Annotated in this window: 56 protein-coding genes and 1 tRNA gene (2 of these 57 cut by a window edge); 40 read left to right on the top strand and 17 right to left on the bottom strand. The window is 71.4% G+C overall.

From position 1 onward, the window contains the following. Positions 1–243 carry the end of a helix-turn-helix domain-containing protein gene (locus OG737_RS20825; RefSeq protein WP_328927629.1) on the top strand. Its footprint begins 471 nt before the window's first position, so the window shows 243 of its 714 coding nt (coding positions 472–714); its start codon lies beyond the left edge, outside the window; its stop codon occupies positions 241–243. Positions 244–253: 10 nt separating this feature from the next. Beyond that, positions 254–523: a hypothetical protein gene (locus OG737_RS20830; protein ID WP_328927630.1), complete on the top strand. Its 270-nt coding sequence runs from the start codon at positions 254–256 to the stop codon at positions 521–523. Positions 524–616: 93 nt separating this feature from the next. Here OG737_RS20830 and OG737_RS20835 read toward each other — a convergent pair whose 3' ends face one another. The 3 genes from OG737_RS20835 to OG737_RS20845 all read right to left on the bottom strand — a co-directional run bounded on the left by OG737_RS20835 (position 617) and on the right by OG737_RS20845 (position 3,354). Further along, entirely contained in the window at positions 617–1,855 is a 1,239-nt protein-coding gene (locus OG737_RS20835; RefSeq protein ID WP_405921851.1) for a histidine kinase dimerization/phospho-acceptor domain-containing protein, read from the bottom strand. Further along, a complete protein-coding gene (locus tag OG737_RS20840) occupies positions 1,852–2,613 on the bottom strand; it encodes a hypothetical protein (protein WP_405921852.1) in 762 nt (253 codons plus the stop codon). Before OG737_RS20840 ends, OG737_RS20835 begins: the two co-directional genes overlap by 4 nt. Positions 2,614–2,724: 111 nt before the next feature. After that, positions 2,725–3,354, bottom strand: a complete 630-nt coding sequence (locus OG737_RS20845) for a hypothetical protein (RefSeq protein ID WP_328927633.1) — start codon at positions 3,352–3,354, stop codon at positions 2,725–2,727. A gap of 185 nt (positions 3,355–3,539) precedes the next feature. On the opposite strand from OG737_RS20845, the gene OG737_RS20850 reads away from it, so the two are divergent. Further along, a complete protein-coding gene (locus OG737_RS20850; protein WP_328927634.1) occupies positions 3,540–4,370 on the top strand; it encodes a nuclease-related domain-containing protein in 831 nt (276 codons plus the stop codon). Positions 4,371–4,452: 82 nt separating this feature from the next. Here the strand turns inward: OG737_RS20850 and OG737_RS20855 are convergent, their stop codons facing one another. Further along, entirely contained in the window at positions 4,453–5,541 is a 1,089-nt protein-coding gene (locus tag OG737_RS20855) for a Ku protein (protein WP_328927635.1), read from the bottom strand. A 31-nt stretch (positions 5,542–5,572) separates the two neighbouring features. Here OG737_RS20855 and ligD point away from each other — a divergent pair, with 31 nt between their 5' ends. Both ligD and OG737_RS20865 read left to right on the top strand, forming a co-directional pair. Then, complete coding sequence (gene ligD / locus OG737_RS20860; protein ID WP_328927636.1) at positions 5,573–6,478, top strand: non-homologous end-joining DNA ligase; 906 nt, start codon at positions 5,573–5,575, stop codon at positions 6,476–6,478. Further along, a complete protein-coding gene (locus OG737_RS20865) occupies positions 6,478–7,362 on the top strand; it encodes an ATP-dependent DNA ligase (protein ID WP_328930419.1) in 885 nt (294 codons plus the stop codon). Before ligD ends, OG737_RS20865 begins: the two co-directional genes overlap by 1 nt. Before the next feature lie 44 nt (positions 7,363–7,406). On the opposite strand, the gene OG737_RS20870 is transcribed toward OG737_RS20865, so the two are convergent. Continuing rightward, on the bottom strand, positions 7,407–7,802 hold the full coding sequence (locus OG737_RS20870; protein WP_328927637.1) for a DUF6479 family protein: 396 nt from the start codon (positions 7,800–7,802) through the stop codon (positions 7,407–7,409). 110 nt (positions 7,803–7,912) lie between these two features. On the opposite strand from OG737_RS20870, the gene OG737_RS20875 reads away from it, so the two are divergent. Then, positions 7,913–8,236: a plasmid stabilization protein gene (locus OG737_RS20875; RefSeq protein ID WP_328927638.1), complete on the top strand. Its 324-nt coding sequence runs from the start codon at positions 7,913–7,915 to the stop codon at positions 8,234–8,236. Positions 8,237–8,252: 16 nt separating this feature from the next. Here the strand turns inward: OG737_RS20875 and OG737_RS20880 are convergent, their stop codons facing one another. From OG737_RS20880 to OG737_RS20890, 3 genes are all read right to left on the bottom strand, one after another. Beyond that, the gene (locus OG737_RS20880) at positions 8,253–8,741 is read right to left on the bottom strand and encodes a hypothetical protein (RefSeq protein ID WP_328927639.1); all 489 of its coding nucleotides are present in this window, start codon (positions 8,739–8,741) and stop codon (positions 8,253–8,255) included. Between the two features lie 26 nt (positions 8,742–8,767). After that, positions 8,768–9,985 (bottom strand): DUF6745 domain-containing protein, encoded by a 1,218-nt coding sequence (locus OG737_RS20885; protein ID WP_405921853.1) that lies wholly within the window; start codon positions 9,983–9,985, stop codon positions 8,768–8,770. A 145-nt stretch (positions 9,986–10,130) separates the two neighbouring features. Further along, positions 10,131–11,114 carry an XdhC family protein gene (locus tag OG737_RS20890; protein ID WP_328927641.1) on the bottom strand — a complete coding sequence of 328 codons (984 nt, stop codon included), beginning with the start codon at positions 11,112–11,114 and terminating at the stop codon, positions 10,131–10,133. A gap of 298 nt (positions 11,115–11,412) precedes the next feature. On the opposite strand from OG737_RS20890, the gene OG737_RS20895 reads away from it, so the two are divergent. From OG737_RS20895 to OG737_RS20905, 3 genes are read left to right on the top strand one after another with little or no spacing between them, the layout of a single operon-like run. Then, entirely contained in the window at positions 11,413–13,800 is a 2,388-nt protein-coding gene (locus tag OG737_RS20895; RefSeq protein WP_328927642.1) for an AAA family ATPase, read from the top strand. Then, positions 13,797–14,186: a hypothetical protein gene (locus OG737_RS20900; protein ID WP_405921854.1), complete on the top strand. Its 390-nt coding sequence runs from the start codon at positions 13,797–13,799 to the stop codon at positions 14,184–14,186. The genes OG737_RS20895 and OG737_RS20900 overlap by 4 nt, the downstream gene beginning before the upstream one ends. A gap of 26 nt (positions 14,187–14,212) precedes the next feature. Continuing rightward, complete coding sequence (locus tag OG737_RS20905) at positions 14,213–15,850, top strand: hypothetical protein (RefSeq protein ID WP_405921855.1); 1,638 nt, start codon at positions 14,213–14,215, stop codon at positions 15,848–15,850. Positions 15,851–15,990: 140 nt separating this feature from the next. Here OG737_RS20905 and OG737_RS20910 read toward each other — a convergent pair. Next, a tRNA-Arg gene (locus OG737_RS20910) sits at positions 15,991–16,062 on the bottom strand. A gap of 105 nt (positions 16,063–16,167) precedes the next feature. Between OG737_RS20910 and OG737_RS20915 the strand changes: the two genes are divergently transcribed. From OG737_RS20915 to OG737_RS21035, 25 genes are all read left to right on the top strand, one after another. Beyond that, positions 16,168–16,641, top strand: coding sequence for a response regulator (locus OG737_RS20915; RefSeq protein ID WP_405922438.1), 474 nt, complete (start codon positions 16,168–16,170; stop codon positions 16,639–16,641). Between the two features lie 71 nt (positions 16,642–16,712). Beyond that, positions 16,713–17,690, top strand: coding sequence for an ArgS-related anticodon-binding protein NrtL (gene nrtL, locus OG737_RS20920; protein WP_405921856.1), 978 nt, complete (start codon positions 16,713–16,715; stop codon positions 17,688–17,690). Positions 17,691–17,709: 19 nt separating this feature from the next. After that, complete coding sequence (gene lysA / locus OG737_RS20925) at positions 17,710–19,101, top strand: diaminopimelate decarboxylase (protein ID WP_328927668.1); 1,392 nt, start codon at positions 17,710–17,712, stop codon at positions 19,099–19,101. Positions 19,102–19,227: 126 nt separating this feature from the next. Beyond that, positions 19,228–20,517 (top strand): homoserine dehydrogenase, encoded by a 1,290-nt coding sequence (locus tag OG737_RS20930; protein WP_388567539.1) that lies wholly within the window; start codon positions 19,228–19,230, stop codon positions 20,515–20,517. Between the two features lie 6 nt (positions 20,518–20,523). Continuing rightward, positions 20,524–21,594 carry a threonine synthase gene (gene thrC, locus OG737_RS20935; RefSeq protein ID WP_405921857.1) on the top strand — a complete coding sequence of 357 codons (1,071 nt, stop codon included), beginning with the start codon at positions 20,524–20,526 and terminating at the stop codon, positions 21,592–21,594. Positions 21,595–21,958: 364 nt separating this feature from the next. Then, positions 21,959–22,885, top strand: coding sequence for a homoserine kinase (thrB, locus tag OG737_RS20940; RefSeq protein ID WP_328927670.1), 927 nt, complete (start codon positions 21,959–21,961; stop codon positions 22,883–22,885). A 428-nt stretch (positions 22,886–23,313) separates the two neighbouring features. Next, positions 23,314–25,437 carry a transcription termination factor Rho gene (rho, locus tag OG737_RS20945; RefSeq protein ID WP_405921858.1) on the top strand — a complete coding sequence of 708 codons (2,124 nt, stop codon included), beginning with the start codon at positions 23,314–23,316 and terminating at the stop codon, positions 25,435–25,437. A gap of 191 nt (positions 25,438–25,628) precedes the next feature. Continuing rightward, positions 25,629–26,729: an LCP family protein gene (locus tag OG737_RS20950; RefSeq protein WP_328927672.1), complete on the top strand. Its 1,101-nt coding sequence runs from the start codon at positions 25,629–25,631 to the stop codon at positions 26,727–26,729. A gap of 194 nt (positions 26,730–26,923) precedes the next feature. Next, positions 26,924–27,142 (top strand): 50S ribosomal protein L31, encoded by a 219-nt coding sequence (rpmE, locus tag OG737_RS20955; RefSeq protein ID WP_328927673.1) that lies wholly within the window; start codon positions 26,924–26,926, stop codon positions 27,140–27,142. Positions 27,143–27,273: 131 nt separating this feature from the next. Then, positions 27,274–28,353, top strand: coding sequence for a peptide chain release factor 1 (gene prfA / locus OG737_RS20960; RefSeq protein ID WP_328927674.1), 1,080 nt, complete (start codon positions 27,274–27,276; stop codon positions 28,351–28,353). Positions 28,354–28,413: 60 nt separating this feature from the next. Continuing rightward, complete coding sequence (gene prmC, locus OG737_RS20965; RefSeq protein WP_328927675.1) at positions 28,414–29,259, top strand: peptide chain release factor N(5)-glutamine methyltransferase; 846 nt, start codon at positions 28,414–28,416, stop codon at positions 29,257–29,259. A 49-nt stretch (positions 29,260–29,308) separates the two neighbouring features. After that, entirely contained in the window at positions 29,309–29,956 is a 648-nt protein-coding gene (locus OG737_RS20970; RefSeq protein ID WP_301366446.1) for an L-threonylcarbamoyladenylate synthase, read from the top strand. Beyond that, the gene (locus OG737_RS20975; protein WP_328927676.1) at positions 29,953–30,609 is read left to right on the top strand and encodes a protein-tyrosine-phosphatase; all 657 of its coding nucleotides are present in this window, start codon (positions 29,953–29,955) and stop codon (positions 30,607–30,609) included. Before OG737_RS20970 ends, OG737_RS20975 begins: the two co-directional genes overlap by 4 nt. Positions 30,610–30,714: 105 nt before the next feature. Further along, complete coding sequence (gene glyA, locus OG737_RS20980) at positions 30,715–31,944, top strand: serine hydroxymethyltransferase (protein WP_328927677.1); 1,230 nt, start codon at positions 30,715–30,717, stop codon at positions 31,942–31,944. A gap of 116 nt (positions 31,945–32,060) precedes the next feature. Continuing rightward, on the top strand, positions 32,061–33,395 hold the full coding sequence (locus OG737_RS20985; protein ID WP_328927678.1) for an MraY family glycosyltransferase: 1,335 nt from the start codon (positions 32,061–32,063) through the stop codon (positions 33,393–33,395). Between the two features lie 274 nt (positions 33,396–33,669). Continuing rightward, positions 33,670–34,107, top strand: a complete 438-nt coding sequence (locus OG737_RS20990; RefSeq protein ID WP_328927679.1) for a hypothetical protein — start codon at positions 33,670–33,672, stop codon at positions 34,105–34,107. A gap of 210 nt (positions 34,108–34,317) precedes the next feature. Then, a complete protein-coding gene (atpB, locus tag OG737_RS20995) occupies positions 34,318–35,157 on the top strand; it encodes a F0F1 ATP synthase subunit A (protein WP_328930422.1) in 840 nt (279 codons plus the stop codon). Positions 35,158–35,239: 82 nt separating this feature from the next. Then, positions 35,240–35,473: a F0F1 ATP synthase subunit C gene (locus OG737_RS21000; RefSeq protein WP_072483720.1), complete on the top strand. Its 234-nt coding sequence runs from the start codon at positions 35,240–35,242 to the stop codon at positions 35,471–35,473. Positions 35,474–35,516: 43 nt separating this feature from the next. Next, entirely contained in the window at positions 35,517–36,056 is a 540-nt protein-coding gene (locus tag OG737_RS21005; RefSeq protein ID WP_328927680.1) for a F0F1 ATP synthase subunit B, read from the top strand. Beyond that, positions 36,053–36,868 (top strand): F0F1 ATP synthase subunit delta, encoded by an 816-nt coding sequence (locus tag OG737_RS21010; RefSeq protein WP_405921859.1) that lies wholly within the window; start codon positions 36,053–36,055, stop codon positions 36,866–36,868. Before OG737_RS21005 ends, OG737_RS21010 begins: the two co-directional genes overlap by 4 nt. A gap of 130 nt (positions 36,869–36,998) precedes the next feature. Then, complete coding sequence (gene atpA / locus OG737_RS21015; protein ID WP_328927682.1) at positions 36,999–38,594, top strand: F0F1 ATP synthase subunit alpha; 1,596 nt, start codon at positions 36,999–37,001, stop codon at positions 38,592–38,594. A 20-nt stretch (positions 38,595–38,614) separates the two neighbouring features. Beyond that, positions 38,615–39,532: a F0F1 ATP synthase subunit gamma gene (locus OG737_RS21020; protein ID WP_405921860.1), complete on the top strand. Its 918-nt coding sequence runs from the start codon at positions 38,615–38,617 to the stop codon at positions 39,530–39,532. Beyond that, positions 39,532–40,974, top strand: coding sequence for a F0F1 ATP synthase subunit beta (gene atpD, locus OG737_RS21025; RefSeq protein WP_030708152.1), 1,443 nt, complete (start codon positions 39,532–39,534; stop codon positions 40,972–40,974). Before OG737_RS21020 ends, atpD begins: the two co-directional genes overlap by 1 nt. A gap of 140 nt (positions 40,975–41,114) precedes the next feature. After that, positions 41,115–41,486, top strand: coding sequence for a F0F1 ATP synthase subunit epsilon (locus OG737_RS21030; RefSeq protein WP_328927684.1), 372 nt, complete (start codon positions 41,115–41,117; stop codon positions 41,484–41,486). Between the two features lie 190 nt (positions 41,487–41,676). After that, positions 41,677–42,123 carry a DUF2550 domain-containing protein gene (locus tag OG737_RS21035; protein ID WP_328927685.1) on the top strand — a complete coding sequence of 149 codons (447 nt, stop codon included), beginning with the start codon at positions 41,677–41,679 and terminating at the stop codon, positions 42,121–42,123. A gap of 62 nt (positions 42,124–42,185) precedes the next feature. On the opposite strand, the gene OG737_RS21040 is transcribed toward OG737_RS21035, so the two are convergent. From OG737_RS21040 to OG737_RS21050, 3 genes are all read right to left on the bottom strand, one after another. Next, a complete protein-coding gene (locus OG737_RS21040) occupies positions 42,186–44,084 on the bottom strand; it encodes a glycoside hydrolase family 18 chitinase (protein ID WP_328927686.1) in 1,899 nt (632 codons plus the stop codon). A 123-nt stretch (positions 44,085–44,207) separates the two neighbouring features. After that, positions 44,208–44,861, bottom strand: coding sequence for a response regulator (locus OG737_RS21045; RefSeq protein WP_405921861.1), 654 nt, complete (start codon positions 44,859–44,861; stop codon positions 44,208–44,210). Next, positions 44,858–45,967, bottom strand: a complete 1,110-nt coding sequence (locus tag OG737_RS21050; protein ID WP_405681354.1) for a sensor histidine kinase — start codon at positions 45,965–45,967, stop codon at positions 44,858–44,860. The genes OG737_RS21045 and OG737_RS21050 overlap by 4 nt, the downstream gene beginning before the upstream one ends. Positions 45,968–46,207: 240 nt before the next feature. Between OG737_RS21050 and OG737_RS21055 the strand changes: the two genes are divergently transcribed. Continuing rightward, entirely contained in the window at positions 46,208–46,768 is a 561-nt protein-coding gene (locus tag OG737_RS21055) for a hypothetical protein (RefSeq protein WP_328927688.1), read from the top strand. A 209-nt stretch (positions 46,769–46,977) separates the two neighbouring features. On the opposite strand, the gene OG737_RS21060 is transcribed toward OG737_RS21055, so the two are convergent. Both OG737_RS21060 and OG737_RS21065 read right to left on the bottom strand, forming a co-directional pair. Next, the gene (locus OG737_RS21060) at positions 46,978–48,165 is read right to left on the bottom strand and encodes an IS4 family transposase (protein WP_328926695.1); all 1,188 of its coding nucleotides are present in this window, start codon (positions 48,163–48,165) and stop codon (positions 46,978–46,980) included. A 115-nt stretch (positions 48,166–48,280) separates the two neighbouring features. Continuing rightward, positions 48,281–48,853 carry a cob(I)yrinic acid a,c-diamide adenosyltransferase gene (locus OG737_RS21065; RefSeq protein WP_328927689.1) on the bottom strand — a complete coding sequence of 191 codons (573 nt, stop codon included), beginning with the start codon at positions 48,851–48,853 and terminating at the stop codon, positions 48,281–48,283. 447 nt (positions 48,854–49,300) lie between these two features. Between OG737_RS21065 and OG737_RS21070 the strand changes: the two genes are divergently transcribed. From OG737_RS21070 to OG737_RS21080, 3 genes are all read left to right on the top strand, one after another. Then, positions 49,301–50,149, top strand: a complete 849-nt coding sequence (locus OG737_RS21070; protein ID WP_267032614.1) for a 3-hydroxyacyl-CoA dehydrogenase family protein — start codon at positions 49,301–49,303, stop codon at positions 50,147–50,149. A 169-nt stretch (positions 50,150–50,318) separates the two neighbouring features. After that, positions 50,319–50,642, top strand: coding sequence for an STAS domain-containing protein (locus OG737_RS21075; protein WP_328927690.1), 324 nt, complete (start codon positions 50,319–50,321; stop codon positions 50,640–50,642). 183 nt (positions 50,643–50,825) lie between these two features. Next, positions 50,826–53,300, top strand: a complete 2,475-nt coding sequence (locus OG737_RS21080) for an ATP-binding protein (protein WP_405921862.1) — start codon at positions 50,826–50,828, stop codon at positions 53,298–53,300. A 55-nt stretch (positions 53,301–53,355) separates the two neighbouring features. On the opposite strand, the gene nucS is transcribed toward OG737_RS21080, so the two are convergent. After that, entirely contained in the window at positions 53,356–54,027 is a 672-nt protein-coding gene (gene nucS, locus OG737_RS21085) for an endonuclease NucS (protein WP_328927692.1), read from the bottom strand. A 219-nt stretch (positions 54,028–54,246) separates the two neighbouring features. Between nucS and OG737_RS21090 the strand changes: the two genes are divergently transcribed. Beyond that, positions 54,247–54,639, top strand: a complete 393-nt coding sequence (locus tag OG737_RS21090) for an SCO5389 family protein (protein WP_030660337.1) — start codon at positions 54,247–54,249, stop codon at positions 54,637–54,639. A gap of 15 nt (positions 54,640–54,654) precedes the next feature. Here the strand turns inward: OG737_RS21090 and OG737_RS21095 are convergent, their stop codons facing one another. Continuing rightward, entirely contained in the window at positions 54,655–55,686 is a 1,032-nt protein-coding gene (locus OG737_RS21095; protein WP_328927693.1) for an LLM class flavin-dependent oxidoreductase, read from the bottom strand. 229 nt (positions 55,687–55,915) lie between these two features. Between OG737_RS21095 and OG737_RS21100 the strand changes: the two genes are divergently transcribed. Continuing rightward, positions 55,916–56,242: an ATP/GTP-binding protein gene (locus OG737_RS21100; protein ID WP_328927694.1), complete on the top strand. Its 327-nt coding sequence runs from the start codon at positions 55,916–55,918 to the stop codon at positions 56,240–56,242. Between the two features lie 8 nt (positions 56,243–56,250). Here OG737_RS21100 and OG737_RS21105 read toward each other — a convergent pair whose 3' ends face one another. Then, positions 56,251–56,860, bottom strand: the 3' portion of a protein-coding gene (locus OG737_RS21105; protein ID WP_328927695.1) for an ABC transporter permease. It continues 227 nt past the right edge of the window; 610 of the gene's 837 nt are visible here — the last part of the coding sequence; its start codon lies off the right edge, out of view; its stop codon occupies positions 56,251–56,253.

Below are 56,860 nucleotides of genomic sequence, written 5' to 3' on the forward strand. Positions count from 1 at the left end.
ATCACGGCCGTCGAGGCCGCCTCCCTCATCTGGATCGACGAGGGCAAGCAGCCGGAGGTCGAGTCCCTGCGGGACTGGCTGGTGGACCAGTTCGTCGCGCTGCTGACCGCCACGGCGGCCACGGACCCGGAGACGGCCGCCGCGGCCCGCGCCGCCCTGGCCCTGGAATCGGCGGACGGCCCGGTCGGCGTCCTGGCCCGCCGCGTCATCCCGGTGGTCTCCGAGGCCGCCCACCTGCTGTGACACTGGTGGGGTGAAAAGCGAACCGACCCCCTTCGAGGGCGGCCCGATGGACGGCCGGGTCCTCCCGATCCTCCTCGGCCCGACCGGACACCCCCCGAAGTGGTACGAGATCCCGGTCCCGGCACCCGACGGCGGCGCCCCGACGGTCCTGCTGTACGAGCGCGTCCCGGCGGGCTACTCCAAGCGCCTGGGCCTCCAGAAGGGCTGGAAGTACACCTTCGCCCCCTCGGGCCAGAAGCCCAAGGTCCGCTGGCCCTGGACCAAGTCCCCCCGCCCGTAACCGCTGCCGCTGCGCGTCCGGGGCGCCGGCACTGCTTCCCGCCGCGGCGGGGGCGGGCACGGTGAAGGTGTCCGCCCCGCTCGTCGACGGTTCCTACGAGCCCGGAAGCGACAGCACCGCCAGCGCCCCGCCGCCCTCCGCCCGCCGGAACTCCAGCCGTGCCCCGATCGCCTCCGCCTGCCCGGCGGCGATCGTCAGGCCCAGCCCGTGCCCCTTCGACCTCTCCCCGGTGCGGAACCGCTGCGGACCGTGCGCCAGCAGGTAGTCGGGGAACCCGTCCCCGTGGTCCCGTACGGTCACCACCGGCCCGTTCACCGTCAGGACCACCGGCTCCCGCCCGTGCTTGTGCGCATTGGCCACCAGGTTCCCGAGCACCCGCTCCAGCCTCCGCCGGTCCGTCTCCACGTGCGCGTCCCGGACGACCACGACCTCCGTCCGCGTCCCCGAGGCCCGCACCACCCGCCCCGCCAGCCGCCCCAGCTGGTGCAGATCGGTCTCCACCGCCTCGCTGCCCGAGTCCAGCCGCGAGATCTCCAGCAGGTCCTCCGTCAGCTGCCGCATCGTCCGCACCCGCTCCCGCACCAGCTCCGTCGGCCGCCCCTCCGGCAACAGCTCCGACGCCGCCTGCAACCCGGTCAGCGGCGTGCGCAGCTCATGTGCCACGTCCGCCGTGAACCGCCGCTCGCCCTCCAGCTTCGCCTGCAGGGTCGCCGCCATCGTGTCCAGCGCCCCGGCCACCGTCGCCACCTCGTCCTGGTGCCGTGAAGGGTCCTTCGTCCGGGGATCGCCCACCCGCGCGTCCAGGTCGCCCTGCGTGATCCGCCGGGCCACCGTCGCCGTCTGGTGCAGCCGCCGCGTCACCCGCGTCACCGCGAACGCGCCGACCAGCAGCGTCCCGCCGATCGCCAGGACCGACGACCCGATGATCGCGTTGTCCAGCCCGTTGATGGTGCGCGCGCTCTGCTCGTAGTCGACGACGGTGGCCAGCGCCCGCCCGTCCGCCGGCGCCGCCGCCCACATCGTCGGGCGGCCCCGGTGGTCGGCCAGGACCGTCCCGCGGTACCCGCTGACGGCCAGCGCCCGCAACCGCGGCGGCAGCCCCGCGGGATCCAGCCCCGACTCCGGCGGCAGCGCCTCGCCGTCCTCGTACGCCTGCGAGGCGTCGTCCAGCTTGGCGAGCGCCTTCTCGCGCGCCGCGGCCACGGTCTGGCGGGTCACCTCGACGTGCACGAGCGCCCCCAGCGCGGCCGCCAGGGAGCAGCACATCACCACGATGAAGCACGCCGCCTTCCAGGTCAGCGTCGCCGTCCAGGCGGGCAGCCAGGGCCTCACGGCGTACCCGGCCCGCCCGTGCCCGGGCTGGACGGACTCGCCGGGCCCTGCGGACCGCCCGGCACCCGTACGATCTGCTCCCGCGTCGGCAGCATGGTGAGCTGCTTCTCGTCCCAGGACCAGGCGGTGATCAGCTCGTAGCCGTTGTTCCCGCTGGGCGCGCGCAGGACCACGTCCCGCCCGGCCAGGTCCACGGAGATGACGGTCTGCGTGGTCGCCATGATCCGGTTGAGCCGGCCGTGCTCGTCCGCCGTGTACACCCGTACCGACATCATCTTGTCCGGGAACTCGATGCCGACGATCAGCTCGTCCTCGCCGTTGCCCGTGAGGTCCCGGTAGTACGGCGCCAGCACCGGGCACGCCTCGGGCTCCGCGTCCTGCTTGCCGCAGTCCTTGATCGCGGCCGCGGTCCGGGGCGGCATCCCGTCCGCGCCGACGTCCGTCTTCGGATGGGCCCGCAGCTCCGCCTGGACGATGGCCACCGGGTCGACGCCGCGCACGTCCTGGTCCCGGACGGGCGGGATCCCCTTGACGTACTCGGGCGGGGCTCCGCCCGGATCGGCCGGCGGTACGACGGCGCCCTGACGGTCGGGCCACAGGTGTACGGGCCCGCTCGCGGTCGGCGCCCTGCCCGCGCCGGCCAGTTCGCCGCCGTCGCCGCACCCCGCCAGCAGGGTCACCAAGGCGAGCACCGTGAGTGCCGGTGCCGCGGAGGCGGTGGCTGTGGCGGCGGCCGAGCGGAATGAAAGCGCTTTCACGGACCCCGACGTCCTCCTGTCCGCGCGGTGCGAGATCGATCTCGGCAACCTTATGCAGAGGTATGACGTTTTCGCTCGCGGCTTTCCCCGCCTGCGGACGGCGCCCGCGCCTCAGCCCTCGGTCCGCCCGCGCCGCAGCATCGCGAAGCCGAGCCCGGCGGCGCCGACGGCCGCGATGCCGCCGCCCGCGGCGAGCAGCAGCACGCCCTCGCCCGGTCCGTCGGCCAGTGTGTTCAGGCGCTGCACCCCGGCCGGGCCGGTGGCGACGGCCCCGATGCCGCCGCCCGCCGCCTTCGACGCCGACGCGGGGACGACCTGCCGGCTGCGGGTGCCCGTCTTGTGGCCCTCGCCCCCGACGGCGTGCGCGACGGCCCCGGCGGGAGCGCCGCCCACCCAGGACGTCAGCCGCCCGTCGGACTCCAGCGAGGCGTGCAGTTCCCCGGCACTGCCGAAGCCCGTGATGCCGTCATGGCTGGTCAGGGTGGTGGCCTTGTAGCCCTCGGCGGTCAGGATGTCCGCCTGGTACGCGCCGTCGGCGATGCGGTAGACCTTCGCCGTGGAGGTGCCGTCCGCGAGGGCGAGGCTCTTGACCAGAACCCCCCGCGGGCCCGCGGAGTGCGCGGCCGAGGCCGCGGGCACGCCTTCGGCCAGAGCGGCGGCCGTGGGCAGCGCCAGCAGACTTCCGGCGCACGCGGTCACGGCGGCGGCGCGAACGACGGTGCGGCGGCTGACGGTGCTCACGGGAAGCCCTTCGGTGCTGTTCGGAGCCTGGCGGGTCCAGGTGCGACCAACTTAGGGGGCGGCCGTTGCGGCGGCGCCCCGTTCGTGTAACAGCGGTGTCGCAGGGTCACGTCGGAGTCGTTACACAACCGGGGGATTGCCGTGCGGCGTCCCGGCTGCTCCCATGGAGCGCGGGGGTGAGGGCGATGAGGGGACTCAAGGTACTGCCGAGCGGCCGGCCCGGCCGCGGCCGGCTGTATGTCAACCTGCCCGACGGGCAGGCGGTGGCCTGGTACGACCGGCAGGCGAACCGGATCAGCGTGCTCGCGGACGACCATCGGGAGGCGATCCTGGCGGTGTTACGGCCCTATCTCAGCGGCACGGTCTCGATCGGGCCGCCCCCCGTACCCACGGCCGCCGACCTGGCCGGCCTCGCCCTCCCGCCGGACGCGGACCTGGCTCCCAACCGCCCCGGCGAGGCCCTGCTGGGGGAGCTGGAACACGGCCCGGCGGGCAGCCGGACCCGGCACCGGCTGCGCCAGGACCTGGCCGCCCAGCAGCGGACGGGCGACGTCTGCGACGCCCTGGAGGCGCAGGGCTGGCGGATCCTGCACTGCGTCCCGCTCCCGGGAACGGGCCGCATCGACCACCTGCTCATCGGCCCGGCCGGGATCTTCTGCGTCCGTTCGGTCCCGGGCCGCCGCCAGCGCGCGGTGGTCGGAGACCTGCTGCTCACGGTCGGCCGCGCGGAACCCCGCCCGGACCCGCGCTGGGCCCGCCGCGCGGCGGCCCGCGCCACCCTCGCCCTGACGGCCCAGGTCACCCCCGCCCTGGCGGTGGCCGACGCCTCCCGCGTCGAGGTGGCCCCCACCGTCCGCGACATCCGGGTCCTGCAGCCCCCGACGGCCGCCGCGGACCTCACCGGATCCGAGGTCGCCCTCAAACCCCCGGACATCGAGGCCCTGTTCACGCTCGCCCGCGACGCGAGAACGTGGCTGGGCGGGTCCGGCCGCGGCATCAGCGGCTTCGGCGGCTGAGGCCGGGGAGCCGGGGGCGCCGGGTGACCGGGTAGGGGCAGCGGCGCAGGGCCCCGCCCGGCCCCAACCGGTCCCGCCCGGGTCAGGCGGAGGTGCGCTTCCGGGGCGCCGCCTTCTTCGTGGCGGCGGCCGTCTTCTTCGCGGCCGCCGAAGTGGACTTGGTCGCCGCCGTCTTGGCCGTCTTGGCCGCCTTGGCAGTCTTGGCCGCCGACTTCGTCGTCTTCGTGGACTTGGCGGCGGCCGCGGTCCTCTTCGTCGCGCCGGAGGCCGTCTTCTTCGCCGAAGCCGCCGTCGACTTCTTCCCGCCCACCGACTTCGGCGCGGCGGCGGCCGCCCTGCGCCGGATCGGCGTCACGTCGGCCTCCACCCCGGCCTCCGCCGCGGAGGTCTCGCCCCGCGAGGCCTTGGCCTCCTTCACGCTCTTCTCCAGCGCCGCCATCAGGTCGATCACCTTGCCCCCGGCCGGCTCCACGACGGCCTCGGCCGGCTCGAACGCGCCACCCGCCTTCGCCGCGATCATCGCCTCCACTGCATCCCGGTAGTCGTCGTGCAGCGAGGACATCTCCACCTCGCCGAGCGTCGCCATCAGCGCGTCCGCCAGGTCGAGTTCGGCCTCCCGTACGGACACGTCCGCCTCCGGCGCCACCCCCTCCGGCGCCCGGATCTCGTCCGGCCACAGCAGCCCGTGCATCGCGATCACGTCGTCGACGACCCGCAGCATGCCCAGCCGCTCCCGCCCCCGCAGCGCGTACTTGGCGATCGCGACCTTCCGGCTCCGCTTCAGCGCCTCCCGCAGCAGCGTGTAAGGCTTCGCCGCCGTCGCCCCGTTCGCCGCGAGATAGTACGCCGCGTCCATCTGGAGGGGATCGATCTCCTCCGCCGGCACGAACGACATGATCTCGATCGTCCTGGCCGTCGCGATCGGCAGCTGCCCCAGGTCCTCATCGGTGATCGGGATGAGCGACCCGTCGGCCTCCTCGTACCCCTTGCCGATCTCGGTGCCCGGCACCTCCTCGCCGTCCAGCTCGCACACCTTGCGGTAGCGGATCCGCCCGCCGTCGGCGAGATGGATCTGGCGGAAGGAGATCGAGTGGCTCTCGGTGGCGTTCACGAGCTTGATCGGAATGCTGACCAGGCCGAAGGAGATCGCCCCGTTCCAAATGGATCGCACGGTTCCTCCTGATTCGTGGCAGTCTCATCGTATGACGCCGATCACATTGGTGGAGGGCCGTCGCATCACGCTCAGCAACCTCGACAAGGTCCTGTATCCGGAGACCGGCTTCACCAAGGGCGAGGTGCTCCACTACTACGCCACCGTGGCGGGCTCCCTCCTCGCCCACATCCACGACCGGCCGGTGTCCTTCCTGCGCTATCCCGACGGTCCGGACGGCCAGCTCTTCTTCACCAAGAACCCGCCGCCCGGCGCACCCGCCTGGGTGAAGACCACCCCCGTCCCCCGTTCCGAGGACCTCTCCGCCGAACAGGTGGTCGTCGCGGACATGGCCACCCTGATGTGGTCCGCCAACCTCGTCGTGGAGTTCCACACCCCCCAGTGGCCCGCCGGCGCCCCCGCGGTCGCCGACCGGATGGTCCTCGACCTCGACCCCGGCGCGCCCGCCTCCGTCGTCGAGTGCTGCGCCGCCGCGCTCTGGCTGCGCGACCGGCTCGCCGCCGACGGCCTGCACGCCTACGCCAAGACCTCCGGCTCCAAGGGCATGCACCTGGCCGTGCCCCTGGAGCCGACCCCGTCCGGGCAGGTGTCGGCGTACGCGAAGCTCCTCGCCCAGGAGGCCGAGCGCGAGCTCCCCGACCTGATCGTCCACCGCATGGCCAAGGCCCTGCGCCCCGGCAAGGTCTTCGTCGACCACAGCCAGAACGCCGCCGCCAAGACCACCGCCGCCCCCTACACGCTGCGCGCGCGGGCCCGCCCGACCGTGTCCGCGCCGGTGTCCTGGGAGGAGGTGGCGGCCTGCCGGACCCCCGCCGACCTGGTCTTCCTCGCCGACGACATCGGTCCGCGGCTGGAGCGCGACGGGGACATCTTCGGCCCGATGCTCAACCCCGCCCTGGCCGGCCGGCTGCCCGGAGTGCGGGGAGCCGGGCCGTGATCCTGGTCGCGCTGGCCGCCGCCGTACGGACCCTGCCGCGCGGGGCGGGCCTGGCGTACGAGCCGAAGTTCGACGGCCACCGCCTGGTCGTCGTGCGCTCCGAGGCGGACGTGGCGCTGCAGGCGCGCTCCGGCCGGATGGTGACGAGCGCCTTCCCCGATCTGGCCGCGGCCGCACGCCAGTTGCCCGCCGGAACGGTCCTGGACGGCGAGGTGGTGGTCTGGCACGCGGGCCGGACGGACTTCGCGCTGGTGCAGCGGCGGGCGGCGGCCACGCCCGCGCGGGCCGCCGTACTGGCCCAGAGCCTGCCGGCCTCGTACGCCGCCTTCGACGTACTGGAACTGGCCGGGCTCGACCTGCGCGGGCGTACGTACGAGCGCCGCCGTGCGCTCCTGGTCGACCTGCTGCTGCCGCTCGGGCCGCCGCTGCAGCCGGTGCCCATGACGACCGACCCGGAACTGGCCGCCACCTGGTACGAGACCCTGCCCGCCAGCGGTGTCGAGGGCCTGGTCATCAAGCGGCTCGACCAGACCTACCCGGCCGGGCGGCGCGGCTGGCAGAAGCTCCGGCACACGGACGTCCGCGACGCCGCGGTGGTCGGCTACACCGGCACCCCGCGCCGCCCGCTCGCCCTGGTGCTCGTGCTGCCGGTCGGGGACGAGACCCCGACGGTGTCGAGCCCGCTGACGGCGGCCCTGCGGGCGGAGGTGGCGGCGGCCGTCGCCGACCGCGCGCAGGCCGCGCAGGCCGGGGCGACCGTCACCGCGATCGGGCTCGGCGAGGTCCCCTACCGCCCGCTGGACCCGCCGCTGGCGGCGGAGGTCCGCCACGCCTCGGCCCGGCATCCGCCGCCGGAGGTGCTGCGGCTGCGGACAGACCTCTGAGCCGCGCGGGAGGCGCGGTTCAGAGGGTGAGGTGAGGTGAGGTGTCAGCTGTGGGCGCCGCGACCCGCGTTCGGGGGAGCCCCGGGCTGTGGGTGCGGACCAGGGCCTTCCACGGGCTTGTAGCCGGACTCGCGTTCCGCCCGGACTTCGTCAGGATGACCGGAGGTCGTGGAGCCGAAGTTCCCGTAGCCCTGCATCTCGTGCGGTCTCAGGCCGCCCTCGGGGATCTCCACCGGGTCCCGCTCCTCGCGGACCTCGTACACGGCTCCGCCGTTGGGCAGGTGGGGCTGGCTCTCGGGAGTGGGCGGCGGGGGCTCCTTCGCCCGGACCCGCTGGCCCAGCTTGAAGCCGGCGAGAAGGAAGCCGACGATCGCTAGCCCGACGATCAGGAACCATGCGATGTGGGTCAGCGTCTCGTCCACGCTCAGGGTCATGTCCATGAAGTCCACTTTCCCGCATTTCAGCACTGAATGCGCTGTTCGGTGGGGGATATCTTGCGCCGTCCGGGGTACGCGCCCTGCGGAAGCCGGAGCGGAGAAGGGAGCCGGTCATGCCCCGCGGATCTTCCCCCAAGCGCGAACGCCAGTACGAACACATCAAGGAGAGCGCCGAGCAGCGCGGCGAGTCCGAGGAGAAGGCCAAGGAGATCGCCGCCCGGACGGTCAACAAGGAACGCGCCCGGGCCGGCGAATCCAAGACCGCGAGCAAGGAGTCCCTGGAGGACATGTCCTCGTCCCGGCGCGGCGGCCTGCGCTCCCACTCCGGCGCGCAGGGCCCCACGTACGACCAGCTCTACGCGGAGGCCCGGCGCCGAGGCGTCCACGGGCGGTCGGACATGAACAAGGCGCAGCTGAAGCGCGCCCTGGGCGACTGAGGCCGGCCGGTTCCGGTCAGTCGCAGACGAACTGGTTCCCCCCGCGGAACAGCTGGGACCGCAGCCGGCCCGGCGGCGCCCCCAGCGCCCGTTCCCGCTGCCGCCGCACCAGGTAGCGCCCGGGCGCTATGCCCGTGGCGCCGTGCTCCGGGTGGATCAGGTAGGCGATCGCGGTCGCCTCCAGCGCCCCGATCGCCAGCCCGGTCGGGTCCGTGACGTCGTCCGTCCAGCGGCACTGCTGCGGATCGGCGACCAGCGTGTGCGGGTTCCCGCCCGCCGTGCTGCGCAGCAGCTCGATCCCCTCGGGCGGTACGTCCTGCCACCTCGGATGGGGGGACCAGCTGCGCCCCAGACCCACATGTCCCAGCATCCCCATCGGCACCAGCAGCAGGTCGCCCTGCGCCTGCATCCCGTCGACCACCGGAACCGCCACCTCGCGCGCGAGGTGCTCCAGCACGTCGAGCCCGGTCCGTTCCGTCAGTTCCCCGAGCGTCACCATGCGCATCACCCTTCCCCTCTCGTCATGAACCGTCATGTCCTGCGCACGAGTTGTGCGTACTGCTGCCCGCTCACGCCGTACGTCCAGCCGGCCGCGTCGAGCGGATCGTCGAGATGGGCGGGGACCCCGAGCCCGTAGCGCCGCCGCCGGCCGTCCGGCTCCACGGAGCCGTTGACGGTGAGCAGCAGCCGCCCGGGCCGCCCCCACGCCCCGGCCGGTACGTCGTACAGGCTCAGCCGGAACCCGGGATTGCCGGGATCGTCGGCCGTCCCGACGAGTTCCAGCCCGGCCTGCTCGACGTACGCTCCCCAGCCGATGCGCTCGATGGCGCTGCGCCGCACCTCGATGTTGGCCTCGGCGTGGATCCGCTCGACGGTCGGCCCGGTCACCACCCACTCCGGCACCACGGTCCCGTGCAGCACGTGCACCGTGCTGCCGTCCGCGAACCGCACGGCGGGCCCGTCGTCCCGGTGCAGCCGGATCTCCCCGTACGCCGCCGCGGGAGCCGGCTCCGTGCGCACGGCGGTGGGCCGCTCGGCCATCACGCACCGCCCCGGCGCCGCCCACCACCAGCCGGTGGCGCGGGCGAGCCGCGCCCACAAGCGCAGTTCGGCGGCGTCCTGGGCCCGGTACCGGGCGGCCCCGACCCGGGCGCAGACGTCGTAATGGCCGACCCAGTGCGCGTCGTGCTGTCCGTACCAGGTCATCAGTCCGGGCACGGTCCCCACGGAGTGGCGCACGGCGGCCCGTACGGCGTCGGCGACCGAGGCCTTCAGCGCGTCCCCCACGGCGGTGCGCAGCACCCGCTGCACCGGCAATCCGGCGGCCAGCGCCTCCTCGGCCGCGGTGCCGGGTGGCAGCGGTCCGCGGTGCGACCAGGGTGGCGTCCACGGCTCGGCCACGGCCTCGCCCAGCCGGTGGCGCAGAGCGGACTCCATGCGGGCGAGCCGGTCCGGCAACGGCGAGGCGCGGGCGGTCTGCGGCCGATCGGAATACCGCAACGGCCCGGCCCGGAAGCCGGGTTCGTCCCGTACGGCATCGAGGGCGGCGGCGGGGGAGGCCACCCATTCGAAGCGCGGCGGAGCCTCCCCGAGCAGTCGGTAGATCTCCCCGACCGCGTCCTCGGCGTCCGCCCGCTCGGCCGGCCGGGTGCTCAGCCCGTACGCCAGCCACTCGTCCCGCAACGCGCACGCCTCGCGCACGCGTTCGTACCCGTCTGCGTACTCGTACGCGAACTCCCGGGCGCTCACAGGCGCCCGGCGGAGCCCGCCTTTCCATCTATGAAGGTCATGCGGGGGAGCGTGCCAGCCGCCGTGCCCCGCATCAACTCCTTTTCCGCCGGAGCGGGTCCGCCGGGGCGTGTCCCCCAAGGGCGGATCCGCCCGGCGGGCCGGCTCATCCCCTCAGCGGGCTCTCGGAGTCACGCAGCGCCGGGGTCGCCCGGCCGCTCAGCACCCCGAGGATCTCCGCGCAGATGGCCAGGGCCGTCTCGGGGGGCGTCTTCGCGCCCAGGTCCAGCCCGATCGGCCCGTGCACCAGGGCCAGGCGGGCCTCGCTCACCCCGGCGGCGACCAGTCCTTCCCGGCGCCGCGTCGTGGTCCGCCGCGACCCCAGCGCCCCGACGTAGGGGATCCGCAGCTCCAGCGCCTTGCGCAGCGTCGGGACGTCGAAGTCCGGCTCATGGCTGAGCATGACCAGGCAGGCGGCGTCCCGGTGGTCCGCGAGCACCTTCGCGGCGTCCGCCGCGGAGTCCACCAGCCGCGTGTCCCAGCCCAGCAGGGCGGCCTGCCGCTCGATGATCCCGGCGAGCTCGCCGCCGCCGCCGATGACCACGTACGGGGCCGACGGGTACGCCTCGACGAGCACCAGCCCGGTCTCCCCGTACAGCGCGTCCCGCCCGGGCCGCCGGGTGCCCAGCAGCTCCCCGGCCCGCCGCCCGGCATCGTCGCGCGGGGTGTCCGTGGCCCGTACGACCTCACTGACGGCCCTGTCGGCCGCCTCGTTCAACCGGGTCACCAGCGCCACCCCGGCCCCCTCGCCGAGCAGCTCCCACCACTCGGCCGGGATCGCCGTCAGCGGCTGCAGCAGCACCTCGGCCTGCCCGCCGCAGGTCAGCTTCGCCTCCGCGGCCTCCGCCGCGCGCACGGACACCTCGCACACCCGCGCGGTGGTCCCGGCCGCCATGGCCCCTGCCTCGGCGGCGAGCTCGGCGTCGAAGACGCCCCGGTACAGGGCCCCGACGCACTCCCCGCGCGCATCCACGAGCAGCGCCCCGGCCGGATCCCGCGGTCCGAACCCCTGCTCGGTCACGGGCCGGGCCAGATACCCCGCCCGCCCCTCGGCCAGCCACTGCCGCGCCGTCTCCACCAGCTCACGCATTCGCGCCGCCCCATCCCTATGCGAGCTCACTCCCCGCAAAGTGCCAGGTCAACGGCACTATGCGGCCTCATCACCCACCCTACGCACGCTCCCCACCCCCACCCACCCCCCAAACCCACAGACCCACCCCCACCCCCTCGTACGGACCACCGGAACCGCAGCACCGGGGCTCGGGCGGACCGAGCCCGCAGGACCGGTGACCTGGCTGGACGGTTCCGCCTCCCGGGGGCGGCGGACTCGGGCAACATGGGCGAACAGCTCGATCAGCGCCGCCCCCGCGCCCCCGCAAGGAGCCGCCGTGAGTGACCAGCCCCACCCCTCCCTCCGCGACCTGGTGCTCGGCCGCCTCGCCGTGTCCGGGCTGGACTCCGCGGCGCGGGACCTGGTGGCCGAACTGCTGCCCGAGCCGCGGGCCAGAAGTGCCGGGCGGGCAGGGCCGGTCTACCTGCGGTCGATCTCGGCGGCCGGCTGGCGCGGCATCGGACCGGCCACCACGCTGGAGCTCACACCGGGCCCCGGCCTCACCGTGGTCGCAGGCCGCAACGGTTCGGGGAAGTCGAGCTTCGCCGAGGCCGCCGAGATGGTGCTCACCGGAGACAACTTCCGCTGGCAGGACCGCACTCAGGTCTGGAAGCAGGGCTGGCGCAACCTGCACGACCACAGCGCTCCGCAGGTGTCGGTGCGGCTCTGCCTCGACGGCGAGAGCGATCCGCTGACCGTCCACAGGAGTTGGCACGGGGACGGCTTGGACGACTCCCGTACGGTCGTCCACCGGCCCGGCGGCCCCGAACAGGACCCGCGCGAGGTCATCGACGCCGAGGACCTGGCCCTCTACCGGCCGTTCCTCTCGTACAGCGAGCTCGGCGCGATGATCAACGGGCGGATGAGCGCCCTGCACGACGCGCTCGCGCAGATCCTCGGCCTGGACCTGCTCGGCGACGCCGACAACGAAGCCCGCGCCCGCGCGAAGAAACTCACCGACACCGTCACGGGAGCCGGAGACCTGGTCCGCGCCGTGAGCGCCGAACTGTCGGAGTCGGACGACCCGCGGGCCGCCGAGGCCCTGGCGGCGCTGGGCGGACGCCTGCCGGACCTCGACCGGTTACGCGGGCTGCTCAAGGGCCAGGTGGCGACCGACGGCGCCGAGCTCGCCCGCCTGCGCCGCCTCGCCGCCCTCGAAGGACCCGACCCGCGCGAGGCCGCGGCCGCGGCCGCCCGGCTCCGGGAGGCCGCCGCCGTTGCCGAGGACGCGCGTTTCACCACCGCCGAAGACGCCCGACAGCTGATCGGACTGCTGGAGCGCGCCCTGGACCACCGCCGCCGCCACCCGCGGTCCGCCGACTGCCCCGTGTGCGGCGGCGAAAGCCGCCTCGACGAGGACTGGGCCGAGCACGCCCGGGAACAGGTCGAACGGCTCCGGCGGGAGGCGGCCGAGGCGCAGACGGCACGCGCGGACCTGGCGGCCGCGGTGCGAGCCGTACACGACCTGGTCCAGCCGGTCCCGGGCCGGCTCCAGGGCGACGCTTCGCAGCTCACCTCCCTCTGGTCCGAGTGGGCCGCCTGCCGGGGAGTCGCCGATCCACATGAACTCGCGGACCGGACCGAGCGCGTGGTGGCCGCGCTGGCCGAGGCCTGCCGACAGCTGAGCGAGGAGGCCGCGGACCGGATCGCGGAGCAGGACGGCCGGTGGCAGCCCCTCGCCCTGCGCCTCGCCGAATGCCTCCGCGAGGCCGAGCGGGCGGAGGCCGCCCGTCCGCTCGTCAAACAGATCAAGGACGGCCGCGCGTGGCTGAGGAAGGTCACCGACGAACTGCGCGAGGAACGGCTGCGGCCCTTCGCCGACCAGTCGCAGACCATCTGGAAACTGCTGTGCGAACGCAGCAGCGTCTCGCTCGGCCCGATCAGCCTCGCGGGCACCGCCAACGCGCGCAAGGTCGTCCTCGACGCCTCCGTGGACACGATCGACGCGCCCGCCTTCGGCGTGATGAGCCAGGGCGAACTCCACTCGCTCGCGCTCTCCCTGTTCCTCCCGCGCGCCACGCACCGCGGCAGCCCCTTCGGCTTCCTGGTGATCGACGACCCCGTACAGTCCATGGACCCGGAGAAGGTCGAAGGGCTCGCCCGCGTCCTCCACCTCCACTCCCAGCAACGCCAAGTGGTCGTCTTCACCCACGACACCCGCCTCCAGCAGGCCATCCACCGGCTGCGCGTCCCCGCGACGATCATGCAGGTCTCCCGTCAGACCGACTCCGTCGTACGGGTCACCCGGACCGACGACCCCGTCACCCTCGCGCTCGGCGAGGCCCGAGCCGTGGCCGGTGACCGCAACGTGCCACAGGACGTCGCCGACCGGGTGCTGCCCCAGATGTGCCGGGGAGCGCTGGAAGCGGCGTACCTGGAGCCCGCACGGCGCCGGCTGCGCGCCGACGGCCACGGCCACGACGACATCGAGGCGAGGATCGGCAGGACGCACAAGCTCACCGAGCTGGCCGCGCTCGCCTTCTACGACAGCGCGATGGCACCGGCCGAGGTGCTCGCCGCGATCGCCCAGGACCACGGGCCGTGGGCGCGCACCCTGATCGAGCGGTGCAACGCGGGTGCCCACCAGGCTCCCGCCCCGTCCGTCGCCCCCAAGGACCTGGTCCGGGAGACCGAGCGGCTCGCCAGGGCGGTGCAGCGCCGGTGACCCGGTCCCCCCGCGACCTCGTGGCCGCCGCCGACCGCCTGCTCACGCCCCCGCCCGGCACCATGGCCACGCTCACGCCGGGACTGCGCGCCCGCGCCGCGGCCGCTCTGCTGCGCCTCGCCCTGGACGAGGCCATGGACGACTTCTGGCGGAGCGTCAGCCCGCGCATGGTCCACAGCAGGGGCCGGACCAAGGCCCTCTGCCTGGAGTACGTGAGCCCCTCGGTGGCCCGCCAGTGGTACGCCGTCTGGTCGGCCCTCAGCGCCGCCTGCCACCACCACACCTACGAACTGCCGCCCACGCCAGCCGAGGTGCGGGCCTGGCACGCGGACGTCACGGAACTCCTGCGATCCATGCCGCCCACTCCCGCTCCCAGCAGGCCGTGACCCCCGTACGGAAGGAACCGCGCCACGTGGACACCCGCCGCTACCGCATGGTCGTCACCAGCGGACTCGACTACGTAGGAACCGGAGCCCAGGTCGACGACCGGCTGCGGAGCTGGCTGAAGGAGCCGCCGAAGACGTACGACATCGACGCGTTCGCCGAAGGGCGCAACGAGATAGCCCGCGGTGTGACCCTCGACCACGACTCCGCGACCGGGACGTCAGGAGCCTACGGACGCTGGCGGCTCCGCGAGACCACCCCCGACGGCACCTGGCAGACGACCGTGGTGATCCGCCAGACCGGAGCCGGACCGACCTGGGTCCAGCTGGACGTGGAACACCTCCCCGACGACCCCGACGCGCTCCCCGTACCGGCCAAGACCCCCCGGCTCGCCGGAAGCCTGCTCGACGTGCTCCGGGCGCGCGACGGGCTCGCCGACGTGACGCGGATGCCGCAGGTCATCGAGGTCGACGACGTCGACTGCGTCATAGACGAGCTCTGCGACGACCGGCGGCGCCTGCCCGTCGTCGTGGCCAGCACCCCGTACGGCGTGGACTTCGACGCCTGGCTGGAACGCACCGTGGACCCGCTCGTCCGCCCCCTGGCCGGCCTGGCCATCCTCTACGTCCTCGCGCCCGAGGCCGAGCCGCACTTCAACCGGGCCCTGGAATACCACCAGGTCTTCGCCGGCGGGATCCGCACCTACCTGCCGGGAGTGGACCCGGCCTGGGCGGCCGACGGCCAGCGCCACCGCGTGATGTCCCGCAGGGCCGTCATCGAGAGCCCGCAGCGGGCCCGCCGCCTCCTCGCCCAGCTCCCGCAGAGTCTGGCGACGCACGCCCCGCTGCCGACGGAACTCGACTCCGTCCCCGTCCTGCGCGCCCGGACCAAGGAAGGCGTCGGGACGTCCGAGCTGCAGCGGCTGAGGGACGAGAACCACGCCCTCTTCGAAATCCTGGAGGAGGCGGGACGCGAGCAGAGGGTCCGGGCGGACGAGATCCGTGACCTGAAGCAGGAACTGCAGCAGGCACGGCGGGGCGAGTCGATGCTGGCCGTCGAGTACGACGATCAGTACCGGGAGCTGCAGGGCGCCAAGGCCCAGGTGCGGGTGCTCCAGAACCGGCTCCTCGTACTCAACGCCGGCGAGGCCGCGTACACACCGGCCGAGCCCGGCCCCGTGGAACCCGCGTCGTTCGCCGAGATCCTCGGCCGGATCGACGCGATGCCCCACGTCCACTTCACCGGTGCCCGCAAGGTCACCCTGGAACTCGACGACCAGGCCTACGGCTCGTCCTGGGGGCGCATGACCTGGGACGCCCTGCTGGCACTCCGGGACTACGCCGACGCCGCGGCCGGCGGGGAGACCTCGCGGGACTTCAAGCAGTGGTGCGAGGACGCGCCCGACGGCATGCACGCCATCTCGCCGCGGAAGATCGTGCGGGACGAGTCGAAGTCGGTGAAGACCAAGACCGACTGGCGCAGGGAACGGACCTTCCCCGTGCCGGTGGACGTCGACCCCACCCGCAAGGTCTTCATGGGCGCGCACATCAGGATCGGCGGCGGCAACACGGTCGCCCCGCGCCTGCACTACTACGACGCTTCCTGCGCCACCCACGGCATCTTCATCGGCTACATAGGCCCGCACCTCACGAACACCCTCACGTGACGGAGCTCCCGCGTCCCGAAGGGACGCGGGAACAGCGGCAGTTCCGGCAGACCCACCCCCCCGGGCCATTGCCCGGATACGCGAAGACCCCGTCTCAGCGAACTCGCTGATGGCGGGGTCTTTGGGCACTTCCTGAGAAGTGCCCCCGGCAGGATTCGAACCTGCGCACACGGCTCCGGAGGCCGTTGCTCTATCCCCTGAGCTACGGGGGCGCGTCGTTCGCTGTGCGGCGACGGGTTGAACACTACCAGCTTCCGTGGGGTGATCAGGAACCGGTTTGCGGGGGAGAGGGGGTGGGTCGCCCGGAGGGGGTGGAAGTGGCAAAAACGCGGACGCGGGGGCCCAGGCCGACCTACTCTCGAGTTGTGTCAGGCGTCTCGGGCCGGGTGCTTGTTGTCGACGACAACAAGGTCATCCGGCAGTTGATCAAGGTCAATCTCGAGCTGGAGGGCTTCGAGGTCGTGACCGCGAACGATGGTGCCGAGTGTCTGGACGTCGTACACCACGTGTGTCCTGACGTGATCACCCTTGATGTGGTCATGCCCCGGCTGGACGGCTTCGGGACCGCTGCGCAGTTGCGGGCCGATCCGCGGACCAGGGACGTGCCCGTCGCGATCGTGAGCGCCTGTACGCAGCACGAGGTGGAGGCCGGGATCACGGCCGGCGTGGATGCCTTCGTCGCGAAGCCCTTCGAGCCCGCCGAGCTGGTGCGGGTCGTACGGCGGCTGGCCGAGGGGAAGGAGCGGCGCGACGGGCGGAAAGGGGCTCCCGCCGGGAGGGGGAGGGGCTGATCCCGTTGCCCGCATTTCACATGGCGAAACCCTTCGCGTGATGGCAGGCCGTCTCCCCTAGGCTGGGTCCCGTGAACCCCGCCGACCTCCCCCGTACCGTCGTACGCGCCGTGCGCTGCGCCGTCGAGGACGGGGAACTGGCCATCGGTGCGGCCGTGCCCGAGCGGGTCGTCGTCGAGCGGACCCGGCCCGGTGGGGTGGGGGACTACGCCACCCCCGTCGCCTTCCAGGTCGCCAAGCGGGCCGGGTGTGCGCCGCACGCCGTGGCGCAGGTGCTCGCCCGTCGGCTCGCGCAGCAGCCCGGGATCGAGCGCGTCGAGGTCACCGGCCCCGGGTTCCTGTGTTTCGTGCTGCCGACGCCCACCGCCCAAGAGGTCATCTCGCGGGGGATCGTCGACGACATCGTCATCCGCGATGTGCGGGGAGGGGCCGCTTTCCTCTCGCCCGCCGACGCGGCGGACCCCTCCCTGGAACTGCGGAAGCGGGTCGTGCACGACTGTGTGCTGCGGCTCGTGCGCACCCAGGGCAAGGGTGACGCCGACGGGCTCTCCGTCGCCGCTGTCGCCGGGCGGGACGGGGACGTCCTCGCCCGGTACGGGCGCGACGCCGCCGTGTGGGCCATGCTCGCCGTGCCGGCCAAGGAGACGCCCACGTTCACTGACGCGCTGCTCCTCCAGGGCGAGGCCAGCGAGTTCTTCCGGGTGCGGTACGCCCACGCCCGCGCCCGCGACCTCGTACGCAATGCCGAGCAGCTGGGGTTCGGGCCCGACGCCGGGGACGTGGACGACGCCCCCGCCCTGCTGCGCGTCCTCGCCGACCACCCGCTCGTCCTCGAAGCCGCCGCGCACCACCGCGCCCCCGAGCGGCTCACCCGGCACCTCGTCGAGCTGGCGGACGCGCTGCTCGACTTCCAGTACCGCGTACTGCCCCAGGGGGACGAGAAACCCTTGGCCGCCCACCGTGCCCGGCTGGCTCTCGCCGAAGCCGCCGGGACGGTGCTGGTCGGCGGCCTGGCCCTCCTCGGCATAGACGCACCGACACGCCTGTGACCCGCGAAGAGAGATACCGATGAGCCGTTCCGCGCACCCCGCCGGGCCCCGCCACGCCGACGTCCTGCCCGAGGGGCACTACTCCCCGCCGCCCGCCGACCTCAACGCCCTCGACGAGAAGGTCTGGGCCCGTACCGTCACGCGCAACGGTGAGGGCGTCGCCAGTGTCGGCGGGATCGAAGTCACCAAGCTCGCCGAGGAGTTCGGGACGCCCGCCTACTTCCTCGACGAGGAGGACTTCCGGGCGCGGTGCCGGGCCTGGGCGCACGCCTTCGGCAAGGACGCCGATGTCTTCTACGCCGGCAAGGCGTTCCTCTCCAAGGCCGTCGTGAAGTGGCTGAAGGAGGAAGGACTGAATCTCGACGTGTGCTCCGGCGGGGAGCTGGCCACCGCGCTGGCCGCCGGGATGCCCGCCTCGCGGATCGCCTTCCACGGCAACAACAAGTCCGAGAGCGAGATCACCCGCGCCGTCGAGGCCGGTGTGGGGCGCATCGTGCTCGACTCCTTCCAGGAGATCGCCCGCGTCGCGCACATCGCCCGTGAGCGGGGCGTACGCCAGCCCGTCCAGATCCGCGTCACCGTCGGCGTCGAGGCGCACACCCACGAGTTCATCGCCACCGCCCACGAGGACCAGAAGTTCGGCATCGCCGTGGCCGACGGATCGGCCGCCGAGGCCGTACGGCGCGCCCTCGGTCACGACAGCCTCGAGCTGCTCGGCGTCCACTCCCACATCGGCTCGCAGATCTTCGACATGGCCGGCTTCGAGGTCTCCGCCAAGCGCGTCGTGCGGCTGCTGGCCGCCGTACGCGACGAGCACGGCGTCGAGCTTCCCGAGATCGACCTCGGCGGCGGCCTCGGCATCGCCTACACCTCCGGTGACGACCCGAGCGAGCCGTACGAGATCGCCAAGGCGCTCACCGAGATCGTGGCCCGCGAGTGCGAGGCCGCCGGCCTGGCCGCGCCGCGCATCTCCGTCGAGCCCGGCCGCGCCATCGTCGGCCCCACCGCCTTCACCCTCTACGAGGTCGGCACCATCAAGCCGCTCGAAGGGCTCCGCACGTACGTGAGCGTCGACGGCGGGATGTCCGACAACATCCGGACGGCGCTCTACGACGCCGAGTACTCCGTCGCGCTCGTCTCCCGCACGTCCGAGGCCGAGCCGATGCTCGTCCGCGTCGTAGGCAAGCACTGCGAGAGCGGCGACATCGTCGTCAAGGACGCCTTCCTCCCCGCCGACCTCGCCCCCGGTGACCTCCTCGCGGTCCCCGCCACCGGCGCGTACTGCCGGTCCATGGCCAGTAACTACAACCACGCGCTCCGCCCGCCCGTCGTCGCCGTGCGCGACGGACAGGCCCGCGTGATCGTCCGCCGCGAGACGGAGGAAGATCTCCTGCGTCTCGACCTCGGATGATGAAATAGACATCTCACTCAATGGACCGAAGGTGGAAACTGCTGTCCATTGAGTGAGACTGGTTCCCACCCCGCACGCAAGCCGCGCACGGGGTACTGATGGAAGATCGAAAGGCGTAGGTCGATGATGCGTACGCGTCCGCTGAAGGTGGCGCTGCTGGGCTGTGGAGTGGTCGGCTCGGAAGTTGCCCGCATCATGACGACGCACGCCGACGACCTCACGCAGAGGATCGGCGCGCCCGTCGAGCTCGCCGGTGTGGCCGTACGGCGGCCCTCGAAGGTCCGTGAGGGCATCGACCCGGCGCTCGTCACCACCGACGCCACCGCCCTCCTCAAACGCGGCGACATCGACATCGCCATCGAGGTCATCGGCGGCATCGAGCCCGCCCGTACGCTCATCACCACCGCCTTCGAGAACGGCATCTCCGTCGTCTCCGCGAACAAGGCGCTGCTCGCCCAGGACGGCGCCGCGCTGCACGCCGCCGCGGAGCAGCACGGGCTGGACCTCTACTACGAGGCGGCCGTCGCCGGCGCCATTCCGCTGGTCCGTCCGATGCGCGAGTCCCTCGCGGGCGACAAGATCAACCGCGTCATGGGCATCGTCAACGGCACGACGAACTTCATCCTCGACAAGATGGACTCCACCGGCGCCGGCTACCAGGAGGCGCTCGACGAGGCCACGGCCCTCGGGTACGCCGAGGCCGACCCCACGGCCGACGTCGAGGGTTACGACGCCGCCGCCAAGGCCGCGATCCTGGCCGGCATCGCCTTCCACACCCGGGTCCGCCTCGACGACGTGTACCGCGAGGGCATGACCGAGGTCAGCGCCGCCGACTTCGCCTCCGCCAAGCGCATGGGCTGCACCATCAAGCTCCTGGCGATCCTGGAGCGCGCCGCCGACGGGGAGTCGGTGACCGCGCGCGTGCATCCCGCGATGATTCCGCTCAGCCACCCCCTCGCCTCCGTCCGCGAGGCCTACAACGCGGTCTTCGTCGAGGCCGAGGCCGCCGGTCGGCTCATGTTCTACGGGCCCGGCGCGGGCGGTTCGCCGACCGCGTCCGCGGTCCTCGGCGACCTCGTCGCCGTCTGCCGCAACAAGCTCGCCGAGGCAACGGGGCCGGGCGAGTCGGCGTACACCCAGCTGCCGGTCAGCCCCATGGGGGACGTCGTCACCCGCTACCACATCAGCCTCGATGTGGCGGACAAGCCGGGCGTCCTCGCCCAGGTGGCGACCACCTTCGCGGAGCACGGTGTCTCCATCGACACCGTCCGTCAGCAGGGAAAGGACGGCGAGGCCTCCCTCGTCGTCGTCACTCACCGCGCACCCGACGCCGCCCTCTCCGGGACCGTCGAGGCGCTGCGGAAGCTGGATACCGTGCGCGGTGTCGCCAGCATCATGCGTGTTGAAGGGGAGTAAGGGCCCATGAGCAGCAATCGCACCCACCAGTGGCGCGGCATCATCGAGGAGTACCGGGACCGCCTGCCGGTGACGGATGCCACTCCCGTGATCACGCTCCGCGAGGGCGGCACTCCTCTCGTTCCCGCGCAGGTGCTCTCCGAGCGCACCGGCTGCGAGGTCCACCTCAAGGTCGAGGGCGCGAACCCCACCGGGTCCTTCAAGGACCGCGGTATGACCATGGCGATCAGCAAGGCCAAGGAGGACGGCGCGCAGGCCGTCATCTGCGCCTCCACCGGCAACACCTCGGCTTCCGCCGCCGCCTACGCGGTGCGCGCCGGGATGGTCTCCGCGGTGCTCGTGCCCCGCGGCAAGATCGCGCTCGGCAAGATGGGCCAGGCCCTCGTGCACGGCGCCAAGATCCTGCAGGTGGACGGCAACTTCGACGACTGCCTGGACCTGGCCCGCGCGCTCTCCGACAACTACCCGGTGGCGCTGGTCAATTCGGTCAACCCGGTGCGCATCGAGGGCCAGAAGACGGCCGCGTTCGAGATCGTCGACGCGCTCGGTGACGCGCCCGACATCCACGTGCTGCCCGTCGGCAACGCCGGCAACATCACCGCGTACTGGAGGGGGTTCAAGGAGTACAAGGCCGACGGCCTGGCCTCCCGTACGCCCCGCGTGTGGGGTTTCCAGGCCTCCGGCTCCGCGCCGATCGTGCGCGGAGAGGTCGTCAAGGAGCCGCACACCATCGCCACCGCGATCCGCATCGGCAACCCGGCGTCCTGGGACTACGCCCTGCAGGCGCGCGACGAGTCGGGGGGCTTCATCGACGAAGTGACCGACCGTCAGATTCTGGCCGCCTACCGGCTGTTGGCCGCCCAGGAGGGCGTCTTCGTCGAGCCCGCCTCGGCCGCCTCCGTGGCCGGTCTGCTCAAGGCCGCCGAGCAGGGCCTCGTCGACCCGGGCCAGAAGATCGTATGCACCGTCACCGGCAACGGCCTCAAGGACCCCGACTGGGCGGTCGCCGGCGCTCCGCAGCCCGTCACCGTCCCGGTGGACGCCGAAGCCGCGGCCATCCGCCTCGGCCTGGTCTGAGTCCGGATCCGGCCGGAAGGTCCGGCGGAAAGGTCCGCCGCGCCGGTCCTGCGCACCACCCGAGAGCCGGGTTCCGGAAGGCGAACGAGCCCTCCGGAACCCGGCAACTCTCCCCGTACGACAACAAATGTGTGGCCGAATTCCATCGGAGTCAGCCGTCGCGCGCGACACGCATCGTGCGCCTCCCGTGCGCCCTATGTCGCGAGAGAACCTTCCTTCGATAGGCTGTACTTACATCCGCCACCGCGCATATGACTGCGGTGCTGCCCACAGGGCCTTCGGGTGTCGTACGTTCTCCAGTACATTCGCAGCGAGCCAGCAAAGAGCGAAGATCTCGCACAGTCACAAGGAGTGTCATCGGACGATGGCCGGTCCAGCGTTCCGCGCCGCCGCCGTACGGGTGCGCGTCCCCGCCAGCAGTGCCAATCTCGGCCCGGGCTTCGACGCCCTGGGCCTGGCCCTGGGGCTCTACGACGACGTAGTCGTCCGGGTGGCCGACTCCGGCCTGAACATCGACATCGCGGGTGAGGGCGCCGACACCCTCCCGCGGGACGAGAGCCACCTGCTCGTACGCTCCATGCGCACCGCCTTCGACCTGCTGGGCGGGCAGCCGCGCGGCCTTGAGGTCGTCTGCGCCAACCGCATCCCGCACGGCCGGGGCCTCGGCTCCTCCTCCGCGGCCATCTGCGCCGGCATCGTCGCCGCCCGCGCCGTGACCATAGGCGGAGAGGCCAGGCTCGACGACGCGGCGCTGCTGGAGCTCGCCACCGAGATCGAGGGCCACCCCGACAACGTCGCCGCCTGCCTGCTCGGCGGCTTCACCCTGGCCTGGATGGAAGGGGGCAGCGCCAAGGCGATCCGGATGGAGCCCGCCGATTCCATCGTTCCGGTGGTCTTCGTCCCCTCCAAGCCCGTCCTCACGGAGACCGCGCGCGGCCTGCTGCCGCGCACCGTCCCGCACGTGGACGCGGCCGTCAACGCAGGTCGCGCGGGACTGCTCGTGGAGGCCCTGACCAGGCGTCCCGAGCTCCTGCTGCCGGCCACCGAAGACCGGCTCCACCAGGAGTACCGGTCCCCGGCGATGCCCGAGAGCGTCGCCCTCGTGAACCGGCTGCGGGCGGACGGCATCCCCGCGGTCATCTCCGGCGCGGGCCCCACGGTCCTCGCGCTGGTCGACAACGGCGCGGCCGACAAGGTCGCGCAGCTCGCGGGCGAGGGGTGGGCGGCGAACCGGCTCGCACTCGACGCCGCGGGCGCGAGCGTACTTCCGCTGGGCACCCAGGGCGGCTGAATCAGGGCCGGTCAGGGGCGGGCGGCCAGGGCAGGCCGCCCGAGCGGAAGGGCGCGATTGCCGGTGATTGAGAGGGGGAATATCTGTTGGATCCGGTAGTGTTACTCTCAAGTGCGTATCCGAAGCCGCCATGGCTCGGTGCTCAGTGTCCCCATCCGGGACCACCTTTCTTCCGGGAGCCTCCCCGACTGCTTTGATCACTTCCAGCAGTTTCGAGCACGCTCCGGAATCGGCGTGACATTCCCACGCTTCCAGCTCGGGGGCTTCTCGCCGGAACCACTCATGCACGTTTCTTTCCGCCGTATCTCTACCGGCGGACCACCGCCCCGGCCGCAGTTCATGCCCCATCAGGTCACGGACTGTTGTCGGACAGCACAACCGGTCGCCGAGCCAGACAGGCCGACGTCCGCTCCAGGGAAGGACCCTTCGTGAGCGACACCACCGATCTGATGGGCGCTGCCGACACATCTGTCGACACCAGTGCCCCCGCCGCGGGCGCCGCACCCAAGCGTCGCCGCACCGGCACCGGCCTTGACGGCATGGTCCTGGCCGAGCTGCAGCAGGTCGCGTCGGGCCTCGGCATCAGGGGCACCGCGCGGATGCGCAAGAGCCAGCTGATCGAGGTCATCAAGGAGACGCAGGCGGGCGGCGCGGGTGCGTCCAAGGCCGCCTCCACCGCCGCGGGCGCCGCCGACACCGCCGAGGCCAAGCCGAAGCGCCGTGCCACCAGCAAGGCCCGTACGGGCGAGGCCGCCGCCGAGGCGCCCGCCGAGAAGCCTGCCGCGCAGGCGCAGATCGACATCCCGGGGCAGCCGGCCAGTGACGACGCCCCGGCCGGCGAGCGCCGCCGCCGTCGGGCCACCGCGCCCTCCGGCAGCCCGGAGGCCTCCGCCCCCGTCGCCGTGCAGGTCGAGCAGAAGACCGAGACCGTCAAGGCCGAGGCCGCCACCACGACCGCCACCGCGCCGCAGACGGACGTGAAGGCCGAGGCCGCCACCGCCGTCTCCGCCCCCGCGCAGGACGGCGAGGGCCGCGGCCGTCGCGACCGCCGTGACCGTGCCGAGCGCGGTGAGCGCGGCGACCGCCAGCGTGACCGCCGCGACCGCGGTGCCAAGGCCGACGAGCAGGGTCAGGGCGCCCAGGGCCAGGGCGGCCAGGGCCAGCAGGGCCAGGGCGCGCAGGGCCAGGGCGCGCAGGTCGGCGGCCGTCAGGACCGCGCCGACCGCCAGCAGCAGGGCGGCGGCCGTCAGGACCGCCAGCAGCAGGGCCGTCAGGACCGCCAGGACAACGGTCCGCAGGACGACTTCGACGACGAGGGCGGCCGTCGCGGCCGTCGCGGCCGTTACCGCGACCGCCGTGGCCGTCGTGGCCGCGACGAGTTCGCCCCGAACGAGCCGCAGGTCGCCGACGACGATGTCCTGATCCCCGTCGCGGGCATCCTCGACATCCTCGACAACTACGCGTTCATCCGGACCTCGGGCTACCTGCCCGGCCCCAACGACGTGTACGTCTCCCTGGCCCAGGTCCGCAAGGCGGGTCTGCGCAAGGGTGACCACACCACGGGTGCCGTGCGCCAGCCCAAGGACGGCGAGCGCCGCGAGAAGTTCAACGCCCTGGTCCGGCTCGACTCGGTGAACGGCATGGCGCCCGAATCCGGCCGCGGCCGACCGGAGTTCCAGAAGCTGACCCCGCTCTACCCGCAGGACCGGCTCCGCCTGGAGACCGACCCGGGCGTGCTGACGACCCGCATCATCGACCTCGTGTCGCCGATCGGCAAGGGTCAGCGAGGCCTGATCGTGGCCCCGCCGAAGACCGGTAAGACCATGATCATGCAGGCGATCGCCAACGCGATCACCACCAACAACCCCGAGTGCCACCTGATGGTCGTCCTGGTCGACGAGCGTCCGGAAGAGGTCACCGACATGCAGCGGTCGGTCAAGGGCGAGGTCATCTCCTCGACCTTCGACCGCCCGGCCGAGGACCACACCACCGTCGCCGAGCTGGCCATCGAGCGCGCCAAGCGCCTCGTCGAGCTGGGTCACGACGTGGTCGTCCTGCTGGACTCCATCACCCGTCTGGGCCGCGCGTACAACCTCGCGGCGCCCGCCTCCGGCCGCATCCTGTCCGGTGGTGTCGACTCGACCGCGCTGTACCCGCCGAAGCGCTTCTTCGGTGCCGCGCGCAACATCGAGGACGGCGGCTCGCTGACCATCCTGGCCACCGCGCTGGTCGACACCGGCTCGCGCATGGACGAGGTGATCTTCGAGGAGTTCAAGGGCACCGGCAACATGGAGCTCAAGCTCGACCGCAAGCTCGCCGACAAGCGCATCTTCCCGGCTGTCGACGTCGACCCGTCGGGCACCCGCAAGGAGGAGATCCTCCTCAACGCGGAGGAGCTCGCCATCGTCTGGAAGCTGCGCCGGGTGCTGCACGCGCTCGACTCGCAGCAGGCGATCGAGCTGCTCCTCGACAAGATGAAGCAGACGAAGTCGAACGCCGAGTTCCTGATGCAGATCGCGAAGACGACTCCGTCGGGCAAGAACGACGACTGATCCGCTTCACGGCATCACCACAGCCGCCCCCGCCGCGCCCGCGGCGGGGGCGGCTGTGCTCTTGCACACACCCCGTCCGCGCTCCGGACGCCGTGGAACCCCGGGGGGCGCGCGGCCGTCTGTGTCAGGGGACCGCACGGTTGCGGCGGCCTCAGACGACCCGGGGAAACGGACTCAGGACCGAGGAGAGCATGAGCGACGACAGCACGGGCAGCGGCGGGCGCGCCGCGAGCCGGCGCCGACGGAAACCGCCGAAGCGCCGCAGAGCCCTCGTCATCGCCGCGTGGAGCGCCGCCGGCGTGGTCCTGGTGGGCGGGGCGGGGGTCGGCTACTTCTACTTCAAGCTCAACGGCAACCTGAAGACCGTCGACATCGACCAGGCGCTCGGTGCCGACCGCCCGCAGAACGTCGACAACGGCTCCATGGACATCCTGGTGCTGGGCTCCGACTCCCGCGGCGGCGCCAACGGCGAGTACGGCCAGGACGACGGCGGCTCCGCCCGCTCCGACACCGCGATGATCGTCCACCTCTACGAAGGCCACAAGAAGGCCAGCGTCATATCGATCCCGCGCGACACCATGACCGCCCGCCCCGCCTGCACCACGGCCAACGGCAAGACCGACCCCGGCGGGACGCGCAGGCAGTTCAACGAGGCGTTCACCGTCGGCGGGGCGGCCTGCGCGGTCAAGACGGTCGAGAAGATGTCCGGCATCCGCATGGACCACTACATCGAGGTCGACTTCACGGGCTTCAAGAAGATCATCGACACCCTCGGCGGCGTGGACGTGAACATCACGAAGCCGATCAAGGACGGGGCCAGCCACCTCGAACTCGCGGCGGGCCCGAACAGGCTCAACGGAGAGCAGTCCCTCGGCCTCGTCCGTACCCGCAAGAGCGTCGGCGACGGCAGCGACCTCGGCCGAATACAGCTCCAGCAGGCCTTCATCAAGGCGCTGATCAAGCAGGTGAAGGGCGTCGGCCTGTTCGACAACCCCAAGCGGCTGCTCGACCTCGCCGACACCGGCACCAAGGCGCTCACCACCGACAAGGCGCTCGGCGATGTGAAGTCCCTCATGGGCTTCGCCCAGAGCCTCCAGGGCATCGACGCCCAGGGCATGCAGATGATCACGCTGCCGGTGACCGCGGACCCGATCGATCCCGACCGCGTGGCGCCGCTGACCAAGCAGTCCAAGATGGTCTGGGACGCCCTGCTCGCCGACCAGCCCGTCCCTCCGGAGGCCACAGAGAACTCGATGGGCGACAAGGGCACCGTCGGCGGGATCGTCCAGTAGCGCCCTGTCCACAAGGGGGTCCGCGACGGTCCGGAGCCGGTCCGGAATAGATGCCGGCCCCTCTCCGTTGAGGGAGGCGTCCTCAGAATTTTGACAGGCAGCCCGGTCCTGGCAGACTGGTCTGTCGGCCCCGGTTCACGCAGCGCGCAATTCGGCTCCTGCGACCCGGCGCCCTCCCGAATCTAGGAGACACCTTGAAGAGCGAGATCCACCCCGAGTACGTCGAGACCCAGGTCAGCTGCACCTGTGGCGCGTCGTTCACCACCCGTAGCACCCTCACCGAGGGCACCATCCGTGCCGAGGTCTGCTCCGAGTGCCACCCCTTCTACACGGGCAAGCAGAAGATCCTCGACACCGGTGGCCGTGTGGCCCGCTTCGAGGCTCGCTTCGGCAAGGGTGCGGCCAAGAAGTAGCGCGACCCAGGCGCCGGTTTCCGGCCGCTCCCTGTCCACTCGGGGGCGGCCGGACCGGCGCCTTTGTCGTCGTCTAGCCCGTAACCCAGCCCCGTGCGGTCCCATCGCACTTTCACACCAGGAGTACCCCGATGTTCGAGGCGGTCGAGGAACTGATCGGCGAGCACGCCGATCTTGAGAAGAAGCTCGCCGACCCTTCGGTCCACTCCGATCAGGCCAACGCCCGCAAGCTGAACAAGCGCTACGCGGAGCTGACCCCGATCGTTGCGACCTTCCGTGCCTGGAAGCAGTCGGCCGAGGACATCGAGACGGCCAAGGAGTTCGCGGCCGACGACCCGGACTTCGCCGCCGAGGTCAAGGAGCTGACCCAGCAGCGCGAGGAGCTCACCGAGAAGCTCCGCCTGCTCCTGGTCCCGCGCGACCCCAGCGACGACAAGGACGTGCTCCTGGAGGTCAAGGCTGGCGCGGGCGGCGACGAGTCGGCCCTGTTCGCCGGCGACCTGCTGCGCATGTACCTGCGCTACGCCGAGCGCGTGGGCTGGAAGACCGAGATCATCGACGCCACCGAGTCCGAGCTCGGCGGCTACAAGGACGTCCAGGTCTCCGTCCGCACCAAGGGCGGCAACGGCGCCACCGAGCCCGGCCAGGGCGTGTGGGCCCGCCTGAAGTACGAGGGCGGCGTGCACCGCGTCCAGCGCGTTCCGGCCACCGAGTCCCAGGGCCGCATCCACACCTCCGCCGCCGGCGTGCTCGTCACCCCGGAGGCCGAGGAGGTCGAGGTCGAGATCAACATGAACGACCTCCGCATCGACGTGTACCGCTCGTCGGGCCCCGGCGGCCAGTCCGTCAACACCACCGACTCGGCCGTGCGCATCACGCACATCCCGACCGGTGTGGTCGCCTCCTGCCAGAACGAGAAGAGCCAGCTCCAGAACAAGGAGCAGGCGATGCGCATCCTGCGCTCGCGTCTGCTGGCCGCCGCCCAGGAAGCCGCCGAACAGGAGGCCTCCGACGTGCGCCGCAGCCAGGTGCGCAGCGTGGACCGCTCCGAGAAGATCCGTACGTACAACTTCCCGGAAAACCGGATCTCGGACCACCGGACCGGCTTCAAGGCGTACAACTTGGACCAGGTGCTCGACGGGGACCTCGACCCGGTCATCCAGGCCTGTGTCGACACGGACTCCGCCGCGAAGCTCGCGGCCGCGCACTGACCCCTGCCTGACCTGCCTGCCCCCGCTTCACCCCGTACGACAGCAGCCCGGAGGACCAGCGTGAACTTGCTGCTTGCCGAGGTGGCCCAGGCCACCCAGCGGCTGGCCGCCGCCGGCGTGCCCTCACCGCGCTTCGACGCGGAGGAGCTCGCGGCCTTCGTGCACGGCGTCAAGCGGGGGGAACTGCACCACGTCAAGGACGCGGACTTCGACGCCCGCTACTGGGAGGCCGTCGCCCGCCGCGAGGCGCGCGAGCCGCTCCAGCACATCACCGGCCGCGCCTTCTTCCGGTACCTGGAGCTCCAGGTCGGGCCCGGGGTCTTCGTCCCGCGGCCCGAGACCGAGTCGGTCGTGGACTGGGCCATACACGCCGTCCGTGCGATGGACGTGGTCGAGCCGATGATCGTCGACCTGTGCACCGGTTCCGGCGCGATCGCGCTGGCCATGGCGCAGGAGGTGCCGCGCTCGCGCGTGCACGCGGTCGAGCTGTCCGAGGACGCCCTGCGGTGGACCCGCAAGAACGCCGAGGGCTCCCGGGTCACCGTCCACCAGGGTGACGCGCTGAGCGCCCTGCCGGAGCTCGACGGCCAGGTCGACCTGGTCATCTCCAACCCGCCGTACATCCCGCTCACCGAGTGGGAGTACGTGGCCCCCGAGGCCCGCGACCACGACCCGGAGATGGCCCTGTTCTCCGGCGAGGACGGCCTCGACACCATCCGCGGCATCGAGCGCACCGCGCACCGGCTGCTGCGGCCGGGCGGCATCGTCGTCATCGAGCACGCCGACACCCAGGGCGGCCAGGTTCCCTGGATCTTCGCCGACGAACGGGGCTGGGCCGACGCCGCCGACCACCCCGACCTGAACAACCGCCCCCGCTTCGCCACCGCCCGCAAGGCCCTGCCGTGACGGGCGCGACCCACCCCTCCACCCCCCTGCTGCACGAGGAGTCCCGCTGATGGCCCGGCGATACGACTGCAACGACGCGACGGACCGCAAGACGGGTCTGCGTGAAGCCGCATCCGCCGTGCGCCGCGGCGAGCTCGTCGTGCTGCCCACCGACACCCTGTACGGGATCGGCGCGGACGCCTTCAGCCCCGAGGCCGTCCATGACCTGCTCGCCGCCAAGGGCCGGGGCCGCGGCATGCCCACCCCTGTCCTCATCGGCTCCCCGAACACCCTGCACGGCCTGGTCACCGACTTCTCCGAGCAGGCCTGGGAGCTCGTCGACGCGTTCTGGCCGGGCGCGCTGACGCTGGTCGCCAAGCACCAGCCCTCGCTCGCGTGGGACCTCGGCGACACCCACGGCACCGTGGCCGTACGCATGCCCCTGCACCCCGTCGCGATCGAGTTGCTGACCGAGGTCGGCCCGATGGCGGTGTCCTCGGCCAACCTGTCCGGGCACCCGGCGCCGGAGGACTGCGACGCCGCGCGCGAGATGCTCGGGGACTCGGTGTCCGTGTACCTCGACGGCGGGCCGACCCCCGGCATCCAGCCGTCGTCGATCGTCGACGTCACCGGGAAGGTTCCCGTCCTGCTGCGGGAAGGGGCGCTCACCGCGGACCAGCTGCGGGAGGTCGTACCCGACCTCGAGGTCGCCCCGTGAGCCCTGAGGGGCGTGGCATAGCAACGGGGTACCTCCCAGCAGAGGCTGGGGGAGACACCTTCCGCATCCTCCACGTCAGCACCGGCAACGTGTGCCGCTCGCCCATCACCGAGCGGCTGACGCGGCATGCCCTCTCGCACCGGCTCGGTGGCCTCGCCCACGGGGACCTCATCGTGGAGAGTGCCGGCACCTGGGGCCACGAGGGCGCCCCCATGGAGGCGAACGCGGCCGCCGTGCTGGCCGACTTCGGGGCCGACGCCTCCGGGTTCACAGGGCGGGAGCTGCTGGACGAGCACGTCATACGCGCGGACCTGGTGCTGACCGCCACCCGCGACCACCGGGCCCAGGTCATCTCGATGGGGCATTCGGCGGGGCTGCGCACCTTCACGCTGAAGGAGTTCACCCGGCTGGTCCGGGCGATAGATCCGGCCACGCTGCCGCCGCTGGACGACGGCATGGCGGAGCGGGCGCGGGCGCTCGTACGGGCCGCCGCGGCCCTGCGGGGCTGGCTGCTGGCCCCGTCGCCGGACGCGGACGAGGTGTACGACCCGTACGGGGCGCCGATCACCTTCTTCCGCTCGATCGGCGACGAGATCAACCAGGCGCTGGACCCGGTGGTCACGGCCCTGACGGGCGTCACCGCGTCCCGCTGACCCCGCGGGGCCGACGGCGGTACCCGGGAGGACGGCCCGTCGCAGGGCACGATGCGCGGCCTCGGCCTACAGTGGCTGGTACCCGGTATCCCCTGGAGTCGCGCCATGAGCGTCATCACCCAACCCACGGACCTCCTGCGACGGCAGGACCCGCAGATGGCCGACGTGCTCGCGGGGGAGCGGCAGCGTCAGGCGAGCACGCTGCAGCTGATCGCCGCCGAGAACTTCACCTCGCCCGCCGTGCTTGCCGCGCTCGGGTCCACGCTCTCCAACAAGTACGCCGAGGGGTACCCCGGTGCCCGCTACCACGGCGGGTGCGAGTACGTCGACGTGGCCGAGCAGGTCGCCGTGGAGCGGGCCAAGGCGCTGTTCGCGGCCGAGCACGCCAACGTACAGCCGCACTCCGGCTCCTCCGCCGTCCTGGCCGCCTACGCCGCGCTGCTGCGGCCCGGGGACACGGTGCTGGCGATGGGGCTCCCGTACGGGGGCCACCTGACCCACGGCTCGCCCGCCAACTTCTCCGGCCGGTGGTTCGACTTCGTCGGGTACGGCGTCGACGCCGAGACGGGGCTCATCGACTACCAGCAGGTGCAGGACCTCGCCCGCGCGCACCGCCCCAAGGCGATCGTCTGCGGGTCCATCTCCTACCCGCGCCACCCCGAGTACTCCGCCTTCCGGGAGATCGCCGACGAGGTGGGGGCCTACCTGATCGCCGACGCCGCCCATCCGATCGGGCTGGTGGCCGGCGGGGCCGCGCCCAGCCCGGTCCCGTACGCCGACGTCGTCTGCGCGACCACGCACAAGGTGCTGCGCGGTCCGCGCGGCGGGATGCTCCTGTGCGGCTCCGAGTTGGCCGAGCGGATCGACCGGGCGGTGTTCCCCTTCACCCAGGGCGGCGCCCAGATGCACACCATCGCCGCCAAGGCCGTCGCCTTCGGGGAGGCCGCGGGTCCCGCCTTCACCACGTACGCCCACCGGGTCGTCGGCAACGCCAGGGCGCTGGCGGAGGCGCTGGAGGACCACGGCTTCACGCTCACCACCGGCGGGACCGACACCCACCTGATCACCGCGGACCCGGCACCGCTGGGAGTCGACGGCCCGACCGCGCGCGGCCGGCTGGCCGCCGCCGGGATCGTGCTCGACACCTGCGCCCTCCCGTACGGGGACCAGCGCGGCATCCGGCTGGGCACGGCCGCCGTGACCACCCAGGGGATGGGGGAGCCGGAGATGCTCCGCATCGCGGCACTGTTTGCCGCCGCGATCCACGGGGAAGCCGCGAAAACCCGTGCGGAGGTCAACGAGCTCACAATGGGATTTCCCCCGTACGGTGAGTAATCAGGACAAGAGGGACGTACTGCAACCGGGATACCGCCCCCTCGCGTCCTCGATGGTGGCGACATCACAGCTAATGTGTGGGGCTGAGATGGCCGGCGATACATCTGGGGCAGCCCGTGCGTGAATATCTGCTGACGCTTTGCGTCACGGTCGCGGTGACCTACCTGCTGACCGGGCCCGTGCGGAAGTTCGCGATCGCGGCCGGGGCCATGCCGGAGATCCGCGCGCGTGACGTGCACCGCGAGCCCACGCCGCGGCTGGGCGGCATCGCCATGTTCGGCGGACTGTGCGCGGGACTGCTGGTCGCGGACCACCTGCGCAACCTCAACGGCGTCTTCGAGCTGTCGAACGAACCGCGCGCGCTGCTCTCCGGCGCCGCCCTGATCTGGCTGGTCGGCGTACTCGACGACAAGTTCGAGCTCGACGCCCTGATCAAGCTCGGCGCGCAGATGATCTCCGCCGGCGTGATGGTCATGCAGGGTCTGACCATCCTGTGGATCCCCGTCCCGGGGATCGGCACGGTCCCGCTCACCCAGTGGCAGGGCAACCTGCTCACGGTGGCGCTCGTCGTGATCACCATCAACGCCGTGAACTTCGTGGACGGACTGGACGGCCTCGCCGCCGGCATGGTCTGCATCGCCGCCACCGCGCTGTTCCTCTACGCCTACCGGCTGTGGTTCGGCTACGGCATCGAACAAGCCGCGCCCGCGACCCTCTTCGCCGCGATCCTGATGGGGATGTGCCTGGGCTTCCTGCCGCACAACATGCACCCCGCCCGGATCTTCATGGGCGACTCCGGCTCGATGCTGATCGGCCTGGTGCTGGCCGCCTCCGCGATCTCCATCAGCGGGCAGGTGGACCCGGACGCGCTGGCCCTCTTCGCGGGCGGCGAGCGCAACGCGACGCACGCGATGCTCCCCGCCTACATCCCGCTGCTGCTGCCGCTGACCATCATCGCGATCCCGATGGCGGACCTGATCCTGGCCATCGTCCGGCGTACCTGGAAGGGCCAGTCGCCCTTCGCGGCCGACCGCGGGCACCTTCACCACCGGCTGCTGGAACTCGGGCATTCACACAGCCGCGCTGTGCTCATCATGTATTTCTGGTCGGGGCTGATCGCCTTCGGCACCGTGGCGTACTCGGTGAATTCCGCATCGATGTGGATCGTGCTGGCGATCGCCGCGCTCAGCGCGGTGGGCCTGATCCTGCTGCTCCTGCCGCGCTTCACCCCGCGTGCCCCGCGCTGGGCGCAGGGGCTGGTGCCGCCGCGCTACCGGCACTCCGTGCGGGCCGCCGAGGCCGCGGCGGAGGCCGCCGCCGCAGACGCCTCGGGAGCCGAGCCGGAACCCGTCAGGCCGATCGCCGCCGGTGTGTCAGGCGTCAACGGGGCGACCGCCATCGGCCCCCGTTCGCGCTTCCCCGAGCGGCGTAAGGCTGAATCTGCCCGCTGACGGCGCCGACGCATGTCGGACATGAACGCCCTTTACCAGACAAAGGGTTCTGCTGTCGCGCACACACGCGCAGGGTCACTCTCATGTGTGACAGTCAGCACACTCTGCAGGTAAAGCTCTCATCAAATAGTTTGTGATACCGTTCACTAAACCCGGCGACAGAGCCGAAGGACCGTAGTGCGACGGTCCATTGGCCCGAGGTTCCCTCTCGGACCGGGCTTACGCTCGTCCTGTACGAGTCCCGTGCCCCCACCACCACGCGGAGCAAACCGCCATGCGGTCAGATGACGTCCGATCCCTCCTTCAAGCTGCCGTACCCACTGCTGTCGCAGGCGCTGTAGCCGCCTTGATCAGCGGGCTGGTCGTCGGCAGCAAGGGCGCGGTCGGTGCCATCGTCGCGACGCTGGTAGTGATCCTGTTCATGGGCATCGGATTCGTCGTTCTGCAGCGCACGGCGAAATCACTCCCGCACCTTTTCCAGGCCATGGGGCTCATGCTCTATGCGACCCAGATCCTGCTGCTCTTCGTCTTTCTCGCCGCGTTCAAGAACACCACCCTGTTCAACCCCAGGGCCTTCGCGATCTCGCTCGTCGCCACCACCCTCGTGTGGATCGGTGCGCAGACGCGTGCTCACATGAAGGCCAAGATCCTTTACGTCGAACCGGACTCGATGAAGGGCGACAAGCCCGAAAATCCGGGGCCCAAGTCGTGAAGGGTAGGGTCGGGATAAGTGCGCCTACGGTGTCCTGCTATCGTCCGGTGCCAACTGCGGCACTGCGGGCGCGGGCATCTGAGCTGACGCCTGTCCCATCGCGAGGCTCGATGCCTGACTGCCGCCCCACCATCCGAAACACCAGTCCAGTGCCGAACCGCGGCTGCGCGCCGCGCCGACACAACGAGGTTGCCGTACCTATGCGCCACGCTGAAGGAGCCCGCGGTGAGTGCTGACCCGACGCAGGTGCTCGCTTTCGAGACCGACTGTCACATCTTCGACGGATGTGGCTTCCCCGGCCCGGGCCTGCACTCGTTCCTCTTCGAGCCGCTCTGGGGCGAGCCTGGCCTGACCAGCACGTACTTCAACAAGCCGATGCTGCTGGCCCTCCTGGGCTCCGTCATCATCGTGGGCTTCTTCTGGGCCGCCTTCGCCAAGCCGAAGGTCGTCCCCGGCAAGCTCCAGATGGTCGCCGAGGCCGGCTACGACTTCGTGCGCCGCGGCATCGTGTACGAGACGCTGGGCAAGAAGGAGGGCGAGAAGTACGTCCCCTTCATGGTCTCGCTGTTCTTCTTCGTCTGGGTCCTGAACCTCTGGTCGATCATTCCGGTGGCCCAGTTCCCGGTGACGGCGATCATCGCGTACCCCGCCGCCCTGGCTCTGATCGTGTACGCGATCTGGATGAGCGTCACGTTCAAGCGCCACGGCTTCGTCGGCGGCCTCAAGAACCTGACGGGCTACGACAAGAGCCTCGGCGGCGTGCTGCCGCTCGTCATGGTCATCGAGTTCTTCTCGAACGTCCTGGTGCGGCCCTTCACCCACGCGGTCCGACTGTTCGCGAACATGTTCGCCGGTCATACCCTGCTGCTGCTCTTCACGATCGCCAGCTGGTACCTGCTGAACGGCATCGGCATCGCCTACGCGGGTGTCTCGTTCGTGATGGTCATCGTGATGACCGCCTTCGAGCTCTTCATCCAGGCCGTCCAGGCGTACGTCTTCGTCCTCCTGGCCTGCAGCTACCTCCAGGGCGCGCTCGCCGAGCACCACTGAGCCAGGCCCGCCCCGCTCAGCCCCCCCGTATTCGTCCGGTGGCCAACCCCCACCGGTCCGTGAAAGAGAAGGAAGAACTGGCATGTCCCAGACCCTTGCCGCCGTCACCGGCTCCCTCAGCTCCGTTGGTTACGGTCTTTCGGCCATCGGCCCCGGCGTCGGCGTCGGCATCATCTTCGGTAACGGCACCCAGGCTCTCGCCCGCCAGCCCGAGGCTGCCGGCCTGATCCGCGCCAACCAGATCCTCGGCTTCGCCTTCTGTGAGGCGCTCGCCCTGATCGGTCTGGTCATGCCGTTCGTCTACCCGACCTCCTGATCCTCGGTCTCGACGAACAGCCCACTAGACGAAAGGCACTGATGTGAACCTCCTGGTTCTCGCGGCAGAGACGGAAAACCCGCTCTTCCCGCCGATCCCCGAGCTCGTCATCGGTCTGATCGCCTTCGTCATCGTCTTCGGTTTCCTCGCGAAGAAGCTCCTCCCGAACATCAACAAGGTTCTGGAAGAGCGCCGCGAGGCGATCGAGGGCGGTATCGAGAAGGCGGAAGCCGCTCAGACCGAGGCTCAGAGCGTGCTGGAGCAGTACAAGGCCCAGCTCGCCGAAGCCCGGCACGAGGCCGCGCGCCTGCGCCAGGAAGCGCTGGAGCAGGGCACTGCGCTGAAGGAAGAACTGCGCGCAGAGGGCCAGCGGCAGCGTGAGGAGATCATCGCTGCCGGTCACGCCCAGATCGCGGCAGACCGCAAGGCCGCCTCTCAGGCGCTGCGCCAGGACGTGGGCAAGCTCGCCACCGACCTGGCCGGCAAGCTCGTCGGCGAGTCCCTTGAGGACCACGCCCGGCAGAGCCGCACGATCGACCGCTTCCTCAGCGAGCTTGAGGAGAAGGCCGAGGCCGCCCGATGAACGGAGCGAGCCGCGAGGCACTGGCCTCCGCGCGCGAGCGTCTCGACGCGCTGACGGACAACACGTCCGTCGACGCGGCGAAGCTTGCCGGTGAGCTGGCTGCCGTCACCGCGCTGCTCGACCGTGAGGTCTCGCTGCGTCGGGTCATCACGGACCCGGCGCAGTCCGGCGAGGCCAAGGCCGAGCTCGTCGCCCGGCTGCTCGGCGGTCAGGTTGGCGGGGAAGCCCTCGACCTGGTGTCCGGCATGGCCCGGTCGCGCTGGTCGCAGTCCCGTGACCTGGTGGATTCGCTGGAGGAGCTGGCGGCCACCGCCGACCTCACGGCGGCCCAGCAGGCCGACGCGCTCGACAACGTCGAGGACGAGGTCTTCCGCTTCGGCCGGATCGTGTCCTCGAGCACCGAGCTGCGTTCCGCGCTGACCGACCGCGCGGCCACCGCCTCCGCCAAGAGCGAGCTGCTGCGCAGCCTGCTCGGCGGCAAGGTGAACGCCGTCACCGAGCGCCTGGTGATCCGTCTCGTCACGCAGCCGCGTGGACGTAGCCTGGAAGCGGGACTCGAGTCCCTTTCCACGCTCGCCGCCGAGCGCCGCAACCGCATGGTCGCCACCGTGACCAGCGCGGTTCTGCTCAGCGACGTGCAGAAGGCGCGTCTCGGCGCGGTGCTGGCCAAGCTGTACGGCCGCCAGATGCACCTGAACCTCGACGTGGACCCCGAGGTCCTCGGCGGGATCTCGGTGCGAGTCGGCGACGAGGTCATCGACGGCACCATCGCGGACCGCCTCGCCGAGGCGTCCCGCCGCATGGCCGGCTGACCAGCCACCAACAGAACAAAAGCATTCCTAGCGGCCCGGTTGGGCCGTGCAGAACTTGCAGAAGATTCCTGGGGGTCGCCCCCAGACCCCTAAGAAGCTTCAGGCCCAACAAGGAGAGCAGGGAACCCAGATGGCGGAGCTCACGATCCGGCCGGAGGAGATCCGGGACGCACTGGAGAACTTTGTCCAGTCGTACCAGCCGGACGCGGCCTCGCGCGAGGAGGTCGGAACGGTCAGCGTTGCCGGCGACGGCATCGCGAAGGTGGAGGGCCTGCCCTCCGCCATGGCGAACGAGCTGCTGAAGTTCGAGGACGGCACCCTCGGTCTCGCCCTCAACCTCGAGGAGCGCGAGATCGGTGCGGTCGTCCTCGGCGAGTTCAGCGGTATCGAGGAGGGCCAGCCGGTGCAGCGCACCGGTGAGGTGCTCTCCGTCGGCGTCGGCGAGGGCTACCTTGGCCGCGTCGTCGACCCGCTCGGCAACCCGATCGACGGTCTCGGCGAGATCGCGACCGAAGGCCGCCGCGCCCTCGAGCTGCAGGCCCCCGGCGTCATGGTCCGCAAGTCGGTCCACGAGCCGATGCAGACCGGCTACAAGGCCATCGACGCCATGGTGCCCGTCGGCCGCGGCCAGCGTCAGCTGATCATCGGTGACCGTCAGACGGGTAAGACCGCTCTGGCCGTCGACACGATCATCAACCAGCGCGACAACTGGCGCTCGGGCGACGTGAACAAGCAGGTCCGCTGCATCTACGTCGCCATCGGCCAGAAGGGCTCGACCATCGCGTCCGTTCGCGGCGCCCTGGAAGACGCCGGCGCGCTCGAGTACACGACGATCGTCGCCGCCCCGGCGTCCGACCCGGCCGGCTTCAAGTACCTGGCGCCGTACACCGGTTCCGCCATCGGCCAGCACTGGATGTACGCCGGCAAGCACGTCCTGATCATCTTCGACGACCTGTCGAAGCAGGCCGACGCCTACCGCGCCGTGTCGCTGCTGCTGCGCCGCCCGCCGGGCCGCGAGGCCTACCCGGGCGACGTCTTCTACCTGCACTCCCGTCTGCTGGAGCGCTGCGCGAAGCTGTCCGACGACATGGGTGCCGGTTCGATGACCGGTCTGCCGATCGTCGAGACCAAGGCGAACGACGTGTCGGCGTTCATCCCGACCAACGTCATCTCCATCACCGACGGCCAGTGCTTCCTGGAGTCCGACCTGTTCAACGCGGGCCAGCGCCCGGCGCTGAACGTCGGTATCTCGGTCTCCCGCGTCGGTGGCTCCGCCCAGCACAAGGCCATGAAGCAGGTTTCGGGCCGTCTGCGCCTGGACCTCGCCCAGTACCGTGAGCTCGAGGCGTTCGCCGCCTTCGGTTCCGACCTGGACGCCGCTTCGAAGGCTTCGCTGGAGCGCGGCAAGCGTCTGGTCGAGCTGCTGAAGCAGGGCCAGTACCAGCCGATGCCCGTCGAGGAGCAGGTCATCTCCGTCTGGGCCGGCACCACCGGCAAGATGGACGACGTCCCGGTCAACGACATCCGTCGCTTCGAGTCGGAGCTGCTGGAGCACCTGCGCCGCGAGCGCAAGGACCTCCTCACCTCCATCGCCGACGGCGGCAAGATGTCGGACGACACCCTGTCCTCCATCGCGGACGCCATCACCGGCTTCAAGCGTCAGTTCGAGACCTCGGACGGCAAGCTCCTGGGCGAGGACGCACCGGCCGTCAACGTCTCCAAGTGACGACGGAAGGGACCTGACTCATGGGAGCGCAGCTCCGGGTCTACAAGCGTCGCATCCGTGCCATCACGGCGACCAAGAAGATCACCAAGGCGATGGAGATGATCGCCGCCTCGCGCATCGTCAAGGCGCAGCGCAAGGTGGCGGCGTCGATGCCGTACGCGACCGAGCTCACCCGTGCGGTGACCGCGGTGGCGACCGGTTCGAACACCAAGCACGCCCTGACGACCGAGGTCGAGCAGCCGACCCGTGCCGCGATCCTGCTCATCACGAGCGACCGCGGTCTGGCCGGTGGCTACTCCTCGAACGCCATCAAGCAGGCGGAGCGGCTCACCGAGCGGCTGCGCGCTGAGGGCAAGGAGGTCGACACGTACATCGTCGGCCGCAAGGGTGTCGCCTACTTCGGGTTCCGCGAGCGCAAGGTCGCGGATTCGTGGACCGGCTTCACCGACAGCCCGGCCTACGCCGACGCCAAGCGCGTCGCCGGACCGCTGATCGAGGCCATCCAGCTGGACACGGCCGACGGCGGCGTCGACGAGCTGCACGTCGTCTTCACGGAATTCGTGTCGATGATGACGCAGAACGCGGTCGACGGCCGGATGCTGCCGCTCAGCCTCGAGAAGGCAGAGGAGGAGACCGGCGCGAAGGGCGAGATCCTTCCGCTGTTCGACTTCGAGCCGTCGGCGGAGGACGTCCTCGACGCCCTTCTGCCGCGCTACGTCGAGAGCCGCATCTACAACGCACTGCTGCAGTCGGCCGCTTCCGAGCACGCCGCCCGCCGCCGCGCGATGAAGTCGGCGACCGACAACGCCGGAGACCTCATCAAGAGCCTCTCCCGGCTTGCCAACGCGGCCCGCCAGGCCGAAATCACCCAGGAAATCAGCGAGATCGTCGGTGGCGCGAGCGCCATGGCTGACGCGACCGCGGGGAGTGACAAGTAATGACGACCACTGTTGAGACGGCCGCCGCCACGGGCCGCGTCGCCCGGGTCATCGGCCCGGTCGTCGACGTGGAGTTCCCCGTCGACGCCATGCCCGAGATCTACAACGCCCTCAAGGTCCAGGTCGCCGACCCGGCCGAGGACGGCAAGCTCAAGACCCTGACCCTTGAGGTCGCGCAGCACCTGGGTGACGGCCTCGTCCGTACCATCTCGATGCAGCCGACCGACGGTCTGGTCCGCCAGGCCCCGGTGACCGACACGGGCGAGGGCATCACCGTCCCCGTCGGCGACTTCACCAAGGGCAAGGTGTTCAACACCCTCGGTGAGGTGCTGAACTACCCGGAGGAGAACGCCAACGTCACCGAGCGCTGGCCGATCCACCGCAAGGCCCCTCGCTTCGACGAGCTCGAGTCGAAGACCGAGATGTTCGAGACCGGCGTCAAGGTCATCGACCTTCTCACCCCGTACGTCAAGGGTGGAAAGATCGGTCTGTTCGGTGGTGCCGGTGTCGGCAAGACCGTTCTGATCCAGGAAATGATCTACCGCGTCGCCAACAACCACGACGGTGTGTCGGTCTTCGCGGGCGTCGGTGAGCGTACCCGTGAGGGCAACGACCTCATCGAGGAAATGGCCGACTCGGGCGTCATCGACAAGACGGCCCTCGTCTTCGGCCAGATGGACGAGCCCCCGGGCACGCGTCTTCGCGTCGCGCTCGCCGGTCTGACCATGGCGGAGTACTTCCGCGATGTGCAGAAGCAGGACGTGCTCTTCTTCATCGACAACATCTTCCGTTACACCCAGGCCGGTTCGGAGGTGTCGACCCTTCTGGGCCGCATGCCGTCCGCCGTGGGTTACCAGCCGAACCTGGCTGACGAGATGGGTCTGCTGCAGGAGCGCATCACCTCGACCCGTGGTCACTCGATCACCTCGATGCAGGCGATCTACGTCCCCGCGGACGACCTGACCGACCCGGCGCCGGCCACCACCTTCGCCCACCTCGACGCGACGACGGTTCTCTCCCGTCCGATCTCCGAGAAGGGCATCTACCCGGCCGTGGACCCGCTGGACTCGACGTCCCGCATCCTCGACCCGCGGTACATCGCGGCGGACCACTACGCCACGGCGATGCGTGTCAAGGGGATCCTCCAGAAGTACAAGGACCTCCAGGACATCATCGCGATCCTCGGTATCGACGAGCTGGGCGAGGAGGACAAGCTCGTTGTCCACCGTGCCCGTCGCGTCGAGCGCTTCCTGTCGCAGAACACCCACGTGGCGAAGCAGTTCACCGGTGTGGACGGTTCGGACGTTCCGCTCGAAGAGTCGATCACCGCGTTCAACGCGATCTGCGACGGTGACTACGACCACTTCCCCGAGCAGGCGTTCTTCCTGTGCGGTGGCATCGAGGACCTGAAGGCCAACGCCAAGGAGCTGGGCGTCTCCTGATCCGGCGCGCTCCTCGCGGAGCGCTTCCGGCTCGAAGGATTCACGGAGAGGGGCGGGTGTGTCCCGTCCCTCTCCCCACGCCCATTAGAATTTGACCCAACACCCGGCTGACCCGCCGGGTGGTGACCCGAGGAGCCACCTTGGCTGCTGAGCTGCACGTCGAGCTGGTCGCGGCGGACCGCAATGTCTGGTCCGGCGAGGCCACCCTTGTTGTCGCCCGCACCACGTCCGGCGACATCGGCGTCATGCCCGGTCACCAGCCGCTTCTCGGTGTGCTGGAATCGGGCCCTGTGACCATCCGCACCAGTGGGGGCGACACTGTCGTCGCGGCGGTGCACGGCGGTTTCATCTCGTTCGCGGACAACAAGCTGTCCCTGCTGGCCGAGATCGCCGAGCTCGCGGACGAGATTGACGTCCAGCGTGCGGAGCGGGCACTGGAGCGCGCGAAGGCGGAGGCGGACGCCGCCGCCGAGCGTCGCGCGGATGTCCGGCTGCGCGCCGTAACGGGCTGAACACCCGTCGGAGTTTGAACCGCTGAGTACCGGAGGGTCACCCTCCGGGACACAGCAGACCTCAGCCGCGGTCCGTTCTGGAATTTTCCAGACCGGGTCGCGGCTGAGGCGATGTACGTCCGTCTTCGGACTTGTCCGTTGATGGGCACGGTCGTGTGCGGTATTTCGATGAGCGAGGAGGTCGGTGAAGATGCTCCTCGCTCTGCTTGTGAGCGGCCTGGTCGTAGCCCTGGTGGTGATCGGGCTGTTTGTCTTCGGGCTGCGCCGCAGACTCATCCAGCGTTCCGGCGGCACCTTCGACTGCAGCATGCGCTGGGGTGTGCCCGAGGAGACCGACACCTCGGGCAAGGGCTGGGTGTACGGGGTCGCGCGCTACAGCGGCGACCGGATCGAGTGGTTCCGCGTATTCAGCTACTCGCACCGCCCGCGCCGGCTGCTGGAGCGTTCCTCCATCGAGGTCGTCTCGCGCCGCGCCCCCGAGGGCGAGGAGGAGCTGGCCCTGCTCTCCGACGCCGTCGTGCTCGGCGCCCTCCACCGGGGGACCCGCCTGGAGCTGGCGATGAGCGAGGACGCGCTGACCGGTTTCCTCGCGTGGCTGGAGGCGGCGCCGCCCGGCCAGCGGGTGAACGTGGCCTGAGGCCTCACTGACGTGAAGAAGCCGGGGAGACGGGGGCGGACCCGTCTCCCCGGCTTCGGTCTTTACTGGAGTCCGGTGTGGATCGCGTTCGCGAGCTCACCGTTGGCGGTGTCGCCGCTGAACTCCCAGAAGAAGGCTCCCTTGAGGCCTTGGTTCTTGGCCCAGGTCATCTTCCCGGCGATGGTGGCGGGGGTGTCGTAGCTCCACCAGTTGCTGCCGCACTTGGCGTAGGCCGTGCCGGCGACCGTGCCGGTGGCCGGGCAGCTGCCCTTGAGCACCTTGTAGTCCTCGATGCCCTGCTCGTACGTGCCCTGCGCGGGCCCGGTCGCCGTGCCGCCGGGGGCGGCCTGCGTGACGCCGGTCCAGCCGCGGCCGTAGAAGCCGATGCCGAGGTTGAGCTTGGAGCCCGCGATGCCCTTGCCCTTGAGCTTGGTGATCGCGGCCTCGGAGTTGAAGCCGGCGATGGGGATGCCGGTGTACGAGGTGAGCGGGGAGTGCGGGGCGGTCGGGCCCTTGGCGTCCCACGCGCCGAAGAAGTCGTAGGTCATCACGTTGTAGAAGTCGACGTACTGTGCGGCGCCCGCGTAGTCGGCGAGGTCGAGCTTGCCGCCGTTGGAGCCGTCGGCGGAGATGGCCGCGGTGACCAGGCTGGAGCCGCCGAACTTGGCGCGCAGCGCGGACATCAGGTTCTTCAGGGCGGCGGCGCCGCTGGTGTCACAGGACAGGCCGCAGGCGTTCGGGTACTCCCAGTCGATGTCGATGCCGTCGAACACGTCGGCCCAGCGCGGGTCCTCGACCAGGCTGTAGCAGGACTGGGCGAAGGCGGCCGGGTTCGCCGCGGCCTGGCCGAAGCCGCCGGACCAGGTCCAGCCGCCGAAGGACCACAGCACCTTGATGTTCGGGTACTGCTTCTTCAGCTTGCGCAGCTGGTTGAAGTTGCCGCGCAGCGGCTGGTCCCAGGTGTCGGCGACGCCGTCGACGCTCTGGTCGGCGGTGTAGGCCTTGTCGTAGTCGGCGTAGGCGTCACCGATGGTGCACTGGCCGTTCTGGACGTTGCCGAACGCGTAGTTGATGTGGGTGATCTTCGCGGCGGAGCCGGAGGCCACCAGGTTCTTGACGTGGTAGTTGCGGCCGTAGACGCCCCACTCGGTGAAGTAGCCGAGTTTGACCTTGCCGCCCGGGTCCGGGGGAATGACGCCGCCGGTCGTCGTCACCGAGAGGGAGCCGGAGGAGGGGCCGGTCTGGTCGACGGTGTCGCGGGCGGTGACGCTGTACGAGTAGGTCGTGCCCTTGGTCAGGCCCGAGTCCGCGTAGGTGGTCCCGGTGACCGTGGCGATCTTGCTGGAGCCGCGGTAGACGTCGTAGTTCTTGACGCCCTTGTCGTCGGTGGCGGCGGACCAGCTCAGGGTCAGGGAGGTGTCGGCGACGTTGCTCGAGGTGGGGGTGCCGGGAGCGGTGGGGGGAGTGTCGCCGGGCTGGGTGCCGTCACAGGAGGTGCCGTTGACCTTGCAGCCGCCGGGGGAGCCGCTGCCGGTGCCGTTGAATCCGAAACTGGCGGTCGCGCCGGGTGCGAGGGTGCCGTTCCAGCCCACGTTCTTGCCGGTCCAGTGGGTGCCGGAGCTGGTGACGGTGGCGTCCCAGGCGGAGGTGACGGCGGTGCCGGCCGGGTAGTCCCACTCGACGGTCCACGAGGTGATCGTGGTGGTGCCGGTGTTCTTCACCGTCCACTTGCCCTCGAAGCCGGTGCCCCAGTCGGAGACCTTGGTGTACGTCGCGGTCGCCGAGGTGGCGGCCTGGGCGGGTCCTGCCAGCACGACGAGCCCGGTGACGGGCAGGGCGAGCGCGGCGACGATCGCCGCGACCCGGGTGAAGAACCGGGTGCGCCGGGTGCGGGGTGGGGATGCTGTGCTCAAGGGTGATCCTCCGTAGGTCCGTCGCGGTCGTGGGGCCGACTTCGACATGGGGGTGGGACCTGCGCCGCCCGTGAGCACGCTTTGTCATGGCACGCTCACCACAGTGTTCGTGAGGGTAGAAAGGTCTGGACCAACCGTCAAGAGGTCCAGACCGGTGCGGCATTCGGGGTTCTAGATCCCCAACTCCTGTGCCAGGACGGCCGCTTGGAGCCGACTGCGCAGCTCCAGCTTCCCCAGCAGCCTGCTGACGTGCGTCTTCGCCGTCGACTCCGCCATCTCCAGGCGTTCGGCGATCTCCGCGTTCGACCGGCCCTCGCCCAGAGCGCTCAGCACCTCCCGCTCCCGCCGGGTCAAGGAGGCCACGGCCGCCGTCGCCTCCGGGGACACCGGCGCCCGCGCCGGACGCGGCGCCGCGAACTCGGAGATCAGCCGCCTGGTCACCGCCGGGGCGATCAGTCCCTCCCCCCGCGCGACGGTCCGTACCGCCTCGATCAGCTCCGCGGCCTCCGCGTTCTTCAGGAGGAAGCCCGCGGCCCCCGCCCGCAGCGCCCCGAAGACGTACTCGTCGTGGTCGAAGGTGGTCAGCACCAGGACATCGGCCAGTCCCTCCGCGACCACCTCGCGGGTCGCGGACACCCCGTCGAGCTTCGGCATCTGCACGTCCATGAGGACGAGATCCGGCCGCAGCTCGCGCGCGAGGCGTACGGCCTCCTCCCCGTCGGCCGCCTCGCCCACCACCTCGATGCCGCCCGCGCTGCGCAGGATGAGCACCAGCCCGGCCCGGACCGCGCTCTGGTCCTCCGCCACCACCACCTTGATGGTCATGCTTCCACCGCCTTCTCTTCCGCGGGCAGTGTCGCCCGTACCCGCCACACCCCGTCGGCCCGGCCGGCCGTGAACTCCCCGCCCAGCAGCTCCGTCCGCTCCCGCATGCCGATCAGCCCGGCCCCGGAGCCGGGCGCGCGCGGACCTGGCCGGTCCCCGTACGGGGAGTCCACGGTCACGGTCAGCATCCCGGCCGCGCGGGCCACGCGGACCGTGACCGTGCCCGGGGAGGCGTGCTTGAGGGCATTGGTCAGCGACTCCTGGAGGATCCGGTAGGCGGCCAGCTCCACCGGGGCCGCCGTCGGCTCCCCGGGCGGCCGGTCGTCGTGCAGTACGAAGTCCAGCCCGCTCGCCGAGCCGTTGGTCCGGGCCTGCCCCACCAGGGCGTCCAGACCGTCCAGCGTCGGTACGGCGACCGGCTCGCGCTCCGCCCCGGCGTCCCGCAGCAGCCCGATCAGCCGGCGCATCTCGGCCAGGCCCTGGACGCTGTTCTCCCGGATCACCCCGAGGGCGTCACGGCTGGTCTCGGCCTTGTCGATGGACAGCGCGGCGGTGGAGTGGATGGCGATGGCGGAGAGGTGGTTGGCCACCATGTCGTGCAGCTCCCGCGCCATCCGGGCGCGCTCGGCGACGACCGCCTGCGTACGGTCCATCTCGGCCAGCAGCGCGGTCTGCTCGGCGCGCAGCCGGGCCGCCACCGCGGCCTCCCGGTGGTTGCGCAGGGTGGCGCCGGTCAGTGCCGGGCCGAAACTGACGAGGCCGGTGACCACGCCGATCAGCAGCGCCTCGGGGGTGCGCAGCCACGCCAGGGCGGCGATGGTGACGGCCACGGTGACCAGGCCGGTGCTGACCGGGAGCCGCCGGGCCGTGACGGGTTTCCCGTAGACGACGGCGGCGTACATCAGGTCGGTGAAGATCAGGACGGTCGCGAGGCTGCCGACCGTGAACTCGTTGGCGATCACGCCGAGCGTGCCGACGGCCAGGGCCGCCGCCGGCCTGGAGCGGCGCAGCAGCTCCATCCCGCCGAGGATCACCAGGGGTACCAGGGCGGCCCAGGCGGGCAGGAAGTCCCGGCCGGCGCTGCTGTAGACGCCCAGTGACCACATCGCCAGGCCGGCGAGCACGCCGACCACGGCGAGGAGGACGTCGTGTCGGTGGGGGCGCAGGCTCTTCTCGGTCACGGTCCCATCCAACAGGGTGGGCGGGGCGCGGGCCTCGGCGGAGAGGCCGAGTTGTCGGTACATCGAAGGATGCAGTCACACGTCGTCACTGGCGACGACGTACCGGGCCGGTCCGGACGGGAGGCTGGGAGTACGTCGCACCACCCGAGAGGAACGGAGAGTCCCGTGATCGTCGCGCTGATCATCGCCTGTGAGGTCGGCTTCTGGGTGCTGCTGGCCGCCGGACTGGCCCTGCGCTACCTCGCGAAGATGCCCGGGGTGGGCGCGGCAGTCCTGCTGTGCGAGCCGCTGATGGAGCTGATCCTGCTGGTCGTCACCACGGTCGATCTCAAGAACGGCGCCGAGCCGGACTGGAAGCACGGCCTCGCCGCGCTGTACATCGGCTACACCGTCGCCTACGGCCACTACACGATCAAGTGGCTGGACGGCCACGCCGCGCACCGGCTGGCCGGAGGGCCCAAGCCGGCCGGACCCGGGTACGGGAAGGCGAGGACCGTCCACGAGTGGCGGCTGTGGGTCCGTACCGTCATCGCCGCCGCTGTTGCGCTCGGCCTGCTCCAGGTGGCGATCTGGTACGTCGGCGACGCGGGCGACGTCAGCTCGCTCAAGGCGTGGCAGTTCGGCGCCCTGCGGGCGGTCGTCATCCACGGCCTGATCGCCGTCGCGTACACGATCTGGCCGAAGAAGGCCCCGCAGGGCGGCGTCGCGGCGGAGCCGAGGGTCTAAGCGCAATGCCGTTGCTTTATGGCGGTTGGATCACGATGGCGTCGTGTGAGGGCCGGGTTGGCTGGGGCCAGTCGCGGTGGCGACTGGCCTTGGCCTTGTAGTTCGACATCTTGCGTTTGACGACCCGGGGCTGGCTGCGCAGTCGCCTCGGGGGCAGGAGCCGCTCGGTGACCTCGGCGCGGAAATGCCGCCAGGCCCTGTGCAGGTGGTCAGGGGGAAAAAGAGCCGGGCAGGATGGTCACGGTGCGGCGGGCCGCCCGCAGGGCGGTGGTGAAGGAGAGCCGGTCGCAGTCGACCGGCTCGGGACTACCGGCCGCCGCTTCGGCCATCAGTGCGCGCAGGGCGTGGTGCACCAGCAGGTGGGCATAGATCTCCTGGCGGACGCCGGTGGGGGTCTTGCTGGCCAGGACAACGGTCTTGGCGCCGCGCTGATGGGTCTTGATCTCGTCCAGGACGCTCTCGCACTCCCAGCGTTGCGGGTAGAGCGCGGCCAGGTCGGCGGCCGGGGCCCGGACCGGGTCCAGGACCGAGGTCAGCAGCACGTACTGGTCCTCGCCGGGTCGTCCCGGGTCGTCCAGGCGGTAGCGGATCACGCGGACCGCCACCGGCTCGCGGCCGGCCTTCTTGTCGTCTCCGGCCTGGATCACGGTGAGCCAGGACCCGTCGGGCAGTGTTTGCAGGACGGGCAGGCGGCGGTTGGTCTTGGCGCGGAAGCACAGGTCAGCGCCGCTGCTGGTCAGGGCTCGCCATAACCGGGTCGAGGGCAGGTTGCGGTCGCCCAGGACGAGCATGTCCTCGGTCAGTGAGCGTTCCAGGTCCTCGGCGAGGCGGACCTCGCCGTCATGCCAGCCGCCGAGCACCGCATCGACGACGGCGTGGGTGCCGCATTCGACCAGAGCGACGACCTGGACCTGCGGATATCCGCCGGTGCCTTCCCCGCGGCCGGTCCCAGGGCGGCCGAACTCAGCGGCGTTCGCCGCACTGTCGGCGACATCGAAACGGGTGCCGTCGATGGCCATCAGCCGCCAGCCCCTCCAGAACACCCCGGGCATCGCGGGCGTGCCCAGCGGTCGGGCGCATCTGTCGAACAGCGCGGCCATCGGTTCGACCCCGAGCCGTCCACGCGCCCGGAAGATGGCAGCCTTGCTCGGTGGATGCCACGACCCCCACAGCCCCGCCCACCGCAGGCCCTCAGCAAGGTGCCGCATGACCTCCAGATACGGCGCGGGCGAGAACAATGCCATCGCCAGCAGGAAGTACACCACCAGCCGGGCCGGCAACAGCCGCCGACGCTTCTCCGTCCGGTCGCACTGGGCCACGACCTCGTCCACCAGCCACGGCGGATACATCCGGGTCAGCACACCCACCCCGGCCAGATCCGGCAGAGACGACGCCATGCCACCACCCCCGATGACGTCGTCTCACCGATCCAGATCAATGTCAACGGCATTGGGTCTAAGCGGCCTCGGGGAAGTGGGGCACGTCCAACGCACCCCACTTCCCCGAGACCGCTTAGCGGTCGCCGCCTGGCACCCACAGCACGTCGCCGACCTCCTTGTTGGCCGTACGGGCCAGGATGAACAGGAGGTCGGAGAGGCGGTTCAGGTAGGTGGCGGTCAGCGGATTCATGACCTCGCCGTGCACCTCCAGCGCCGCCCACGTCGAGCGCTCGGCGCGCCGGACGACGGTGCAGGCCTGGTGCAGCAGGGCCGCGCCCGGGGTGCCGCCGGGGAGGATGAAGCTGCGCAGCTTCTCCAGCTGCTCGTTGAAGGCGTCGCAGTCCGCCTCCAGCTTGTCCACGTAGAACTGCTCCACCCGCAGCGGCGGGTACTGCGGGTTCTCCACCACCGGGGTGCACAGGTCCGCGCCGACGTCGAACAGGTCGTTCTGCACCCGGACCAGGACCTTCACCACGTCCTGCGGCAGGCCTCCGAGGGCGATCGCCGTCCCGATGGCCGCGTTGGCCTCGTTGGCGTCGGCGTACGCGGAGATCCGCAGGTCGGTCTTGGCCGTGCGGCTCATGTCGCCCAGGGCGGTCGTGCCCTTGTCGCCGGTACGGGTGTAGATGCGCGTGAGGTTCACCATGCGGCCAGCGTAGTGACGCCCGCCGGAGAATCGCACGCGGAGCCGTCTGTGAGCCCGGTACCGTCCGCGGGCAGCCCGAAAGGGGCAGAGGAGGGTGAAGAGGTGACAGTTTGACCGACATGTTCGGAATCTGACAGTGGGCCGAACCGGCCGGGCGGGTCGACGTCCTGGTGAGGTTCCCGGGCTCGCGTCACGCGGGGGAACCGCGCGCGCCTGACGGTCGAACAGACCGCCGGCGCCGCGCGAGGTCGGGCGACTGCGGTCGATCGAGGAGCGGTTGGGGGACCGGCGGACGACTGACCCGTCCCGGTGTGATGTCCGTCATCTGAGACGTGACGCGTGTTACTTCGAGGTCACACCGCACCGCCCGGACGCTAGTCTCCGCCGGAGGGGCCAGGAGTCCGGGCCGTTTCGAGGCCGGGCCGTATCAAGAACGTGGGGTGTGCAGTGGCTGGGAAGCTTGCCGTCATCGGTGCCGGACTGATGGGTTCCGGTATCGCTCAGGTCTCCGCTCAGGCGGGCTGGGACGTCGTGCTGCGCGATGTCACCGACGCCGCGCTGACGCGTGGCACCGACGGGATCAAGGCCTCGTACGACAAGTTCGTCTCCAAGGGCAAGCTGACCGCCGAGGACGCCGAGGCGGCCCTCGCGCGCATCACGACGACCACCGACCTGGATGCGGTCGCCGACGTCGACATCGTGGTCGAGGCCGTCTTCGAGAAGATCGAGATCAAGCACGAGATCTTCCGCGCCCTCGACAAGATCGTGCGCGAGGACACCATCCTCGCCTCCAACACCTCCGCCATCCCGATCACCAAGATCGCGGCCGCGACGGAGCGCCCGGAGCGGGTCGTCGGCGCGCACTTCTTCTCGCCCGTCCCGATGATGCAGCTCTGCGAGCTCGTCCGCGGCTACAAGACGAGCGACGAAACCCTCGCCACCACCCGGGCGTTCGCCGAGTCCGTCGGCAAGACCTGCATCGTCGTCAATCGCGACGTCGCCGGCTTCGTGACCACCCGTCTGATCTCCGCGCTGGTCGTCGAGGCCGCCAAGCTGTACGAGTCGGGCGTGGCCTCCGCCGAGGACATCGACATCGCGTGCAAGCTGGGCTTCGGGCACGCGATGGGCCCGCTGGCCACCGCGGACCTGACGGGCGTCGACATCCTGCTGCACGCCACCAGCAACATCTACACCGAGTCCCAGGACGAGAAGTTCGCGCCGCCGGAGCTGATGCGCCGGATGGTGGACGCCGGGGACATCGGCCGCAAGAGCGGGCAGGGCTTCTACAAGCACTGAGGCCGGGCCGCCGAGCACCACCGTTCGAATACCTTCACCCGTCGGGGTGAATTAGGTATCGGTTCGCTCACGGTCGGCAACTTCCCTGCCCGCGAGGCAGTCAGTTGCAGTGAGAGTTGCCGACCACGGACCAGTCGGACCATACGTACGCGTACTGCCGGGAGTACACATGCACATCAGGGGCGACCACGCCGAACTCGCTGTCGGGGGTCGCCTCGACGTGCGCAGCGCGGCGGACGCCCGTACGGTCCTCCACTCCGCCCTCGACGACGGCCACGGCGACCTCGTGCTCGACCTCACCGGGCTCGACTCCTGGGACGCGACCGGCCTCGGCGTCATCATGGGCGCGCACCGCAGGGCCGGCCGGACCGGACGGCGCCTCGTCCTGCGCGGGGTGCCGCCGCAGATGCAGCGGCTGCTCGTGGCGACCCGCCTGCACCGGATCCTCGCGATCGAGGGCGGGTTGGAAGCGGAGTCCCTGCCCAGGGCGTGAACACAGTGTTCCGTTTTCCTGCGGAAACGTAACGGTCCGGTGGTGATGGCACCCCCGCGGTTCCCCGCAGGACCGGCCACGGTCTAGGGTTCGGGCGGAAAACCGGACCAGTAGCGGCAGCGGCGTGTGCGAAGGCCGGGCGGTACGACGGCGAGGCGCACGGCGCGATCGGGGGACTTGGTCATGGACCACATACAGGGGCAGGCCGAACCGGAGGAACAGTCCGGAGGCGCCGCGGCGCTGCCCGCGCCCGTGGCGCCCGCCCGGGTGGTCACCCTGACCGCGGGGGAGTTCACCCTCACCGTCAACCCGGTCGACGGCAGCGAGATCGAACCGCTCCGGCCCGGCACCCGGGCGGGCCGCCCCGCCAAGCGCGACGCGGCCGCCCGCGCCGCCAGGGACGCCGCCGCACGGCCGCCCGCGCTGCCCGGGGCTCCGGTACCCGCCCGCCCCCCGCGGGCGCGCGAGGAGGAGCTGGAGCGGCTCGTACGGCTGCTGGGCCGGGGGCGGTCCGTACGCCTCACCGGGCCCGCCGGATCGGGCCGCAGCTCGCTGCTCGACGAGGTCGCGGCCCAGTGCGCGGGCCTCGCCCCCGACGGGGTCGTACGGCTCTCCGGCTACGGACACCAGCAGCCCGCCGAGCTGCTCCACACCCTCTACGAGACCGTGTACGAGGCCTCGGACACGCGGCCCGACCGGATCGAGATCCTCGCCCGCGTACGCGACATCGGCGCCGTCGTCCTCCTCGACGACCTGGAGATGGGCGGGGTCGCCCTCGACGAGCTGCTGCGCGCCACCCCCGAATGCGCCTACCTGCTGGCCGCGACCCCCGACACCCGGGCCCCCTCCGACGACTCGCACATCGAAGAGGTCTTCCTCGGCGGGCTCGGGAAGAACGAATGCCTGGAACTGCTGGAGGCGGGCGTCGGCCGGCCGCTGACGGAGGCGGAGACCGCCTGGGCGTCCGACCTGCGGTTCGCCTCCGAGGGGCTCCCCCTGCGCTTCGTGCAGGCAGCCGCGCTGCTGCGGCAGCGGGACGAGATCAACCACACCGACGAGGCGGACGACGAGGAGGAGCCGGGCGTCTTCGAGGAGCGCCCGCGCGACACCGTCGAGGTGCCGCTGCCGACGCTGGCCGAGGGCGCCGCCCCGGCGGAGCTGCTGGCCTCGCGGGTCAGCGAGTCGGCGCGCGCCGCCCTGCGGATCGCGTGCGCGCTGGGCGGTGAACTGCCGCACCACGCACACCTGCCCGCGCTGGTGGGGGACACCCACGCAGACTCCGCGGTGGCGGAACTGCTCGGCTGCGGCATGCTGACCCAGGTCGGCCCGCGCTACCGGCTGGCCTCCGGGGTCGCCCGGCAGCTGGAGGAGGTCGGGTACGGGGACACCGCGGCCGAGGAGGCCCGTACGGCCGCCCGGCACTACGCCTGGTGGACCGGTCACGCCTCGGTGAACCCGCAGCGCGTCGCGGCGGAGGCCGACGCGGTGCTCGCCGCGCTGGGCGGTGCCGACGTGGTGGCGGCCGTACTGCTGGCGCGCACGGCGGCTCCGGCGTTCGCCGCCTCGCTGCACTGGGAGGCCTGGGACCGGGTGCTGCGCGCGGGCGCCGAGGCCGCGCGCAAGGCGGGAGAGGTCGCCGAGCAGGCGTACTTCCACCACGAACTCGGTGTGCTCGCGCTGTGCGAGGGACGCCTGGACCGGGCGCGGGCCGAACTGGAGACCTCGATCGGGCTGCGCGGCGCGCTGGCCGACAAGCGGGGCACGGTCGCGGGCCGACGGGCGCTGGCACTGGTCGTGGACCGGGAGGCCGCGGAGGTGACGGTGTCGCCGCCGCTGCGGCTGGAGGCGCCAGCCGTCCCGCAGGCCGACTCGCCGGCCGCCGGCGTCACGGCGCCGGCTCTGACCAGGGGTTCGGGGGCATCGGAGGCCCTCACGGTTCCCGGGCCGGTGGCCCGGTCGGCAGCCCGGCCGGGGGCCGGTTCCGCGACGGCCGGGCGCGCTGCGGCCGGAGCCCCGTCGGCGGCTTCGGAGGCGGTGACGCGGGTGGCTCCGGTGGTGCCCGTGACCCGGCGTCAGGAGCCGCCCACGACGCTGTCGGAGGTGTTCGAGGACGCCTTCCCGCTGTCGCCGAAGCCCGCGCCCGCCCCCACGCCCGTGGCCGGACCCGCCGCGGACTCGGGCCGTCGGCGCCGGGCGCTGCTGGCCGGGGCGGGGGCGCTGGCCGTGGTCGTGCTGGGCACGGTGGTGAGCCTCGCGCTGGCCTCCTCGGACTCCGAGCCGCCCGCGCAGGGTCCGGCGGTGTCGACCAGCCCGACCCGGATGGTTCAGCCGTCGGAGCCGGGCATCAGCGGGAACGATTCTCCAGCGGATCCGGCCGACCCGGTGGTGGAACCGTCGGCGCAGTCCACCGCCCCGGGCGGGACCGCCGGTGCTCCGACCCCGGGCCGGACCCCCTCCCGCACGCCGTCGCGCCGTCCGCAGTCGACCGGGCCGCAGCCCCCGGCCTCGTCGTCGGCCCCCGTACCGCCGACCTCCGCCGCGCCGACCCCGTCCGACACGCCCTCGGCGTCGGTCGTTCCGTCGCCGACGGCCACGGCCACGGGGACGGCCACCGCCACGGGCACCACGACCAGCCCGGGCCCGGGCACCGTCCGGTGAACGACCACGGCTCCGTCCTCGTGGACGGAGCCGTGGCGACGGGACGGGCGGACGGTCAGAACAGCCGGAGCTTGTCGTCCTCGATGCCGCGCATCGCGTCGTAGTCGAGGACAACGCAGTCCATCCCGCGGTCCGTCGCCAGCACCTTGGCCTGAGGCTTGATCTCCTGCGCCGCGAAGACGCCCCGGACCGGGGCCAGGTGCGGGTCGCGGTTCAGCAGCTCCAGGTAGCGGGTCAGCTGCTCGACGCCGTCGATCTCGCCGCGCCGCTTGATCTCCACGGCCACCGTCGCGCCGGAGGCGTCCCGGCACAGGATGTCCACGGGCCCGATCGCCGTCATGTACTCGCGCCGGATCAGGGTGTAGCCCTCGCCCAGCGTTTCGATGCGGTCCGCGAGGAGTTCCTGGAGGTGTGCTTCCACGCCGTCCTTGATCAGCCCGGGGTCGATGCCGAGCTCGTGGGAGGAGTCGTGCAGGACTTCCTCCATGGTGATGATGAGCTTCTCACCAGCCTTGTTGACGACGGTCCACACACCGGCCTCGTCACCGCTCCCCTCTTTGAGGGTGCACGGGGGCGACATCCAGTTGAGCGGTTTGTACGCCCGGTCGTCCGCGTGGATCGAGACACTGCCGTCGGCCTTCACGAGGATCAGACGGGGTGCCGAGGGCAGATGGGCGGTGAGCCGGCCCGCGTAGTCGACGGAGCAGCGGGCAATGACGAGACGCATGGTCGGCAACGCTACTCGACGAGAAGGGCTCCACGCGATTCGCCCCTGAAAGCCCCCTTCGCCGATGGCGCGTTGTATGCGCATTCTCCTGGTGCGTCACCCATGGGACGCCTACCGTGGTGAGCGGGAGGTTGCCGAGCGTGTACGCAGCGTCGCGGCCTCCTTCCCTGCCCGTAAGACTCCGGCAACCAGTCCGCCGGAGTCGCGAGAGGAGAACCCATGTCGCTCGACGTCTCACCGGCCCTACTCGAACAGGCCGAGCGAGGCGAGGTCGACGAAGCCGCTTTCGTCGACTGCGTCCGGACCTCCCTGCCCTACGCATGGGAGATGATCAGCTCGCTGGTGGCCCAGCTGAAGGTCGACGGCGGACAGTTCGCCGACAATCAGACGCCGCCGCCCGACGAGCAGGCGCGCGGGCAGCTGCTGCGCGCTCTCGCGAGTGACGCGATACGCGGTGCGCTGCAGCGGCACTTCGGAGTGCGCCTGGCGTTCCAGAACTGCCACCGGGTAGCGGTGTTCCCGCTGGATCCCTCGGTGGACGACCGGCTGGCCAAGTTCACCTCGATCCGCGGCCAGCTGCTCAACCAGTCACCCGAACTGCGGGACTGTTAGCAACGACAGCAGATCTCAGCCGAGACGGGGCAGGACTTCGGTGCCGAGGCGCCGTACGTTCTCCTCCGTCGCGGCGAGATCGCCCGAGCCCTCCGTCAGGAGGGCGAAGCGCGTGATGCCGGTCCGCTCGGCGGTGGCCGCCAGCCGGTCCGCCGCCAGTGCCGGTGTGCCCACCGGGTGCAGGTCGCACAGCAGCTCCGTGTACGCGACCGGGTCGCGCATCGCGCGCACCCGGCCGTCCACCGTCACATGCGCGTCCAGGCCCTGCCTGAGCCAGCCCGGCATCGCCTTCAGCAGCGACTCGCGGGCGTCCGCCGTACGGTCCGCCAGCTGGCAGACCCCTGCGGAGACATGGCCCGCGCTCGCCACGTGCTCCCGGGAGTGGCCCGCCGCCAGCGCCGCGGCCCGCCACAGCGCGACCATCTCGGCCTTCTCCTCGTCCCCGCAGTGCATGCCCAGCAGCATCGGCAGCCCCCGCTCCGCGGCCAGCCGCACCGATGCGGGGGAGGTGCAGGCCACGATGACCTCCGGGCCCGGCCCGTCCACGTCCAGCGCCTCCGACGGGCGCGGTACGACGGCCACCTCGCGGAAGTCGTACCGCTCGCCGGCGGCCCCCACCCGCGCCTCCGTCAGCCAGCGCCGCAGCAGGTCCAGGGCTTCCGGGAAGCCGTTCTCGTAACGGTCCAGGCCGCCCCCGAAGACCTCCAGGTCGACCCACGGCCCGCCGCGGCCCACCCCGAGGCTGAACCGCCCGCCCGAGGTCAGGTGCAGCAGCGCCGCCTGCTCGCCGAGGGCCACCGGGTGCGTGCTCGGCAGCACGCTGACCGCCGTGCCCACCCGCAGCCTCCGGGTCCGGCCCAGCAGCAGGGCCGCCAGTGTCACCGCCGAGGGGCAGACCCCGTACGGGACGAAGTGGTGCTCGGCGAGCCAGACCGAGTCGAGCCCGGACTCCTCGGCCACCTCGGCCGTGCGCACCGCCCGGTGCAGTGCCTCGCCCTGTCCCTGGCCCGGGAACTGGGCAGCCAGTACAAACGCTCCTACGCGCATCGCCTTTATCCTCCTCGCGGCTGACGCGGCCTCCCCAGGCTGACCGGTTCTTCCTATGGCAACAACGTCTGACACGTGCCAAAGGCACGGGCTGACACGAAAGTTATTGGGATTGTCAGGCCATTCCTCTTCGTGGGGCCGGGCTCCCGCAACCACCCTGCGGGTACCCGGCCTCGCTGCGCGTAGTCTGGGAGAAAGTCACTGCCGTCCGCCCATCCGTGAGGTATACGTGTCACCGCGCCACAACCGCCCCAGGGGCGGCGAGACTCCGGACGAACGCCCGAGCACCGGCCTCGACCGCTACGGGCTGGAGCGCACGGAGGAGTACCAGGGCGAGGACTGGAAGGTCCGGCACGTCGCGGGCGCGAGCGCCGCGGGCAAGCGTTACCGCTGCCCGGGCTGCGACCAGGAGATCCCCTCCGGCACCCCGCACCTGGTGGCCTGGCCGGAGTACGGCGGCGTGGACGACCGCCGGCACTGGCACAAGGCCTGCTGGAACGCGAAGGACCGCCGCACCTCGAAGGTGCAGCGGTCCCGCAACGCGCCCAGGTACTGAGCGGCGGTTCACACGTCCCGGCGGCCGACCAGCACGTACGAGGCCGCCACCGCGCCGCCCGCGACGAGCACGATCAGCATCATGTGCGCGAGGCCGCCGGGCACCGGAGCCATGTCCGGGCCGGTGTCGGACATGCCGAACAGCTGCATCAGGGCCACCGGCGCGTTGTACTGGAGGATCAGCCGTCCCACGGCGGCGGACGACTCCCAGGCGCTGAGCATCCCGCCCGTCAGCGGCGGCAGCGTGACGACGCCGAGCATCACCGCGATCGCCCCGGCGGAATGCCGCACCAGCGCGCCGACGGCGAGCGCGAGCACGCCGAGCAGTGTGACGTAGAGGACGCCCGCCAGCGCGCCGAACCACTCGGCGGCCCCGTGCCGTCCGGCGGCGGAGCCGTTGTGCAAGAGTGCACCGGCCAGCCCGACGAGGAAGACCGACCCGGCGGTGACGACGAAGGCCGTCATGCCGAAGACGAGGTACTTCGCGGTGAGCACGCGGTGCCGCTCCGGGGAGGCGGTGAAGGTGGTCCGCACCAGTCCGGTGGCGTGCTCCGAGGTGATCGTCAGGACGCCGAGGACCATCACCGCGAGCTGCCCGATCAGCAGGCCGAAGAGAGCG

This window comes from Streptomyces sp. NBC_00122 (assembly GCF_045160845.1).
Taxonomy (GTDB): Bacteria; Actinomycetota; Actinomycetes; order Streptomycetales; family Streptomycetaceae; genus Streptomyces.

Coding starts and splice junctions, on each gene's coding strand:
- OG737_RS21095 (WP_328927693.1), bottom strand. CDS start 55,686: ATGCGCGTAGGAGCGTTTGTACTGGCTGCCCAGTTCCCGGGCCAGGGA.
- OG737_RS21000 (WP_072483720.1), top strand. CDS start 35,240: ATGTCCCAGACCCTTGCCGCCGTCACCGGCTCCCTCAGCTCCGTTGGT.
- glyA (WP_328927677.1), top strand. CDS start 30,715: ATGAGCGTCATCACCCAACCCACGGACCTCCTGCGACGGCAGGACCCG.
- OG737_RS21050 (WP_405681354.1), bottom strand. CDS start 45,967: ATGTGGTCACTGGGCGTCTACAGCAGCGCCGGCCGGGACTTCCTGCCC.
- OG737_RS21045 (WP_405921861.1), bottom strand. CDS start 44,861: ATGACCATCAAGGTGGTGGTGGCGGAGGACCAGAGCGCGGTCCGGGCC.
- OG737_RS20880 (WP_328927639.1), bottom strand. CDS start 8,741: ATGCGCATGGTGACGCTCGGGGAACTGACGGAACGGACCGGGCTCGAC.
- OG737_RS20970 (WP_301366446.1), top strand. CDS start 29,309: ATGGCCCGGCGATACGACTGCAACGACGCGACGGACCGCAAGACGGGT.
- OG737_RS21010 (WP_405921859.1), top strand. CDS start 36,053: ATGAACGGAGCGAGCCGCGAGGCACTGGCCTCCGCGCGCGAGCGTCTC.
- OG737_RS21035 (WP_328927685.1), top strand. CDS start 41,677: ATGCTCCTCGCTCTGCTTGTGAGCGGCCTGGTCGTAGCCCTGGTGGTG.
- OG737_RS20930 (WP_388567539.1), top strand. CDS start 19,228: ATGCGTACGCGTCCGCTGAAGGTGGCGCTGCTGGGCTGTGGAGTGGTC.
- OG737_RS20950 (WP_328927672.1), top strand. CDS start 25,629: ATGAGCGACGACAGCACGGGCAGCGGCGGGCGCGCCGCGAGCCGGCGC.
- thrB (WP_328927670.1), top strand. CDS start 21,959: ATGGCCGGTCCAGCGTTCCGCGCCGCCGCCGTACGGGTGCGCGTCCCC.
- lysA (WP_328927668.1), top strand. CDS start 17,710: ATGAGCCGTTCCGCGCACCCCGCCGGGCCCCGCCACGCCGACGTCCTG.
- OG737_RS21090 (WP_030660337.1), top strand. CDS start 54,247: ATGTCGCTCGACGTCTCACCGGCCCTACTCGAACAGGCCGAGCGAGGC.
- OG737_RS21075 (WP_328927690.1), top strand. CDS start 50,319: ATGCACATCAGGGGCGACCACGCCGAACTCGCTGTCGGGGGTCGCCTC.
- OG737_RS21040 (WP_328927686.1), bottom strand. CDS start 44,084: ATGTCGAAGTCGGCCCCACGACCGCGACGGACCTACGGAGGATCACCC.
- OG737_RS20890 (WP_328927641.1), bottom strand. CDS start 11,114: ATGCGTGAGCTGGTGGAGACGGCGCGGCAGTGGCTGGCCGAGGGGCGG.
- OG737_RS20850 (WP_328927634.1), top strand. CDS start 3,540: ATGAGGGGACTCAAGGTACTGCCGAGCGGCCGGCCCGGCCGCGGCCGG.
- OG737_RS20875 (WP_328927638.1), top strand. CDS start 7,913: ATGCCCCGCGGATCTTCCCCCAAGCGCGAACGCCAGTACGAACACATC.
- OG737_RS20990 (WP_328927679.1), top strand. CDS start 33,670: ATGCGGTCAGATGACGTCCGATCCCTCCTTCAAGCTGCCGTACCCACT.
- atpD (WP_030708152.1), top strand. CDS start 39,532: ATGACGACCACTGTTGAGACGGCCGCCGCCACGGGCCGCGTCGCCCGG.
- OG737_RS21080 (WP_405921862.1), top strand. CDS start 50,826: ATGGACCACATACAGGGGCAGGCCGAACCGGAGGAACAGTCCGGAGGC.
- thrC (WP_405921857.1), top strand. CDS start 20,524: ATGAGCAGCAATCGCACCCACCAGTGGCGCGGCATCATCGAGGAGTAC.
- OG737_RS21060 (WP_328926695.1), bottom strand. CDS start 48,165: ATGGCGTCGTCTCTGCCGGATCTGGCCGGGGTGGGTGTGCTGACCCGG.
- nucS (WP_328927692.1), bottom strand. CDS start 54,027: ATGCGTCTCGTCATTGCCCGCTGCTCCGTCGACTACGCGGGCCGGCTC.
- OG737_RS21065 (WP_328927689.1), bottom strand. CDS start 48,853: ATGGTGAACCTCACGCGCATCTACACCCGTACCGGCGACAAGGGCACG.
- OG737_RS20870 (WP_328927637.1), bottom strand. CDS start 7,802: ATGGACATGACCCTGAGCGTGGACGAGACGCTGACCCACATCGCATGG.
- atpA (WP_328927682.1), top strand. CDS start 36,999: ATGGCGGAGCTCACGATCCGGCCGGAGGAGATCCGGGACGCACTGGAG.
- ligD (WP_328927636.1), top strand. CDS start 5,573: ATGACGCCGATCACATTGGTGGAGGGCCGTCGCATCACGCTCAGCAAC.
- prfA (WP_328927674.1), top strand. CDS start 27,274: ATGTTCGAGGCGGTCGAGGAACTGATCGGCGAGCACGCCGATCTTGAG.
- OG737_RS21020 (WP_405921860.1), top strand. CDS start 38,615: ATGGGAGCGCAGCTCCGGGTCTACAAGCGTCGCATCCGTGCCATCACG.